The sequence below is a fragment of the Micromonospora sp. NPDC005215 genome (genome assembly GCF_040607915.1).
In the GTDB taxonomy this organism is placed as follows: domain Bacteria; phylum Actinomycetota; class Actinomycetes; order Mycobacteriales; family Micromonosporaceae; genus Micromonospora.
The window spans coordinates 1-49,370 of sequence record NZ_JBEXHQ010000056.1; the positions used below are offsets into that span (position 1 = coordinate 1).

The following is a 49,370-nucleotide window of genomic DNA, read 5'->3' on the forward strand; positions in this document are numbered from 1 at the left end:
GGTTCCGACCTTCGACAAGCCAGAACCTAGGCAGGACAACGGCGTGCGCCAAAAACGACGCGCCCAACCACCCACAGACACGTCACAAGACCCATTTTTATGACTCAGAGGTATACCGCTCACCAGGAGTTGGCCACGCGGTGGAGCTCGGGATGCTCGCGTGGTCGTCAGGAGCGCAGGGACGGGTCCGCGGGCTCGCCGCGTTGTTCCGGTGGCCGCCCCGCTCCCGGCGGTCCGTCCTGGCCGTTCGCTGGCGGTCCGCCCGGGTCGTTCGCCGGCGGTCCGCCCGGGCCGGTCCCCGGCGGCCCGTCCTGGCCGATCCCCGGCGGTCCGCCCGGGTCGGTTGCCCGCCAGTCCTCCTCGGCTGGGCGAGCCGCTGGCGGCGGCGCGGCGTCGACGGCGTCGGGCGTCCAGGGAACAGCGTGCAGTACGCCGGAGCGGCCGGCGCGAGCGTCGGTGACGGCGGCCAGGGTGAGCGGGGTGACGGCCTCCGGCAGCGCGTCCGGGGAGTGCCAGGACAACCGGCAGCCCGGTAGCGGGTCGGCCGTCGGTGGGCCGGTGGCGCGGGCCCGGAAGACGTGCACGAGGACGTCCGGCAGCGGCCCGGCGCGTCCGGGCGACGTCTGCCCGCTGGGGCCGGTCAGGTGGTAGACGCCGACCAGGTCGACGAGCTCGATCTCGCACCCGGTCTCCGCGCGGATGTCCCGCAGGGCCGCCTGCACCGGGCTCTCGGTCGGGCGCAGCCGCCCGCCGGGTAGCGCGTGGCGGCGCTCACCCCGGCCCTGCCGGCAGAGCAGCACCCGGCCGGTGTCGTCGTTGACGACTGCGGCGACCGCCCAGGTGAGCGCGCTCATGGACAAAGAGCGTACGGCGGCGCAAACCAGAAGTCACCGAGATGCGCGCTCCCGCGCCCGGGGTGCCGCTACGGGGGTGTGCAGCGGTAGCGTGTGCACCCGTGACCCTCGCCTCGCTGTCCCCCCAGGCGGCCCTGCCCAGTCCCAGCACCGCAGTCTGGCAACTCGGGCCGGTGCCGATCCGGGCGTACGCGCTCTGCATCATCGCCGGCATCGTGCTGGCCTGCTGGGTGACCGAGCGTCGGCTGCGACAGCGCGGCGTCGCGCCCGGCGCGGTGCTCGACATCGCCGTCTGGGCGGTGCCGACCGGCATCATCGGTGCCCGGATCTACCACGTCGTCACCTCACCCGAGAAATATTTCGGCGCCGGCGGTGAGCCGATGAAGGCATTCGCCATCTGGGAGGGCGGTCTCGGCATCTGGGGTGCCGTCGCCGGTGGCGCGGTCGGCGTGTGGATCGCCGCCCGGCAGCTCGGCATCCCGTTCGGCGTGGTGGCCGACGCGCTGGCCCCCGGGCTGCCCCTGGCCCAGGCGGTCGGCCGGCTCGGCAACTGGTTCAACAACGAGCTGTTCGGTGGCCGGACCGACCTGCCGTGGGGCCTGCAGATCCACCGGATGGACCCGGACAGTCCGGGGCACGCGCTGCGTGACGACGCCGGGCAGCCGATCCTCGAACCGGGCCTCTACCAGCCGACGTTCCTCTACGAGGCGTTGTGGAATCTCGGCGTCGTCGCCCTGGTCCTCATCCTGGACCGCCGGTTGAAGCTGGGGCGCGGCCGGGCGTTCGCCCTCTACGTGATGGGCTACACCGTCGGCCGGTTCTGGATCGAGCTGATGCGCACCGACGAGGCCAACCAGATTCTGGGCGTCCGGCTCAACGTCTGGACCGCCGCCCTGGTCTTCCTCGGCGCGCTTATCTACTTCGTCCGGGTGCGTGGCCCGCGGGACTACCTGATCCCGCTCGGCGCGGTGGCGACGCCGACCCCGCCCCCCGCGTCCGACCTGTCCCAGGTCGACCTCTCGGAGCGGGAGACGCCCGCCCGGGCCGCCGCGCCGGAGGGGTACCGGGTGGTCAGCGCGGAGCAGTACGCCGCCTGGCGGGACACCGGCGTCATCCCGCCGGAGCCGCCCACCGACCAGGACTCCCGGCCGGGCGACGAGCCGCTCGGTGACGCTGCACCCGTCGACGGCCCGTCGAACGACAACCAGCCGACCGACGACCCGTCGAGCGAGCACGAGCCGACCGACGACCCGTCGGGCGACGACGAGCCGGCGGACGACCGCTCGGCTCCCCGCGCCGAGCGGGCCGACGCCGCGGGCGTGCGGCCCGCCGACCGGGACAGCTGAGCGGAGGCGGCACCGATGCGAAGCGCGGTGGTGGTCGGCGCAGGGGTCGGTGGCCTCGCGGTGGCCGGCGCGCTGGCCCGCTCCGGCTGGCAGGTCACCGTGTTGGAACGCGCCGAACGGGTTCGCCCCGAGCCGACCGCCGTGGTGCTCTGGCCCAACGGCGTCCGCGCGTTGCAGGCCCTCGGCCTCGGCGCGGGCCTGGCCGCCATCGCCACCCCGCTGGCCGACGGTGGGGTCCGTCGCCCGGACGGGCACTGGCTCGTGCAGCCTCGGCCCATCCCAGCCGACCGGCTGCCGGTGGTGGTGCACCGCGAGGACCTGCACGACACGCTGATCGCGGGCCTCGGTGAGCGGGTCGAGCTGCGTACCGGCGTGACAGTGCGGCACGTCCGGGTCGAGCCGGGGGAACGGCCGGCGGTCAGCGACGGACGGCACACCATCGAGGCCGACCTGGTGGTCGCCGCCGATGGCACGGACAGCGGCATCCGCCGTCAACTCGCCCCCGAGTCCCGGGTGGTCAGCTCCGGATGCGCCGCCTGGCGGGCTGTCATCCCCTGGTACCAGGCGCCTCGGCTAGCCGACGACCAACCGCTGGCCGGCGAGATCCTCGGTGCCGGTTACCGGTTCGTGGCCGCGTCGTTGGGTGATCGCGGCTCCTCGGGAGGGTCCACCCGGGGCGGGATCTACTGGGTGGCCACTGCCGCCGGCGCCCCTCGCCCGGAACCGCCGGAGACCCAACTCGCCCTGCTGCGCCGCTGGTACGCGGGCTGGCCCGCCCCGATCGGCGCGCTGCTCGACGCCACCGAACCGGCCGACCTGGTCCAGCAGGAGGTCCGCGAGCTGCGTCCGTTGCCCCGCTCGTACGGCTTCCCCGTCGGGCCGGGCGGGGTGGTGCTGCTCGGCGACGCGGCGCACGCCATGCCGCCGCACCTCGGGCAGGGCGCCTGCCTCGCGTTCGAGGACGCCGCCACGCTCGCCTCGCTGCTGCGCGAGGCTCGGCTGCCCGACGCGGTGCAGGCGTACGACCGGGTGCGCCGCCCCCGGGCCGCGACGGTGGTCCGGCAGACCCGGCGGATGTCGGCGGTGCTCCAGGCCCGGGGCCGGTTGGCGTTGCGCGCCCGGGACGCCGCACTCGGCACGATCAACACCCGGCTGCTCTCCAGTGCCGCCGCCTCCGCAGCCCAGTGGCGTCCCCCGGTCTGAGACCTGGGCGGCGGGAGCGGTCAGGCGATGAGCGCGGCGGGTTCGGCGATGCAGGCGGTGCCGATGCGGCGGAAGCCGACCCGTAGGTAGACCCGGGCGATGTCGTCGCTGCCCGCGGAGAGAAAGATCAGGTCGGTGCCGGCCGCGTGCAACTCCCAGGCGAGGGTGGCGGTGAGCGCGGCGCCCAGCCCGCGTCGCCGGGCGGCCGGCAGCGTGGCCACGCCGGCGATCTCCGCCACGTCGCCCACGCGCATGGCCATGCCGCTGGCCAGGGCGCCGTCGGTCGACGTCCCGGCGAGCGCGGAGATTCGTCGGCCGTCGGCGATCCGGGTGCGTTCCTCGTCGAGCGCGGCCAACTCGAGTTCGGTGACGGCGGCGTCCCGCTCGGCCGGGCCGGCGTCACCGGGCGCGGTGCCGGCGGCGGCGAACGACACCGCTGCCACCGCGCGCCGGGCCGCGACGTCGGCGGCGAAGCCGGGGGAGTCCGCCGCCAGCACCCGCACCGCCACGTCGGATAGCGTCGTCGGGTCGGGCAGCGCGGCCGGGTCGAGCACCATCAGCGGTGCCTCCAGCACGTGCAGCCCCGCCGAGCGGGCCACCGCCAGCAGTTCGGGGGTGGTCTCGTGCACCCACTCGAAGGCTTCCGGCAGGCCCAGCTTGCGCTGCCGCTCGCGTACCGAGGTCACGTCGGCCAGGGACGGCGGCTTGGTGGCGCCGATCCGGGGGCGGGCGTAGAACGGCCAGCCGGCACCCTCGCGCACGAACAACACCAGCCCGCCATGCTCCTCCGCACCGGCGACGTCGCGGGGCACCGCGTCGTAGAAGTGTTCCAACCGGTCGAAGATGTCCTTGTGTAGCGGATCCACCGCGCGAGACTACACGTCCCAGACTATGGACGGTGTGATCAATCTCAGGTGGCAGTGCGAGCCTGGCCCTAACGTAGACTCAATAGACCCACGGGCCGACGTCGTCCCCCATCATGATCAACCTGAGTGACGACAGGAGGCCCGGTGGCACAGCCGTACGCGGAAATGACACAGCCGCACCCGCACAGCCCGCAGGCGTCCCCGATGCCCGGCGGCCGCCCGTCCGCCCAGGGCCTCTACGACCCCATGCAGGAGCACGACTCCTGCGGGGTGGCCTTCGTGGCGGACCTGCACGGTCGCCGTTCACACGCGGTCGTCGCCAACGGGCTCGGCGCGCTCTGCCGCCTGGATCACCGGGGCGCCCGGGGCGCGGAGCCCAACACCGGCGACGGCGCGGGCATCATGATCCAGATTCCGGACGTGTTCCTGCGCGCGGCGGCCGACGTCGCGCTACCCCCGGCCGGCGAGTACGCCACCGGGCTGGTCTTCCTCCCTGACGACGACGCCGGCGAGGCGCGTGCCCGGCAGGTGGTCGAGAAGTACGCGTTGGTCGAGGGTGCCGAGGTGCTCGGCTGGCGGGAGGTGCCGATCGCCCCGGAAGGGCTCGGCGAGACCGCCCTGGCGGCGATGCCCCGGGTCCGGCAGGTCTTCGTGGCCGCGCGCCGGCTCACCGACTCGCCCGCCGGCCCGGCCGGCTCCGCGCTGAGCGGCATCGAGCTGGACCGGGTGGCGTTCTGCCTGCGCAAGCAGGCCGAGCGGGAGACCGCCGAGCGGGGCGTGCCGGCGTACTTCCCGTCGCTGTCCAGCCGGACGATTGTCTACAAGGGCATGCTCACCCCCGACCAGTTGCCGGCGTTCTACCCGGACCTGCGTGACGAGCGGGTGGACAGCGCTATCGCGCTTGTGCACTCCCGCTTCTCCACAAACACCTTCCCGTCCTGGCCGCTGGCGCACCCGTACCGGTTCATCGCCCACAACGGCGAGATCAACACGATCCGGGGCAACCGCAACTGGATGCAGGCCCGCGAGGCGCTCCTGCGCTCGCCGAACGTGCCGGGCAACATCCGGCGGGTCTTCCCGGTCTGCACCCCCGCCGCCTCCGACTCGGCGAACTTCGACGAGGTCCTGGAGCTGCTGCACCTGGCCGGGCGGAGCCTGCCGCACGCGGTGCTCATGATGATCCCCGAGGCCTGGGAGAACGACCCCGGGATGGACCCGGCCAAGCGCGCCTTCTACCGCTTCCACGCCAGCCTGATGGAGCCGTGGGACGGGCCGGCGTCGGTGGCCTTCACCGACGGCGAAATCGTCGGCGCGGTGCTGGACCGCAACGGGTTGCGCCCGGGTCGCTGGTGGCAGACCGACGACGGGCTCGTGGTGCTCGGCTCCGAGGCGGGCGTGCTCGACCTCGACCCGGCCCACGTGGTCGCCAAGGGGCGGCTCCAGCCGGGCAAGATGTTCCTGGTCGACACCGTGGCCGGCCGGATCGTGCACGACGAGGAGATCAAGTCCGAGTTGGCCGCCGCCCAGCCGTACGGTGAGTGGCTGCACGCCGGGCTGATCGAGCTGGGTGACCTGCCGGCCCGCGAGCACACCGTCTACACGCACGACTCGGTGCGCCGCCGGCAGCAGACCTTCGGTTACACCGAGGAGGAGCTGAAGATCCTGCTCGCGCCGATGGCCCGCACCGGCGCCGAGCCGCTGGGCTCGATGGGCACGGACACCCCGATCTCGCCGTTGTCGACCCGGCCGCGGCTGCTCTACGACTACTTCCACCAGCTCTTCGCCCAGGTCACCAACCCGCCACTGGACGCCATCCGCGAGGAGTTGGTGACCAGCCTGGCGTCGACGATCGGGCCGGAGGGCAACCTGCTCGACCCGGGCGCGGCCAGCTGTCGGCAGATCGTGCTGCCGCATCCGGTGATCGACAACGACGAGCTGGCCAAGATCCTCTCCATCGACGAGGACGGCGACCTGCCCGGCTTCAAGGCGGTCCGGGTCTCCGGGCTGTACCGCATCCGGGAGGGCGCCGCCGGGATCAAGACACGGCTGACCGAGATCTGCCGGCACGTCTCCGAGGCCATCGAGGACGGCGTCCGCATCCTGGTGCTCTCCGACCGGGACTCCAACGCCGACCTGGCGCCGATCCCGTCGTTGCTGCTCACCGCCGCCGTGCACCAGCACCTGGTGCGGGAGCAGACCCGCACCCAGGCGGCGCTGATCGTGGAGTCCGGCGACTGCCGGGAGGTGCACCACGCGGCCGTCCTGATCGGTTACGGCGCGGCGGCGGTCAACCCGTACCTGGCGTTCGAGTCGGTGGAGGACATGATCGCGACCAGCGCGCTGCCCGGCATCGAGCCGGCCGCCGCGGTGCGCAACTACGCCAAGGCGCTCGGCAAGGGCGTTCTGAAGATCATGTCGAAGATGGGCATCTCGACGGTCTCGTCGTACTGCGGCGCGCAGGTCTTCGAGGCGGTCGGCCTGGACACCCGGCTGGTCGAGCGTTACTTCCGGGGCACGCCCAGCCGGATCGGCGGGATCGGCCTGGCGGGCGTGCACGCCGAGGTGGCCGCCCGGCACGCGCTGGCCTGGCCCCCGGCCGGCACCGCGACCTCCGCCCGACTGGAGGTCGGCGGCGAGTACCAGTGGCGCCGCGAGGGTGAGCTGCACCTGTTCAACCCGGAGACGGTCTTCCTCTTGCAGCACGCCACCCGCAGCCGGCAGTACGACGTCTTCCGGCAGTACACAGCGAAGGTCGACGCGCTCGCCGCGCAGGCCGGCTCGCTGCGGGGGTTGTTCACAGTGCGTACCGGGGTCCGCCCGGCGGTGCCGATCGAGGAGGTCGAGCCGGCCACCGAGATCGTCAAGCGCTTCGCCACCGGCGCCATGTCGTACGGGTCGATCTCGGCGGAGGCGCACGAGACGCTCGCCATCGCGATGAACCGCCTCGGCGGCAAGTCCAACACCGGTGAGGGCGGCGAGGACGTCGACCGGCTGTACGACCCCAGGCGCCGCTCGGCGGTGAAGCAGATCGCCAGCGGTCGGTTCGGCGTGACAAGCGAATACCTGGTCAACGCGGACGACCTCCAGATCAAGATGGCCCAGGGCGCCAAGCCCGGCGAGGGCGGTCAGCTGCCCGGCAACAAGGTCTGGCCGTGGATCGCCCGGACCCGGCACGCCACGCCCGGCGTCGGCCTGATCTCTCCGCCGCCCCACCACGACATCTACTCCATCGAGGATCTCGCTCAGCTGGTGCACGATTTGAAGTGCGTCAACCCGGCCGCCCGGGTGCACGTCAAGCTGGTCAGCGAGGTCGGTGTCGGCACCGTCGCCGCAGGGGTGGCAAAGCTCAAGGCGGACGTCATCCTGATCTCCGGCCACGACGGCGGCACGGGCGCGTCTCCGATGAACTCGCTCAAGCACGCCGGTACGCCGTGGGAGCTGGGCCTGGCCGAGGCGCAGCAGACGCTGCTGCTCAACAAGCTGCGCGACCGGGTGACCGTGCAGGTCGACGGTCAGCTCAAGACCGGCCGGGACGTGCTGATCGCGGCGCTGCTCGGCGCGGAGGAGTTCGGCTTCGCCACCGCTCCGCTGATCGTCGCCGGCTGCGTGATGATGCGGGTCTGTCACCTGGACACCTGCCCGGTCGGCATCGCCACCCAGAACCCGGTGCTGCGGGAGCGTTTCACCGGCACCCCGGAGTTCGTGGAGAACTTCTTCCTGTTCCTCGCCGAGGAGGTCCGGGGCTACCTGGCCGAGCTGGGTTTCCGGTCGATCGAGGAGGCGATCGGGCAGTCCGAGCTGCTCGACGTGGCCCCGGCGGTGACGCACTGGAAGGCGCACGGGTTGGACCTGGCGCCGGTCCTGCACCTGCCGGAGTTGCCCGCCGGCGCGGCCCGACGGGGTGTCCGCGCGCAGGATCACGGCCTGGAGCAGGCCCTGGACAACGAGTTGATCGCGCTGGCCGGTCCGGCGCTGTCCGATGCGGGGTCTCGGGCGGAGGCGGCCAACGCCGAGGCGCGGGACTTCGCACAGGTGACGCCGGTGCGCGTCGAGGTGGCGGTGCGCAACGAGCACCGCAGCGTCGGCGCGATGCTCGGCGGCGAGGTGACCCGTCGCTTCGGCGGTGCCGGCCTTCCCGAGGACACCATCGAGTTCGTGCTGCATGGCACGGCCGGGCAGTCGTTCGGCGCGTTCCTGCCCCGCGGGGTGACCCTGCGGCTGCACGGCGACGCCAACGACTACGTGGGCAAGGGCCTCTCCGGTGGGCGGCTCATCGTCCGTCCGGACGCCGCCGCGCCGTTCCTCGACCCGGACGCCGAGCCGGGGCAGCGGGCCGAGGACCAGATCATCGCCGGCAACACCATCCTGTACGGGGCCACGGCGGGTGAGGTCTTCCTGCGCGGTCGGGTGGGGGAGCGGTTCGCGGTCCGCAACTCGGGCGCGATCGCCGTTGTCGAGGGCGTCGGTGACCACGGCTGCGAGTACATGACTGGCGGCACGGTCGTGGTGCTCGGCGCGACCGGCCGTAACTTCGCGGCCGGCATGTCCGGCGGCACCGCGTTCGTGCACCACCTGGACCGGGCTCGGGTCAACGCGGAGCTGGTCGACCTGATGCCGCTGGGCGAGCAGGAGCAGTCGCTGTTGCACGAGCTGGTCCAACGGCACGTGGCCGAGACCGGGTCGGCGGTCGCCGAGGAGCTGCTCAAGCGTTGGCCGGAGGCGGTGGCCGAGTTCACCGCGGTGGTGCCCCGCGACTACCGCCGGGTCATGGAGATCATGAAGGCCGCCGAAGCCGCCGGCCGCAACGTCGACGACGCGGTGATGGGCGCGCTCAGCGCGCCCGCCGCGCCGGTGCCGCCCGCCCCGCGGGTGGCTGCCCAGGAGGTGGCACGTGCCTGACCCGAACGGTTTCCTGCGCTACGACCGGCGACTGCCGGCCCGCCGCCCGGTGCCGGTGCGGATCAGCGACTGGCGCGAGGTGTACCCGCCGGCCGGCGAGGAGCTGGTCCGTGAGCAGGCCACCCGCTGCATGGACTGCGGCATCCCGTTCTGCCACGACGGCTGTCCGCTGGGCAACCGCATCCCGGACTGGAACGACCTGGTCCGCACCGGCAGCTGGGACGCCGCTGTGGAGTCGCTGCACGCCACAAACAACTTCCCGGAGTTCACCGGCCGGCTCTGCCCGGCGCCCTGCGAGGCGGCCTGCGTCCTCGGCATCTCCGGCGGCCAGCCGGTGACCATCAAGCAGGTCGAGGTGGAGATCGCCGACGCCGCCGCGGCTCGCGGACTCACCCCTCGGCCGGTGCCGGCGCCGTCCGGTCGGTCGGTCGCCGTGGTCGGCTCCGGGCCTGCCGGCCTGGCCGCCGCGCAGCAGCTGGCCCGCGCGGGTCACGCGGTGACGGTGTACGAGCGGGACGACGCGATCGGTGGCCTGCTCCGGTACGGCATCCCCGACTTCAAGTTGGAGAAGCGGCACATCGACGCCCGGCTGGCCCAGCTCACCGCCGAGGGGGTGCGCTTCCGCACCGGGGTCAACGTCGGGGTGGACGTCACCGCCGAGCAGTTGCGCGCCGAGCATGACGCGGTGCTGTTGGCCTGCGGCGCGTTGCAGGGCCGGGACACCCCGGAGACTCCGGGGCGGGTGCTGCGGGGCGTACACCAGGCGATGGCGCATCTGGTCGCGGCGAATCGCGCGGTCGCCACCGCGGCCACCGGCGAGCCGGGCGTCCCAGCCACCGGCGAGGGCCGGCCGGCGCGTGCGCTGCTGCCGGACGGCACCCCGATCGACGCGGCCGGCAAGCACGTGGTGATCATCGGTGGCGGTGACACCGCGGCCGACTGTCTCGGCGTGGCGCACCGGCAGGGCGCCGCTGGCGTGCACCAGCTCGACCTGTACCCGCAGCCGCCGCAGGAGCGCGACGAGGCACGGGACCCGTGGCCGACCTGGCCGTGGATCCTGCGCAGCTACCCGGCGCACGAGGAGGGTGGCGAGCGGGTCTTCGCCGTGGCGGTGCAGGAGTTCGTGGACGACGGCACCGGGCAGGTGCGGGCGGTGCGGATCGCCGAGGTGACAGTGGAGAAGCACGACGGTCGGCGGGTCGTCACCGTGGTGCCGGGCTCCGAGCGGGAGCTACCGGCGGATCTGGTGCTGCTGGCGATCGGCTTCGAGGGCACCGAGCAGCAGCCGTTGCTGGCCCAGTTCGGTGTGACCCGCAATCCCCGCGGGGCGGTCGACGCTCGCGACGACTGGCAGACCGACGCCGACGGGGTGTTCGTGGCCGGTGACATGCACCGGGGCGCCTCGCTGATCGTCTGGGCCATCGCCGAGGGGCGGGCGGCGGCCGCCGCCATCCACGGCTATCTGGGCGGTGTTGGTGCGTTGCCGGCTCCGGTGGGCCCGGCCGCGCAGGCTCTCGCCGCTCGCTGAGTTGCGGGCGTCCGGCCGGTGCGGCAGGTCTGCTGCCGCGCCGGCCGGGCATTCCCGCTGGTGAAGCTCACAGAGGTGGGCAAAAAGGTTTAGACCCCGCAAGACTTGTCGGCGAGCTTCGTCGCCGTGGTGGTGGCGCTGTTCGCCGTACGTCCGGGAACCCCGCCGGTGGTGACGGCACCGCACGGCGGCCGGACCCACGACGGCGTCCGCGCCGGCTTCGCCTACCTGCGCGGGCAGCCGGTGCTGCTCCTCGCGCTCGCCCTGTCGTTCGTGCTCGGCGGCCTGGGCCGCAACTACCAGGTGACGATGGCCGCGATGAGCGACGGACCGCTGCGCGCCGGCGCGTCCGGCTACGGCGTCCTGTCGACCGTGTTCGCGCTCGGTACCGTGCTGGGCGCGCTCGTCGCGGCCCGCCGGCGTTCCCTGGACTACCGGACCCTGGTCGCCGCGGGTCTGCTCGCCAGCGGGCTGCAGATCGTCGCCGGCCTGGCCCCGGGAACCTGGAGCTTCGCCGCGATGATCCTGCCGATCGCCGCCGCCGCGGTGGTCATCGACACCACCGTCGGCACCCGCGCCCAACTCGACACCGACGGCGCGATGCGCGGCCGGGTGCTCGCCGCGCTGGAGGTCACCGGCTCGGTCTCGGCCGCGGTCGGTGCTCCACTGCTCGGCTGGCTCGCCGAACACGCCGGGCCGCGCCAGACGCTCGTGCTCGCCGGATCCACCGCCGCGATAGCAACGGCGGCGGCGGCCGTCGCCCTGGACCGCCAGCGCGCCCGCGCGGCCCTCGCCCTGGTCGCGCCACGGCCTCGTCATCCGGTACGGCGAGTGGCGTTCCGGGCCGCCCGCATCGTCCGGCCCGCCGGGGCGGTCTGTGTCATCGCGCCCGCCGGAGTGGGGTTGGGCACGTCCCGGCTCGGGGAGTTGGCCACGGCCGGGCCAGCGGCGCGTCGCTGAGACAGCGGTCACCCCCGGTGGCCGGCGTACGGGACAGGACGACGCGAAGATCATCGTTACGCTGCGATCATGGACATCGAGGAGCGCCTACGGCGGACCCGCCGGTGGCTGTGGATCGTGTTGATCGGGCTTTTCCTGAGCGGTGCCACCGCTTTTCCGCTGGAGATCGAGGTGCGCTGGCTGCTGCGTGCACTGGACCCGCTCGCCGGCCAACTGCCCGCCCTGGTCGACTGGATCGAGCGGGTGCACACCGGCCTGGTGACGGCCGGCGAGGACTACCCGTTCCTGCTCTACGGCACCGACTGGTTGGCCTTCGCCCACCTGGTGCTGGCGGTGGCGTTCTGGGGGCCGCTGCGCGACCCGGTGCGCAACGTCTGGGTCGTCCAGGTCGGCATGATCGCCTGCGCCGGCATCGTCCCACTGGCGTTGATCTGCGGCCCGATCCGGGACATCCCCTGGTTCTGGACGCTCATCGACCTGTCCTTCGCGGTCGGGGCGTTTCCGCCGCTCTGGTTCGCCTACCGGCACATCCGCGCCATCGAGGCGAGCACGTCCGACGCGACAGCTGCCCCCGCCATTCCGTGATCGGGAGTCGCCGGGTAGCTGGTCGGGTGGGTCAGTAACACCTCATCGATCCCCTGTAGAGCTGCCCCAGATGTGGGGCAGCGGGCCTCGGACCATGCCCGGCTGCCTGCTCGCCCGGCTGTCTGCTCGCCCAATGTCTGCGTGCCCCACTGTCGGCGTGCCCGGCTGTCTGCTCGCCCGTTGTCTGCGTGCCCCACTGTCGGCGTGCCCGGCTGTCTGCTCGCCCGTTGTCTGCGTGCCTGGCTGTCTGCGTGCCGGCTGTCTGCGTGCCGGCTGTCTGCGTGCCGGCTGTCTGCGTGCCCCATTGCTGGGGCAGCTCTACAGGCAAGCACCGGAGTGGTCGGGCCTGCTCGGCTTCGGGGTAGCGGGCTCTCGGGGAGAGTGGGGCGCTGGAGCGGTAGGGCGCCGGGGGAGTGGGGCGCTGGCACGGTCGGGCGCCGGGGGAGTGGGGCGCTGGCACGGTCAGGCACCGAGGGAGTGGGGCGCTGGCACGGTCAGGCACCGAGGGAGGTGGGGCGCCGGGCGGCCGGAAGCAGGGGGCCGGGCGAGGTGGGGCGCCGGGCGGCCGGAAGCGCCCCCCCGCGTGGGCGGTGGGCGCTTCCGGTCGACACCGACTCCTAGTGCGACAGCAGGTGGTGCGACTCGCGGATCTTGGCCCAGGACTTCGGCTCGGCCGGCGGGGCGGCCTTGCGTGCGGCACTGGCCACGTCGGGTCGGCCGGCGGTGAACAGCCAGGTGGTGAACAGGTCGTCCAGGTCCAGTCCGGAGATCTTTTCGGCGAGGGCCTGGAACTGCTCGATGGTGCCGTTGCCGTACCGGTGCTCGGCGGTCCACGCCGGCAGGATCTCGAAGAACGCGTCGTCGCCGACGGCCAGCCGCAGCTGGTGCAGGGTCATCGCGCCCCGGTCGTAGACGGCATCGTCGAAGATCCGGTCCGCGCCCGGCTCACCGGGCAACACCTGCCAGAACTCGCTGTCGGCCGGGTAGCTGGCGTAGGTGAAGTCGAACACCTCCTGCGCGGTGCCCTCGCCCTGTTCCTCGGACCAGAGCCACTCGGCATACGACGCGAAGCCCTCGTTGAGCCAGATGTTGCGCCACTCGGCCACCGAGACCGAGTCGCCGAACCACTGGTGGGCGTTCTCGTGCGCCACCACGTACGTGTTGGCGCCGCGCCGCCAGAAGCCCGGCCCGTACACCGGTCGGGTCTGCGTCTCCAGCGCGAAGCCGATGCCGTCGACCGGGCCGGCCACGCCGCCCTGCGCCTCGAACGGGTACGGGCCGAAGATCCCGCTCTCCCAGTCGACGATCTCGGCGGTCCGCTCGATGCTGGCCCGCGCGGCCGGCCCGAGCGCACCCAGTGAGGTGCTGTACGCGTTGACCACCGGTTGGCCGCCGGGGGTGGTGTCGGTGACGATGTCGTACTGCCCGATGGCCATGAAGGCCAGGTAGGGGGCGGTGGGGGAGGTGGTTCGCCAGATCCACCGGGTGCGGTTGCCGGCCTCGGCCACCGGTGGCCTCGGCTGCACGCCGTTGCTGATGACCTCGACGCCGGTGGGCACCGAGACGGAGATGTCGAAGGTGGCCTTGTCCAGTGGGTGGTCGTTGCTCGGGAACCACCACCACGCCGACTCGGGCTCGTTGACCGCCATCGCCCCGTCGTCGGTCCGGGTCCAGCCGGTGTAGCCGCCGACCAGGGTCTCCGACGGGATGCCGGCGTAGCGCACCACGATGGTGAGCTGCTGGCCCCGGGTCACCGTGCGGGCCGGGGTGACCACCAGCTCGTGCACACCGGCGGTGCTGGTGCTCGCCACCCACCCGTTGACCCGCACCGACTCGACGTCGAGCAGGAAGTCCAGGTTGAACGCCGAGAGGTCCTGCGTCGCGGTGGCGAGGATCGTGGTGGTGCCGCTGAGCTGGTCGGACGCCGGGTCGTAGCGCAGCCGGACGTCGTAGTGCTCGACGTCGTAGCCACCGTTGCCGTAGTCGGGGAAGTAGCTGTCGCCCAGGCCGGGTGCGCCGGGTTGCGGCGCGGCGGTGACGACGGGTCGGCCCCAGCCTGTCGGGGCGGCCTGGCCGGGCGTGCCGGCGAGCATGGTGCCGGCGGTGGTGAGGGTCAGGGCGGCGGTGGCCGCCGTGAACATTCGTCGCACGGGGTGGACTCCCTCCATCGGGTGTTCGCCACGCCAACCTAATCGACAATGGTGAGCGTCGCCGGCCTGCCGCGCCCGGCCGGTCGTCAGCGTCCCCGGTGGACGGTCGGCCGCCGGTCCCCTGGCGTGCCTTGCGCCGCAAGGTCACACTATGTGGATCGGAGGTGACGCGTGCCGCGATCCGAGGTGCCCAAGCGGGAGTTGATCGGCCAGCGACAGTCGGCCGGAGGCCGGGACCGGCTGCCGGCCGGCGGGCTCGAGTTCTTCGCGCTGCTCGCCCGGCTGCTGCGGCGACCCCGCCGCGGTGACCGGAGACTGCCGCTGCTCTGGCTGGTCCGCTCCGACACCTCGGATCTGATGGTGCCGCTGCGCCGATTCCTCGGCCAGGGGCCCCGGCGGCGGGTGCCGCACGCCGTGCTGGACGCCGACGCGCCGCCGGGCGCCGGGGACGTTTCGGCGCTGCTGCGCGAGCTGCACCGGCAGCTCTCCCTGGAGGCGTTCGGCGCCGCGCGGCTGCGCTTCCGGCACTACCCGCTCGCCGACTGGCTGATGCACCAGAGCCTCAGCCTCGGCATCGACGCCGACGACAGCCGGGCGGCCCTGGTACGCCGGCTGCGGGATCGCCGGGGGACGCGTACCCCGGAGGCGCTGCCTTCCGGTGGTGACGCGGTCAGCATCGTCTCGCAGGTGTTGCTCTGGCTGGTCCGCCGTGCCGTGCCGAGCGTGGTCTTCCGGGCCGCCGTCTCCGGCCGGGTGCCGGTGCTCGGGCGGCACTACACCTGGTTCATGCGCCAGCAGTATCTCGCGCCCCGGCAGTCGGTCACGTTCCTCGGGTTCGCCGAGCGCCTCACCGCCGGGTGGCGCGACGGCGAGCAACCCGACCAGGTCAACAAACTGCTGCTGCACGCGTTCCTGGAGGACCTGCGGCAGGCGTACCGCGTCGGCCGTGGCGCCCGTCGGACTGGCGGCGCACCGCGTATCCGGCGCTGCTGCTCGATCACGTCGCCCCCGGCAACGTCTGCGGCGAACTGGTCCGCCTGATCGGCGACGTCCGCACCGAGACGGGCCGCAACGACCCGCTGCTCATCGTCGTCTCCGGCGGGCAACCCCCACCGGAACTGCCCGAACCGCACCCACTGACCGAGGCCGACGAGGCGTACGACGAGTGGGCCGAGGCGCTGCCGGAGATGCGGCGGCTGCGCCGCCCGGCCGCCTGGCTGGTGGCGTTGCGGCCCGACGAGACCGACGCCGGCCCACCGTCGCGGGGCGGAATGCGACCGTTCTCCGCGCCCGACCCGCCCTGGTGGTCGCGCCGCTTCCTGCCGGCTGCGCTCTGCCTGGTGCTGCTGGCCGCCGGTGGCGTGTGGGTGGGCAGCCGGTGGGGGCGGGGCTGCCACCCCTCGCTGACCGGTGGCCGGGTCTCGGTCGAGGTGGTCGGCAGCGGTGAGTGCGTCGGCTACAGCGACACTGCGGCGCAGGTGTTCAACAACGACCCCGGCCAGGATGGGCTGCGGACCATCCAGCGGCGCATCTTCGCGCAGAACCGGGCCGCCGAGGAGGTCTGGCAGCGCAGCGACCGACGCCGACCCTTCCTCACCCTGGTCTACCTGGGCACGCTGACCGGCAACCGGACCCGCGCCGACGAGGAGTCCTACGTCTCCGAGCGGGAGGAACTGGAGGGGATGGCGACCGCCCAGTACGCGTTGCTGAAGGAGTCGGCCGGTGCCGACGGCGCCGCGCTGCTGCGGATCGTGGTGGCCAACGGTGGCCGGCAGATGAGCTACGCCGACCGGGCGGTGGCGATGCTGGCCGAGCTGGCCCGGGACGACCCCACGGTGCTCGGGGTGGTCGGGCTGGTGGAGAGTCGGACGAGCACGGCCCGAGCGTTGCGCGAGCTGAACCGGGTCGGGCTGCCGGTGCTGGCGCCCACGCTGTCGGCGGACAAGATGGACGCCAACTCCCGCCTCTACCTACAGATCTCCGCGCCCAACGCCGATCAGGTGAAGATGGTCGACGCGTACGCCCAACAGGTGCTGAAGGTCGACGAGGCGCACGTCTTCTACACGACTCTGGAGGGCAGCTCGCTGTCCGAGGACCTGTACGTGAACACCCTCGTCGACGGGCTTCGGCAACGGTTCGGTGCCCGGATCACGCGCCTCGACGAGTGGCGCACCGGTCAGCGGCTGACCGGCGAGTGCGGCTACCCGGGTCTGCTGTTCTACGCGGGTCGGTGGACGGAGTTCGACGGTTTCCTGCGGGCGCTGCGCGAGTGCGGCGCCAACCCGCCCCAACACCTGGTCGCCGACGATTCGGCGAACCGCTACATGGCCAACCCCGGGCTGCGTGCCGCCGCGCCCGGCAACCTGCCGGTCACGTACGTCTCCAAGGCCGCGCTGGCCACCTGCGCCGCGCTGCGGGCGGCGGCGCAGGACCGGCGCGACGACGCCCGAGCCAGCTTCCTGTCCTGGATCCAGGCCGACGACCTGCTCGACCCGCCGCGCTGCCGGCCGGGCTCCGAGCGGCAGGTCGGCGAGCGGGTCAGCCTCGCATACGACGCGGCGATGATGCTGATCCGGGCGGTGGAGAGCCTCGCCGCCCGGCTACACCACGCCGACCCGCGGCAACGCTGGGAGCCGACCTCGGTCAACCCGGTCGGTGTGCACGCCGAGGTGCTCCGGCAGAACGCCGGCCAGGGCTACCCGGGGGTCGCCGGGCTGATCCGGTTCACCCCCGACTCGGGTGAGCCGGTCGACAAGCGGCTGGCCCTGATGCGGGTGGAGCAGGTGCCCGACGTGGCGACGGCGCCGGTGGAGGTGTTCCGCTGTGGGGTGGCCGACGCGTCCACCCCCGCCGCGTGTGGTCCGGCGTGACACGTCCGCGTAGGACTGTCCGGTTGTCACAGGTGTCCGTTAGGGTTCCTGAGACCAGACGGCCGTTGGCGTTGGGGGCAGAGGTTGGGCAGGCTCGCGTCGGCGTACGGGCAGGCGGTCAACTCCCACCGGGCGGCTCGGGCGCACCTGGACGCCGCCCGCGGTGCTCTCGGCGCGGCGCCGGCGCCCGGCGCGCCGACCGGCGCCGCCGAGTTGGTGGCCCGCCTCGCCCACCTTGGCGGCGCCCTGGCCACTCCCGCGCCGGGCGTCACGCCGCTGACCGACCATCCGACCGCGGTACGGATCGGTGCGGCGTCCACCCCGGACGGCGGCTTCCCGGTGCTGGTCCCGCTCGGCGGCGGCTACCACCTGGCGCTGGACGCCGATGTCCGGGACCCGCAGGTCGCCGGGTTGTTGCGGGCGCTGGTGCTGCGGCTGGTCGCCACCGCGCCGCCCGGTCAGGTCCGGGTCGCCGGCATCGACACCGCCGCGGTGGGGGCCACCTTCGGTCCGCTGCGCCCGTTGCTCGACGCCGGTGTGCTGAACCCGCCGGCGACCGGCGAGGCCGAGGTGGCCGCGCTGCTGGATGCCGCCGAGCGGCACGCCCGCGCGGCGCAGCACGCCCAGCCCGCCGCCCGGCACCTGCTGGTGGTGGTCGCCACCGCCGCGCCACCGCCGCGCGAGCTGGCCCGGCTCGCCGCGCTCACCCATGCCGGCCCGGCCGCCGCCGTCTGCGTGCTGCTCGCCGGCCACCCGTCCCGGCTGCCCGGCGAGACCCCGACGCCGCTGGGCGGCACCACCGCGATCCGGCTCGACCAGGGGTACGCCCACGTCAGCGACCCGCCCGGCATCCCGTTCAGCGCCGACGGCACCGGTCTCGCCGCTCCCGTGCTGCTCGATGGTGATCCGCCGTCCGCGTCGGTACGCGCGCTCGCCGACCACCTGGCCGCCGCCGCCCGCCGCTCCGACGCGCTGCCCTTCACCGACCTGCTGCCCGAGCGGCGCTGGGTCGAGTCCGCGGGCAACGGCCTGCGCACGGTGATCGGTCGGGCCGGCGGCGCGGCGCCGACCGTCGACGCCCCGCTGACGCTCGCGTTCGACGACGCCACCCCGCACTGGCTGGTCGGTGGGCGCACCGGCGCCGGCAAGACCGTCTTCCTGCTCGACGTCCTCTACGGGTTGGCCGCCCGGTATTCGCCTGCCGAGTTGCAGCTCTACCTGCTCGACTTCAAGGAGGGCGTGAGCTTCACCGAGTTCGTGCCCACGAGTCGGGACCCATCCTGGCTGCCCCACGCCCGTGCCGTCGGCATCGAATCCGACCGCGAGTACGGTCTCGCCGTCCTGCGCGAGCTGCGCCGGGAGGCGCAACGCCGGGCCACCGCGCTGAAGCGGCACGGCGTCACCAAACTCGCCGACCTGCCGCGAGACAATCCGCTGCCGCGCATCGTGGCGGTCATCGACGAGTTCCACGTGTTGCTCGCCGGCAACGACGCGTTGGCCCGAGAATCAGTGGACCTGCTGGAGGAGTTGGCCCGCAAGGGCCGCTCGTACGGCATCCACCTGGTGCTGGCCAGCCAGAGCATGACCGGCATCGAGGCCCTCTACGGACGGGCCGAGGCGATCTTCGGGCAGTTCGCGCTGCGGGTGGCGCTGCCCGGCGGCGGCGGGGTGCTCGACCAGCTCAACACCGCCGCCGCGGCCCTGCCGATCGGCTCCGCCGTGGTCAACACCGCCGCCGGGGCGGTCGGCGCCGACACGGTGCTGCGCTTCCCCGACGCGCACGCCGCGGCGGCGGACCTCGCCGCGTTGCGCCACGAACTGTGGCAGGCCCGGCCGGCGGGCTCACGGGCACCGGCGGTCTTCAAGGGGTACGAGGCCGCGCGGGTCGAGGACGACCCCACCTTCGCCGGACTGCGCCCCGGTGGCCGGCGTCCGATGGCCCTGGTCGGCCGGACTGTCGACGTGCACGGCACCACCGCGCTGTTCCTGATGGACGCCACCCCCGGGCGGCACCTCGCCGTGGTCGGCACCGCACCGGCCGGCGCGGACGTGCTGCGCGCCGCGACGCTGAGCCTGGCCCGCCAGCACCACCCCGGCGACGTCCGGTTCGAGGTGGCCTCCCTGGTCAGCGCCGCCGCCGATGTCGCCGACGACACCGAAACCGCCCTGCGGGCCGCCGGCCACGCGGTGCGGCGCCTCGACGCCGCCGGGCTGCGCGAGCGCATCGCCGTGCTGGCCGCCGAGCCCACCGGCCGGGAGTACCTGGTGGTGTTCGGGATGGACGCCGCCGCGCCGGTCCTCGGGGCCACCGACCCGGGCACCTTCCGCTCCGGCCTGGACGACCTGCGTACCCTTCTGCGCCAGGGCCCCGGGCAGGGGGTGCACCTGCTCGGTTGGTGGCGTGGGCTGCGCCGGCTCGCCGACGACCTCGGCGGCACCCAGAACCGCGACGACGTCGCCTGCCTGGTGGCGCTCAACGTGCCGGGGAGCGAGCTGGCCCTGCACCTCGGGACGCACGACCTGGCCTACACACCCCGCGCCGACCGAGCGCTGCTGATCGACCGGCACGACCAGCGCACCCGACTGATCGTCCCGTTCGCCGGCGAGGGGCACGAGCCGGACGGGGAGCGGTGACAGTGTCCTTCGAGGAGTACGCGGCGCTGGCCCAACAGTTCGCCGAGCAGCACCGAGCGGGGAAGCAGCACGCCGCCGCCGAGTCCGAACGCCGTCGCGACCTGCACGCCGCCGTCGACTACCTGCACCAGCGGCTGACCGCCCAGGGGCAGCGCCTCGACCAGCTCGGCCGAGCGATCGGCGTCGACCAGCCGCCCGCCGGTCCCTCCCCGACCGCGGGGCGTCCGGGCGAGGCTGCCGCCTGGCCCGGCCCACCGGCCGGCTCCAGCCCTGCCACCGCTGCCGGCTCTGGCCCGGGGTCCGCTGCCGGCTCTGGCCCCTCCACCGCTGCCGGCTCCAGCCCTGCCACCGCTGCCAGTTCTGGCCCGGGGTCCGCTGCCGGCTTCGGCCCGGCGTCCGCTGGCTGGTCGGGCCAGTCCGCCGCACCCGGAAGTGGGGACGGGCCAGCCGACGGCGCAGCCGGCGTGCCGGGGCGGGCGGGGGTCGGGGCGTACCCCGAGGTGTCGGCGGGGGAGGCGCGGCTGGCGCTGCCGACGGCGGTGAGCCCGGCGGGCGCCGGGGTGCCGGCGCAGCGGGCGGCGGTGGTCGACCCGGTGGTGGAGTTGGAGCTGGCCCGGCGGATGGCCGACGAGGCCGACCGGCACGGGCAGCAGGCGGAGTTGCTGGCCCAACGGCCGGCGCTCCTGCCGACGTGGTCACCGCTGGCGCGGGCGGTCGCCGTCTACGCCGGCTGCGGGGCTGCTGCCGGAGTGGTCATGTTGGTCCTGGTGCTCGCCTCCGGGGTGGGCCTGGTGGACGGGTTCACCCTCGGCGCGTGGATCTGCGCGGGGCTGCCGGCGGTGGCATTCTTCGGCGGGTATCTGGTGCTGGGCCGGTGGGGGCGGCCGGCCATGGTCGCGGGCACCCCGCCGCGATATCTGCCGCTGGGATTCCTGATCTGTTTTCTGCTGGTGCCGATGGCCTACTGCGCCTATCTGTTACTGGTTCGCGGCCTGCGCTGAGCCCGGCCGTGGTCGGCCCGACGCGAGTCAGCTAAACGACTCAACCGCAACAGTTCCTCGGGTGTGGTCGATGGTGGGATAGTGTCCCCCTCTGCCGGCAGATCGCCAAGCCGATGAATGAATGCGTGAATAATTCGCGTCAGGCTGACGACAATTACGTCCCGGGCAGCTTGCATTTCGTGGAGGTGGTTAGGTGTTCCGCCTGACTGGAACGAATACGATACGGTTCGTGCTCGCCGGGGTGATCGCCCTCACGCTGCTCGCTCTGGTCGTCTGGCTCTTCTATCCATCGGACGAGCCGCCGAAGCCGCGAACCGATGGTCCGACACCGACCGCGCCCGCCGCGGACGGTTGCGAGGGAGTCGTCGACACCGACACGAGAGAGTGCCTCGGCCCGGTCACCGACATCTCCAGGCTCGATGGCAGCATCCGGGAGGTCACCGGGAAGATCCTCGCCATGAATCGAGAGGTCGAAGGCCAACCCCGCTACGTCCGGGTGGTGCTGCTGACGCCGCTGAGCGTCGCCCCGGCACCCGCCGCGTCGGCGATGTCCCTCGACCAGGTCGGGTTCAGCCTGCAGGGCGCGTACGCGGCCCTGCGTCGGGCCAACACCTCGGCGGCCTTCGGCGACAAGAACGCCCCTGCCGTGCAACTGCTCCTGGTCAACCAGGGCAGCGGTCAGCCGTTCCACGAATCACTTGTGGAGGGGATCGTGGCGCTGGGCGACGCCGAGCATCCGGTGGTGGCCGTCGTGGGTCTGGGCTCCAGCTTCACGGGCACCGAGAAAATGGCCGCGGCGTTGTCGAAGCTGGGCATTCCCATGGTCGGCGCCGTCACCTCCGCGACCAGCCTTACCGCCGCGGATTTCCCGACGTTTCACAGCGTGTCCCCGAGCAACATCGACTACGCGACGGCGTTGAAGGATCTGCTGGACAAGAATCCCGAGACGCTTCCCCGCAACGGAATCGTGGTGCACGACCGGAACGACGACCCTTATCCGCGGACGCTGACGGCGGCCTTCACCAGCGTGCTGAAGGATTACGTCAAATACCCCGCGCAGTCCTTCACCGGTGGCACGGTCGGCAACCCGGCCATGCCGCGGGTCTTCGACCCCATCGTGCGGAACCTGTGCAGCGCGGTGAACAACGGGAACAAGACCAGGAAACTCCAGATGGTGTTCTTCGCCGGCCGGGTCGCCGACTTTCCGAGCTTCGCCGAGGCGTTGAAGGAGCGAATCTGCCGCAGTGATCCACTGACCATCATGGTCGGTGCCACCGGCTTTCAGCTCTCCCCGCAACAGGTGGCCCTGCTCGACGCCGCCAACGTCTCGGTCATCTGGGCCTCCTCGGCGGATGCGCCAGCCTGGATCAAGAACCGGCCCGGCACGCCGGCTGGCTTCGCGGACTTCCTCAAGGTCTACCGCGACGAGGAGAAATATCCGGCCGATACGCTCAACGACGGGTACGCGGTGATGTACCACGACGCTGTCGCGAGCGCCGTGCGGGCGATTCGGATGGCCGTCGGGCGCGACAACATACCGACAGCCGACGGCGTGCAGACCCAGTTCAGCAACCTCGCACTGGCGCACGAGATCGTCGGCGCGACCGGCACCCTGACGTTCGGCGAACGGGCGGACATCGACGGTCGGGCCACCGGCAAGGCCGTGATGTACCGGCAGATGGGCAAGACGCCGCCCCGACTGCCGGCCGACGCGGCGCCCTACCTCACCCGGTGAGGCCGGGGCCCTCGCCGGCGTCGGGCACCAGCCAGTGTCGGCTGCGGGGGTCGTCGTAGGCGTCGATCCACTCGTTGGGCCGCCACACCCGTACGCCCCGAATCGCGATCCGCGGCTGTAGCCCGAGCATGGTCAGCGCCAACGCCAACTCCACCGCCGCCAGCAGGACCGTGGTGATGCCGCCGGCCAGACCCAGCACACCGTCCGGTCGGGCCAGATCCCAGCCGACCGCGGCGAGCGCCGCCACCGAGAGCACTGTCAGCAACGCGCCCGTCGCCCGCTCGGCGGCGTGGCGGTCGACCCGGTGCGCGCCGAACACCGGAACGACGACCGAGGCGCTCCGGCGACGCCAGTCCGCTTCGAGGCTGGCCCAGTGGACCGGGTCGGTGGCCTTGGCCGTCAGGAAGCGGTTGACGTCCGACGCGTCCAGATCGACCTCCTGCGCCCAGCACAGCAGCGTCACCAGGTTCGACTGCCGGTCCAGTCCCCGCCGGAACGGATACACCTGCTGGCGGAGGAGCGCGGTGGCGAACCGTGGGTGCGCGGCCGGTTGACGGTGCAACGCCGCGAAGCAGGCCGGATCGGTGGCGAGTCGCACCAGGCGGTCGATGAGCGGCACCAACGAGTGGTCGTCGGGGGTCGCGCCCTCCGCGGTGCGCAAGCATCGCCACAACGGTTCGACGAACCGCGGATCGTCGGGTACGACGCCCACCAGCCGGACGACCATGGAGCGGCTGACGGAACTCTCTCCCAGCCGTTCCACAAGCATCGTCATCACGTCGAGCAACGTTTCGTGGGTGCCGCCGAGCGCGTCCGCCGCGTCGGCCTCGCCGGCGACCTTCGTCAACCAGGTGAAGGCCTGGTCGCGGGCGGCGTCGCGGATCGCCGCCCGGGGCGACGCCGTGGCGCTCAGCACGGCTGCCAGGGCGGAGAGCATCACCGGGGGCCTCGGGTCGCGCAGGGGTTCGGCCATCCGCTCCAGTACGGCGAACCCGACCGGGTTGAGGCAGTCCGCGCCCGCCAGGCAGGCGCAGGCGAGGATCGGGTCGATCTCGGCCAGCTCCCCGATGAAGCCGGTGACGACCGACTGGTCCGCGGTGGCCGTGTAGAAGAGCACCACCCGACGCCACTCGCGTTCCATCGCCCGCTCCCGCAGCAGCCGCAGGCCCTCGTCGCTCTGGCGCAGCAACTCGGAGGCGACCAGATGTTCCTGCAACGAACGGTGGACGAACTCGTACTGCCCGTCGCTGACCGGGCTGAGCAGCCCGGACCGGTCGATGATCTCGTCGACGAAGTCGTCGGCCCGGCCGTTCAGGTTCTGCCGCAGCCGGTCGCCCGTCGTCGACACGAAGTCGGCGAGCGCGGCCCGGTCGAACGGTCCGAACCCCTGCGGGCCGAGCGCCGCCCGCAGCGCGAACTCCCGCAGCACGCGCAGTTTGTCGGCCTGGTCGAACTCGTTCACACCGGTGGTGAGCCCGTCGGCCCGGAAGCTGTGCCGGCCGAGCATCTCGTCGATCATCTCGTCGTACAGCCGGGCCGTCGAGTGCGCGATGGCGGGGAACTTCCGGCCCGCGTACAGGCCGATCGACATCGAGAGGACAAGCGGATTGCGGTGCAGCCCCAGCGTGCCCGACACGCGTAGCTGCTCCATGAACCGCTGCGGCCCGTCGACGTCAGGGAACCGATCCGGAAAGGCCCGCAGGTAGGCGAGTATCTCGGTGTCCCGCAGTGGCGCCAGCGCGTAACTGCGGTGCGCCCCGAACCGCTCCGGCTGCCAGTCGTCGGCGATCCGCAGAAAGGTGAGCCGCCGACAGGTGATCACGATCCGGGCGTTGGCGGTTGGCAGTTCCGGCGTGTGGTCGCTGAGAAACCGGTACACCTCGTCACGGACGGCCGAGTACGCGGTTGGCGTCACCTCGTCCAGCCCGTCGAGCAGCACGACGCAACGCTCCTGCTGCAACGTCTGGGCGAGGAACTGGTGGGCTTCCTCCTTGGTCAGCGCCAGCCCCTTCTGTGACCGCAGCACCCCGAGGATGTGATCGGTAAGCGCGCCGGCCTGTCCGATGCCGCGAAGCAGCCGCACCGGCACCAGGAACGGCACCTCCCGGCCCCGCCCGGTGCCACGTCGACCGTCGACGCCGCCCAGCGCCGCGATCCCGAACGCCTTGAGCGTCGTCGTCTTGCCGGACCCCGCGTCTCCGAGCAGCACGACGTGGTTGTTCCGGTCGGCAATCCGCTCGCCGGCGTCGGCGGCCCGGTCCGGCTGCCCGTCCTCGGTGACGAACAGCGGCACCAGGGTCCGTTCGAGTCGCAGTGTCTCCGGCGCCGCCAGGTACGGGTTGTACACCCGGTACTCCTCGACGAACCACCGGCGGTACCGCTCCTCGGGCGCACCGCGTCGGAGCTGGCTCATCCGTCGAACCAACCAACCGGAAATTAGCACCGCGGTCGCCGCGACGCTCATGAGCACGTCCGCCCGCTGGATCCAGACGAACGCCAACCGCAGCCACTCCAGCATGTCCACGTACCAATGGTGCGCTATTGCTGTCACCATGCGTGACGGCGCGGTCACGAATCGCCGGGAGGTGTGTGGTTATACGTGAGTCCAGTCGGGAACTGCCGGGCACCGCACACCCCGGCGTCCACTTAGGTGCCGTAACCTCCCGCCCCGAGCGCCATCAGTGCGCAGTTCGTTCGGAAACGCGGGATTCACGCCGTGGCGTCTCGCGGACGGCAGGTCGAAAGGTTGGGCAGGACATTGCAGGGACAGGCGTCCACCACCGTCGAGGTGGAATCGGCACGGGGCGGGGCCACCGCCGGGTCGGTACGAACCGATGCCGCAGCGGCGGCGACGCCCCGATCCGATCAGCAGTCGGGGCTGACCGTCGTCGCGGCGTCGCAGCAGGCTGGCCCCGGGGCGGTGCTCGCGGGGTTCGGGCTGATCGCCGCCGGGGCTGTCGCCGGCTGGGCGATCTGGCGGAGCGGCATCTCCGCCGCGAAGATCCAGCCGGAGGACTCCACGGGGGTCTTCCTCACCCTCCTGGTGTTCGCCGCGGCTGTCGAACGGATCCTGGAACCGTTCTCACGCTGGCTGCCCGGACGCGCCGCCGAGGCCGCGTTGACGCGTACGTTGACCGAGGTGGACGCCCGGCCCGACGGCCCGACGGAGGCCGACCGGGAGGCGGTCGCCGCGGCCACGGCGGTGGTGGCGCGGGCGAAGGCGAACCGCACGATCGTCGCGTGGGGTCTCGCGAGCGGGCTCGCCACCGTGGCGTCCAGCGCCGGTGGTTTCTACATCCTGCACGCGGTCGCGGGCGGGGACTGGAACGGAGTGGCGGTCTGGATCGACGCCATCGTGACCGGTGTGATGGTGGGCAGTGGCACCAAGCCCCTGCATGACCTGATCAACCGCGTGCAGAACGGACCGCCGTCGCCGGCATGATCCACCTGAATTCGTTGAGCTCGGGGTGTCCGCACCCTGGGGATACCCCGACTTCAGCGATGTCGTGTCGGCAGCGCTCTACCCCGTCTGCGTCGAGGCGTCGTCGGTCTGCACCGAAGCCCTTCGATCCAATGTGTCGGCAGCGAGCGCGGCGGCACCGAGGATCTCGTCGCGTTCTCTGTTTGTGAGACCTTCGTCCTCAAGGAGCCCGAGCAGCAGTACCGTCCGGGCGACGATCGCCGCCGCGCTGTCGGGCACCGCGGGGCGCTCACCGAGCGCCGCCCAGACCAGCGCCTCCGCCAGCACCGGGTCGACGTCGCGCCCGGTCGCGTCGTAGCGTTCCCGGGCAGACGCCACGAACCGGATCACCGGTGCCCGGTCCTGCCCGGCGACGAACCGCCGCCGCACCGCCACGAGCAGCGCCCCGGCGAGCAGATCGGCGTACCGCCGCCAGTCCGGCTCGGTGAACCGACGCAGTCGCCGTTCGTGGCCCCGCAACCGGCCAGTCAGCAGGCCGCGCAGCGCCGCGTGCGGATCGGTCATCATCGGCGTCCCCTGATCATCGTGCGCGCTCTCCTTCGTCGGCGTCGGCTGGTCACCAGGACGCTCGCCGCGTGGCAGCCACGCGCGATCTCCTCGGTGCTGGTCCTGGTGTGGCTGGCCTTGGTGCCCTGGTGGGCTGCGGGCGGTGCCACCGGCTCGCCGGTCAGCGCAGCCACCGAGCGGTCGATGCGGCAGCCGCCGACCGCGAGCCGAGCGGCGACCAGGTCCAACCTGGTGATGGCCGCCGCGAAGTGCCGGGCCGCGACCGCGTCCGGCACTTTCCGGGTACGCCGAAGCCGGTCCTCGGTCGCACCCAAACGCCAGCGAACGCGGGCGGCCAGTGCGGTGGCCCGGTCCGCGTCGACCCGAGCGGCACACAGTCCGGCGAGCAGGTCCCCGGCCGAGCCTGCCGACGACTCCCGATCGGCGGCCAGGCCGGCGTAGACCAGGGTCAGCGCCTGCCAGCACTCAGTGACCGCGTCCTGCCAGGGCAGTCGCCGGCCGGGCGCTCCCGCCCCGTGCAACTGGGCGCCGGCCCGGTCGGTGGCGGAGATCGTCGCGAGCCAGGCAGCACGCAGGTCGTCCACGGTGTCGGTGCTCATTCGCCCGCCTCGGCGGTGGCTTTGACGAAGCGGGCGAACAGGACGTCCACGCAGGGGTAGTCCGCACCGCAACCGCAGACCCAGCGGCGCACAACGCGGGGCGGATGAGCGAAGAGCAGGTCGTCGGCATCCTCGACATCCTGATCGGACACCAGGTGGGGGCGTTGTTCGGGTCGGTCTGGTGGGTCGGTGGGGCGTTCGTCGGGTCGATCGGGCATCGAGGGCTCCCGGTGGGTTGGTCTCCTTGCTGGTCACGGCCTGTGGGCCGGGGCGGCGTGCGGGCACGCCCCGGCACGCCCGGCCGGACGGGGGGACCGGCCAACCGGGCGCTCTCTGCGCGGTGGGAACGAGCCAACTCCTCGGGTGCTGACCAGGGAGCATGCTCAGTTCGGAGCCTAGGATAACAAGCTATCGCAGTCAAGGTATCACTTGCGATAACAAGGTGAGAAGTGGTCGAATGGCGGTGCTGACCAGGGAGTACCGCTGATGCCACCAAACCCCAAGTGGGTTGAGCTTGCCGAGCACATCCGCAAGCAGATCGCCTCGGGCGAGTTGTCGCCCGGCGACAAGCTGCCCTCCACCACGCAGCTCTGTCAGATTCACGGCGTCTCCGCGATCGTCGTGCGCAACGCGATGCTCACCCTGAAGGCGGAGGGACTCGTGGTTGGCGTGCCCGGCGTGGGCGTCTACGTCGCCGAACGCTGAGCAGGGCCGATCTCCTCGCGCGACGTAACCTCCCCACGAGATTCCCCGCTCCCGTAATAGCGGAAAAGCAATCGCGTGGTCGCGTTGGGTGGGCAGATCTCGTACGCTCCCATGTGGTCTCCGCCGGTGCGTGGCGGAGGCGATGGTCGACCACGGGGAGGCGCGCGTGAGCGCAGCACAGATCATCGCGAGGTTGGCGGCGGCGTCGCAGAAGCTGGATGAAGCGAAGGCCAAGACCGCAGCGGCAGCACAGGACGCGGCCGAGGCCCGAGCGCTTGTCGCCGGTGCCCTGGAGGGCGTGGCTGCTGGCCCGTTGGTCGGCATGATCGACGCGTACCGCCAGGCTTTGGCGCAGGCATCTCAGGGTGGTGACCCGGCGAAGCAGCATGTCCAGGAGACGATCGCCAAGGTCAGAGCGCTGGGAAACTGACCACGGGTGGTGGTAGCACAGCCCACCAACAGCCCGCGGCGATGTCGGGATCCGTGATTCCTAACTTGTTCTTGAGGCAGGCGGTCCCTGGCCAGCAGTACGGATCAGGCAGCCTTGGAGGCGAGCAATCTCTTGAGAGACCAGCTCGTCCGCGCTGATCAAACCCGATGCCACGTCGCGGAGCTTGTCCTGCCAGTCCTGGTCGAACTCTTTTCCTTCTATGGCGGCGTTCGCAGTGGCTAGCCCGACAGCAGTCTCCGTATGCGCGATCTGCCGCGCGTAGTACGTCCGCATGAGGTCGGTGCTTATCCTTGCCGACGAACTGGCTGACTCGGGGAGGGCACCTCGGGCAATTCTCCAGGGCAGCTCGTTGTGCGTCATCAGGGACAGCTCGCTTGCCGAGAACTTGCCGTACTCATCGGTGACCCACTGGACGGTCCTGTGTTGATCTGACGTTAGGCGTGCGGCCTCCCCGTGTGGCCACTGAGACACGGTGAGCTGCCTACGGTGGTGTCGGTAGAGGGGTGGGACGACGGGGCCCTCCCGCCAAGCTTCGATCGGCTCGGGGAACAGCAAGGCTCCCTCGCGTGCCAGGTGCCACCCTTGGCAGTAGTACACGAGCTTTTCGAGCTTCATCGCTGTGACACTGCCGAGTTTGCTGAGCACTGCCGCCGCGACATCGTGAGCGGTAGCCATCTGGTAACACCCCCTACCCCGGCCTGGCTTCGAGACTAGCGATCGGTTGGGATCTCGCTGACTCTGGGCTGGTGTCGAGTCGACTTCGACCCTATAAGCCGAGGCGAACCAGGCGGTAGAACATATGTTCGATCAGTCCGCCAACTTCGGGTTCCTTAAGGAGCACCCGCTGCTGGTCTGGCACGGCGCGGGTGCTGAGCTGTTCGTCTATCTCGACGCCCAGGTCGCGATGTTCAAGATCCGCGCTTTCGGCGACGAGATGGCCAAGAACCTGGAGGCGGCGCTGCGCGAATTCGCCGCCATCGCGGACGCCTTGTCATCGCGTGCCGCCCAGCCCACAGACACTTGAGTACCTGCGGAGCGTCAGACAGCGTGTCGCTGTGGATAGGTGGTGCGATTCGATAGGCTCCCTGGTATGACCGGATCGGTGAGCAAGAAGTCGTTCTCGCTTCCGCAGGACGTGGCGGAGCGCTTGGAGCGTGAGCCCAACGCCAGCGCGTACGTGGTCGACACGATCCGGGCACGGATGCGTGCCGAGGATCTCGACGCCGAGTTGGCCCGCCGGGGCATGACCGTGACGGCGGAGGGACAGGCTCGCGCCAGGGCCCAACGCGCGCAGGTCGAGCAGGAGTGGTCGCCTGGTCGACGCGCCGCGCTGCGGGACCGCTCTCGCCGCGCGGCAGCGGAGATGCTCGACGGCTCCGGTAGTCAGGCCCCGGCGGCATGACGAGTCCCGACGCGCCGTCGGTCCGGCTGATACTTGACCGGTCCGCGCTGCTCGCCTACGTGGCTGGATCCATGGACGTCGCCGAACCCATCCATGAGGTCGCCCAGGACGGGGTCCGGTTCGGCGTGCCGGCGATAGTCGCGGCCGAGGTGCTGGCGGTGGTGGACGATCCGGGCGATCGAGCCGTGCTGCATCGGCTGCTCGAACGTCCCGCCTGTGCGGTGCTGCCGACCTGGGGTGAGGACTGGCAGGAGTTGGCGTACTGGCGTGTGGTTACCGGTCGGGTTGACCTCGCCGCTGCCGTGATGGCTGTTCTGGAGCACGATGCCTCGGTGCTGAGCAGCGAGGTCAAGGCGTACGGGGACGGCGGTGACCTTCCGGTCATTCGCTTTCCCGGCTAGCGCGACCGACCGGATCAAGCGGTGCTGCGGACGTGTCGCTGAACCAGGGCGGCGCTTCCGCTGAGGGAGATCAAACGACCGGAGACTCTTCCCGGGGTGCGCGCTCGATGACGATGAGGGGAATCTCGCGGTCGGTGCCCTGCTGGTAGCGGGCGTACGTCGGGAAGACCTTCGTCATCACCGGCCACAGTCGGACCCGTTCCTCGGCCGTCGCCGTCCGGGCCCGACCGGAAAACCGCTCCGCGCCGACCTGGATCTCCACGGTGGGGTCGGCGCTCAGGTTCAGATACCAGGCGGGGTGCTTGCTGGCACCCCCGTTGGACGCCACCAGGAGGTGGTTGTCGCCGTCGCGGCCGTACATCAGCGCGGTGCGGCGCAGTTTGCCCGTTCGGCGTCCGCGCGTGGTGAGCAGCAGCGACGGTACGCCGTGGAAGGTCTCACCGTCGGTGCCGTCGGTCTCCACGTAGCGCCGGACGTGCTCGGCGACCCAGCCGACCGGGCTGTCCTCGATCGTTTCGTGCTGCTCCTGCGCCGTCACGGCATTGTCTCCTCTGTTGGGCCTGCCCGGAGGCGGGGTGCCCGGTGGCGGGCTGGGCCGGCGGTCGGCCCGGCCGGCGGCCGGCCGGGCTGGGCTGGCGACAGGGGCCGGCCCGTTCCCGACTCTGAGACCTGCCGGGCGCTGTTCGATGCATTGTGCCGGACCACCCGGTTGCCTCGCCGACCGTGCCGACGCCGCGAAGACGCGCCGGTCAGGACGTGGCGGCGGACTGTCCACTGCGGTCGGCCGACCGGGTGCCGTGCCCGGGGCGGGTGGTCAGCACCTGGGGGCCGGCCTCGGTGATCGCGACGGTGTGCTCGGAGTGCGCGGTGCGTGAGCCGTCCGCGGACCGGATCGTCCACCCGTCCTCGTCAAACTTGATCTTGTCGGTGCTGCGGCAGAACCACGGCTCGATCGCGATCGTGAGGCCGGGCTTGAGCGTCATGCCCCGGCCGGGGCGGCCCTTGTTGGCGACGTGTGGGGCCTCGTGCATGGTGCGGCCGATGCCGTGCCCGCCGAACTCGTTGTTGACCTGGTAGCCGTAGCGGTGGGCGACCTCGCCGATAGCGGCGGAGACGTCACCGAGCTGGTTGCCCGGCTGCGCGGCGTCGATAGCGGCGACCAGCGCGACCTCGGTGGCCTCGATCAGCTTGAGGTCTTCCGGGGTGGGGGTGCCGACGATGACGGACAACGCGGAGTCGGCGACCCAGCCGTCGATACCGACCGCCATGTCGATGCTCAGCAGGTCACCGTCGCGCAGGGAGTAGTCGTGCGGCAGGCCGTGCAGCACGGCGTCGTTGACCGAAAGGCACAGGACGTTGCGGAACGGGCCGCGGCCGAACGACGGCGCGTAGTCCCAGTAGCAGGATTCGGCGCCCCGCTCCTTGATCCGACGGCGGGCGTGGTGCTCAAGGTCCATCAGGTTGACCCCGACGGCGGCGACCTCGCGCAGCTCCGCCAGCAACTCGCCGACGAACTGACCGGTCACGGCCATCCGTTGGATTTCCTCGGGGGACTTAAGCTCGATCACGACTAACCCTTCCTGTCCGTAGCGGTATATTTATACCACGCCTCGGCGGGTCCGCCTCGATGGCGTTGCTGGTCCGCCAAGGCAGACCTATCCTGCTCACATGGTTCGCCCACCGCTCACACCCGCGCAGATCGCCGCGGGCCAACGTCTCGGGGCGGCGCTTCGGGTCGCGCGAGGTGGCCGCCCTCTCGTCGACGTGGCACTGGCGGCCGGCATCTCGCCGGAGACGCTCCGCAAGATCGAGGTGGGTCGGCTCCCGGCGCCCGCGTTCGGCACTGTGGTCTGCCTCAGTGAGGTCCTCGGCGTCCAGCTCAGCGACCTTGCCGAGGTGTGGCTGGCCGACCTGCGCGTCCGCGAAGCGTCCTGACCGAGCGTCCGCGACCGCGTCCTGACCGAGCGTCCGCGACCGCGTCCGAGGGAGCGGCCGCCAACGCGGCGCCGGTCACCCGCGCGAGCGCGGCAGGCAGCACTTCTTGTATTTCGTACCCGATCCGCACCAGCAGGCGTCGTTGCGGCCGGGCGGCCAGGCCCGGAGGTCGGGCCCGGTGAGTGAGTCGGCGTACTCGTCCTGTGTTTCCTCGTCGGTGGGGTCGCTGCCCTCACGTTCGGCGAAGGCCGCCAGCCCGGCGGCGGAGCCGACGACCACGCCCAGATCGACGCCGCCCAGCCCGGAGGCGTCGACGAGGGCCCGCTCGGTCTGGGCGCGGTGCTCGTCCCAGGTCGCGGGGTAGCTCTCGACGAGTGCGGGCCAGCGCAGCAGTAGCGCGTTGAACTCCGCCTGCGGCCAGAACAGCAGCGTCGCGGGCCCGTCGTCGAGCGCGTCGAGCGCGTGGTTGCTCGCGGCGCGCAGCCGGTCGGCGAGGTTGTCGTACTCGTCGTGCGGCAGGCCCATCTCCTCGCGCAGGTTGTGCCGCCGCTGGGTCAGCCCGTAGATCATGGCCGCGGCCTCGTCCTGGGCGTCCTCGGATTCGTGCTGCTGGTCCCGGGTCCGTGCCAGGATCGCGTCCAGCGCGGCGGTCAGCCACTCCAGCGCCAGGTCGGGGTGGCCCGCTTCGGCCAGCTCCTCGATCAGGTACGTGGCGTTGGGATTGGTTTCCAACAGGGGGCGCAGGGCGGTCAGCTCGGCCATACCCTCGTCCTCGCGGCCGAGGCTCAGCAGCAGACCGGCGCGCACCGACCGGGCAAACGTGTCCTCGTCGGGCTGTTCGGCGATGGCGCGGGTGGCCAACGCGAGCGCGTCGGCCAGGTCGCCCGCCTGCCTGAGGATGTCCGTGGCGACCAGTAGGACGTACCCGGTGTCGTCGGGGTCGGCGACCCGCCCCTCGTCGACAGCGCTCACCAGTTCGGCGACGAGCGCGGCCGGGTCCGGGCTCTCAGTCGCCAGGGAACCGATCTCCTCGATGCGGTCGGCGGTCAGCAGTTCGGGCATGGCGGCATCCTGAAGCAGGGGAAGGTGGATGGGGGAGCGGCCAGCGTACTCCCGCAGGCCCTGGATGCCCGTGAGCCCGGGGCGCGTTGCGCCCCGGGCTCACGATCCACGCACTTTCGGGGAAAGTGCTGCCTCCCGGCGCGTCGAGGCAGCAACTTCGGTGAAGTTGCTGCCTCGAACGTGACCGCCCCGCCGGGGTGGGATCAGCGGGTTGCTGGCATGGTGGCGAACTCGCCGGCTAGCTCCGACTCGACGATCGTCGCGGTGGACGGCCGGCGGCCGGCCGACGCCCGCCGGGCGGACGGGACGGCGAGAGCCGCGAGCGCGGCCGCCAGGGCGATGGCCGTGAGAACGAGAAACCCGGTAGTGAAGCCGGCCTCCCGGGGCAGGCCGTTGGCCTGCGGGTGCGCGGTGATCACGCCGCTGACCACGGCGGCGCCGATCGCGCCTCCGATGGTGCGGATGTTGGCGTTCATGCCGGTAGCCACGCCGGTCTGGCTGGCCGGCACGCTGGCGACGATCAGGTTGGCCATCGACGCGAAGGCCAGACCGATGCCGAGGCCGACCAGGCCGCCGGCGATGCCGACCTCCCAGCGGGTGTCGTGCGCGGCGGCGAGCATCGCCGAGGCGGCCACGTTGAACGCGGCACCGGTGGCGAGCTGCGCCTTGGCGCTGAAGAAGGCCTGGAGTCGACCGGCGACGAGACCGGCGACGAACATCGCGACGAGCATCGGCAGCATGAGCAGACCGGCCTGGCTGATGCTCGCCCCGAAGCCGTAGCCGGCGGCGGTCGGGGTCTGCACGAACTGCGGGAGGAACGCGTACACGGAGAACATCGACGCGCCGTAGAGCAGGGCGACCAGGTTGGTGGTCCAGACTCCGGGCAGGCGCATCATCCGCATGTCGATAAGCGGATTCTTCGACCGCAGTTCGGCGACCAGCCAGCCGGCCAGCAGCACCACGGCGAGCACCAGCAGACCGAGCACCCGGGTGGAGGTCCAGCCCCAGGTCGCGCCCTGGCTGATCGGCAGCAGCAGCGCCACCAGCCAGCCGGAGAGCAGCAGGGTCGCGCGCCAGTCGATGCGCCCTGGGGTACGGATCGGGGACTCGGGGACGAACAGGCGGGCGGCCACGGCGGTCAGCCCGACCACGACCATCGGGATCCAGAACAGCCAGCGGTAGTCCAGCGTGCTGACGATCGGGCCGGCCAGCACGATGCCCAGGCCACCGCCGACGGCGACGATCGCCGAGATGGCGGCCACGGCCGTGGAGACCCGTGCGGCGGGGAACTCGTCGCGGATGATGCCGAACGACAGCGGGAAGACCGCTCCGCCGATGCCCTGCACGACCCGGGCGAGGATGAGGACGCCGATGTTCGGCGCGATGGCGGCCAGCAGGCAGCCGAACGCGAGCGCGGCGAGCGAGACGACAAGCATCCGTTCCTTGCCGACCATGTCGCCGACCCGTCCGAGGATCGGCGTGAAGATCGACGCGGAGAGCAGGTAGGCGGTCAGGACCCAGGTCACGGTGTTCTGCGAGGTGTGCAGATCCTGCTGGATGGTGGGTAGCACCGGGGTGATCAGCGACTGGAGCATCGCGAAGAACCCGGCACCGGCCGCGAGCACGGTGAAGGTGAGCCGACGCGAGCTGCGTCGGGAGGTTACTGCCACGAGAGGGAACTCCCTGATTACGTACTGAGCCCGTCGTCTGCGGCGGGCAGGGCTGTCGGGTCCGGGCGATCGGGTGGCCAGGCGGCGATCGGGCGGATCCCGAGGTAAGCTAACCGGAGGCAGGCCTCCGGGGATTCCGGAGGGGTGCCTCCACTAAGTTAGCGGAGGGGTGCCTCCGGTTGCAACCAGGGTGAGGTGACGTACGTCATGACCAGCGCGGGGCAGGCGCCCGAGGTCTTCGCCCAGCGGCCCAAGCGGGCCGATGCGCGGCGTAACTACGACGCCCTGATCGCGGCGGCCCGCGAGGCGTTCGCCGAGAACGGCGCCGCCGCCTCCCTGGAGGACGTGGCCCGACGGGCCGGGGTCGGCATCGGCACGCTCTACCGCAACTTCCCCAGCCGACGGCACCTCTTCGAAGCCGTCTACGTCGAGGAGGTCCGGGCGCTGAGCCGCTCGGCCGAGGACCTCGCCGAGCTGCCCCCGTGGGACGCGCTCGTCGCCTGGCTGCACCGGTTCGTCGCGTACGTCGCCACCAAGCGGGCTCTCGCCGAGCAGCTGCTGCACGACTCGGAGATTTTCGCCAGCTGCCGGACGGAGATCTACGCCGCCGGCGAGCCGCTGATGCGCCGTGCCCAGGGTGCCGGCGTGGTCCGTTCCGACGTCGGCTTCGACGACGTGGTGCGCCTGATCAGCGGCCTCACCATGGCGCAGTTCCCGTCGCCCGAGCAACGCGACCGGGTGCTTGGCGTGGCCCTGGACGGCCTGCGCGCTCCCGCCCGCTGACCCGGCGTCAGCGGTCGACAAGCAGCAGCCACTCGTCGTCGAGCCGTTCCAGCCCCACGCCCGCCGGCCAGCGGTGGCCCAGATCGGCCACCGCACGGGCCTGCTCGACCTGCGGTGGCCGGCCGAACTGTGCGTCGCGGAAGCTCGTCATGCTGTGGAACCGGGCCCGGCCGAAGTTCGCGGCGTCGGTGAAGCGAGCCCTGTCGAACAACGCCTCCGCGCCGAACACCGTCCAGCGGAACAACGCCATGTTCTGGAAGCGGGCCGAGTGGAAGTTGGCCGACCGGCCGAACTCGGTGTGCTCCATCGACAGCGCGCCGTCGAAGACGGCCTCCTGGAAGGTGGCGGCGTCCTCGAAGCGGGTCGCGTCGAAGCTGGTCGGCTGACCGAAGGTCGTCCGGCGGAATGAGGCCAGGCCGGCGAAGGTGGACCGCCGGCAGGACAGGCCGCCGGTGAACGCGGCCCCGTCGAAGCTGGCCAGACCGCCGACGCGAACGCCGTCCAGCATGACCTCACCGTCGGCCGCGAGCCCCTCGAAGGCCACGTCGCCGAAGGTCGCCGCCCCGAGCAGGAGACGCCCCCGCACCGTCGCGCCCGCGAAGGTGGTCGTGCCGGTGAACGCCGCCGCCGTGAAGTTCGCGTCGACAAGCGTGCAGCCTGTGGCGTCGAAGTCGACAAGCGTGGCACCGGTCAGGTCGAGCGTCAGCTCCGGCCAGTGGGTCGGGTCGTCCGCGCGCAGGTGTCGGGTGAGCACGCGCTGCGCGGTGCGCCGGACCTCCGTCTCGCGCGGCTCGCCGTCCGGTGCCGGCATCCGCAGGTACGCGCAGAGCACCGCCGTGATCGTCGGGCGCTGCCCCGGATTGTCCTGACCGAGGCGCTCCAGCGCGTGCAGGCCGCCCAGGCGTACCGCCGCGCTGTCGTTGCCGAGCAGCTCGACGGCCCGGGTGTACAGCTCGGTCAGCCGGCGCTCCGCCCCGTCGTGCTCGGCCGCTCCGGACTGCCGGTCCTGCTGGCGTTGCGCGGCCTCGGCCACCGACTCGGCGTGCGCCTGCACCCGGTCCCGGTGTGCCTGGTCGCGGGCGGCGACGCTCTCCTGGTGCCGTTGCGCGCGTTCGGCGATCCACTGACGACGGGCGGCCAGCAGCAGAGCGAGCCCTCCGCCGGTGCCGGCGACCACGGTCAGGCCGGTGCGGATCGCGTCGATGCGTAGCGTGGCGCGGGTGTCCGGCTGGCTGGCCCGGTCGGCCTCGGCGAGCAGCAGCCCCAGCACCAGCCAGCCCAGGGCGGCGGCGACCAGCAGCCCGACCAGCACCAGCCACCACGGCATCACCCGTAACTGGCGCTCGGGAGGTTCGTCGGCGACCACTGCCACAGCATGCCATTCGCGGTCACCAGCCAGGGGTGCGCTCCGGGCCGCCGGTCCGATGTGGAGCCGTGCCGAATTGCCGGTTTGCCCCCTCGATGGAACAACGGGTTACCAGCGCGTAACAAGCCATTGACGATTCTGAATTGTTGCGGGCATGATCGTCGCACGGTCGACCGGACACCCCCACCCACCTGCCCGGTACGCCGGGTGCCTCCCCCCGGAGGTGCAGCCATGCTGCTCCGAAAGACCGTCCTCGTCGGGTCCCTCGTCGCCGCCGCCCTGTTCGCGTCCGCCGGTACGGCGACCGCCGCCACCCCCGCCGATCCCACCCCGGCCAGCGCCGCCGCGCCCGCCGCTGCCGCTGCCGCCGCTGCCGCGGCCAACCCGGTGATCGTGGTCGGTGGGCTCAGCGGCGTCGCCGTCGCGTACCAGCCGCTGGCCGCCCGGCTGCGCGCCGACGGCTACCGCGCCTACGTCTACCAGCTACCGGGGCTGGGCCTCGGCGACATCCCCACCTCGGCCCGCGCCCTCGCCAGCTACGTCGACCAGGTGCGCGCCAGCACCGGCGCGGCGACAGTGGACATCGTCGCCCACTCCGAAGGCGGCCTGGTCAGCCGCTACTACCTCAAGCGGCTCGGCGGCACCACCGCCGTCGGTCGCTACGTCAGCCTGGGCACGCCGCAGTACGGCACCTACGTCGCCAATGTCGCGGCGTTCCTCGGCCTGGGCAGCTGCGCCGGCGTTGTGGCCTGCCAACAGATGACCATCGGCTCGGCGTTCCTCGCCGACCTCAACGCCGGCGACGACACCCCGGGCGCGGTGCGCTACACCACCGTCCGCACGGTGCAGGACGAGCTGGTCCGGCCAACCGGGAACGCCGCCGTCAACGACGGCGCGACAAACGTGCTGATCCAGGCGTACTGCCCGCTGCGGGTGGTGGGGCACCTCGGCCTGGTGCTCGACGGCACGGCGTACACCATCGTGCGCGGCGCCCTGGTGGACGGCCCGGTGCGACCCAACTGCCTCGCGCTCTGAGCCGGTCCGTGCGGGTGGTCCCGACGGGATCACCCGCACGTGCGCGCGACGGTGAGTGTCGGGTGGGCGACGTTCCTGGGAAAGGGGTTTCAGACCTCAGGCGCGCTCGATAACCTGCTGCGGCTGTCCATTGCCGACAGACGTGACATCCCAGAGGAGCAGCGCGCATGAGCGAGCCGCACACCGTGCCGCCGGAGGGCACCCCGCCGACAGTGCCGCAGCTCGACGTCCGGGCGGCCGAGCCGCCGACCGACGCCGCCGCAGCGCCCACCGGTGGCTTCGCCGACCGGCCGCCCGGCTACCCCAGCGCGCTGGTCTGGCTGCGCGCCGGGATCCTGCGGGACTGGCGGGGTGTGCTCGGCGCGTTCGTCGCCACCTGGTTCTACCTGCCGGTCGCGCTGCTCCTGGCGTTCTGGGGCGGTCTCGTCTTCGCCGTCACCGGGCTCTTCGTCGGCGGGCTGAGCGCCGATGACCAGGTGCCGCAGATGCTGCGCGACGCCCCGCTGATCGGCTCCCTGCTGGAGGCGTTCCTGACCCGCTCCGGCGGGGTGCTCGGCGGCGTGGTCGGCTTCGTCGCCGGGTTCCTGATCGGCTTCCTCGCCGTGCTGGTGGTGCCCTGGCTGGGCGCCGAGGACGGGGTGTTCACGGTGGTCACCGGTCTGGTCGGCACGGTGGTCGCGGCGGCGCTGATCGGGGTGCTCTACACCCTCTACCGGGTGCTGCTGGAACCGCGCCTGCTTGTGGTCTCCGGCGCCCGCCAGCCCAGCCGCCGGGAGGACGCGCGGCTACGCCCCGTGCTCGACGAGTGCGCCCGGCGCCTCGGCCTGCCCAGCGTGCCCCGGTTGCTGATGGAGGACGATCCGGTCCTGAGCAACGCCCGCACGTACGCGCGGCACGTGGTGGTCACCACCGCCGTGCTGACCGAGCCGGACGACGAGGTCGCCGCGCTGCTCAGCCACGAGCTGGTGCACTGGCGCACCGGCGACGAGATCACCAGCGCCTTCGTCCGGGGCGTCGGCCTGCCGCTGACCCTCGCGCACGCCCTGCCGACCTGGCTGATGCGAACGTTCCCGCACCCGGGCACCAACTTCGTGGTCTTCCTGTTCTTCTGGCCGGTGCTGCTCACCATGCGCTACGTGGTGCTGCCGCTGCACGCCCGCGACGTGCGGGCGGCCGAGTACCGGGCCGACCTCGGCGCCGTGCTCACCGGGCACGTCGACGGGATGCGGCGCGTCCTGGAGCGGCGGCTGTCCTTCGAGACCGGCCGCAGCGGCTGGGACGAGGCGGTCTGCGCCACCCACCCGCCGCACGAACTCCGGCTCGACGCGCTGGAGCGGGCATCGGTGGCCGGGGTGCCCGCCGCAGCGGCCGGGTCGGTCACCGCCGCAGCGGCCGAGCCGGTCACCGCCGAGCGGCTGTTCGGCCACTCCGGCCCGGTCGGCACCCGCCGCACCTGGCTGCTGGTCGGCGCCCTCATGCTGGCCGCCTGCGTCGGCACCGGCGGGCTCGGTGTGGTGCAGTGGGCGTTCTTTCGGCCGCAGGCGACGGTCGACGGATACTTCTCCGCGCTCGCCGACCGGGACAGCGACGCCGCGCTCGGCTTCCTGAGCGACCAGAGCGGTGTCACCGACCGCAAGCTGCTCGCCCAACTGCTGCGCGGCAAGGGCTACCAACCACCGACCGACGTCGACATCACCGAGGTGGAACGGGACGGTGACAGCGCCACCGCCACCGTGGCGTACCGGCTGGGCGGCGAGCGGCAGACAGCGACGGTCAGCCTGCGCCGCGACGACGAGGCCACCGCCGGGCTGCTGCACGGCTGGCAGGTGAGCGATGGGCTGACGCCGCTCAGCATTGCGATCGGCGGCCCCGGGGTGCGGCTCAACGGGGTCGAGCTGCCCGGCGGCACCGAGGGTCCTCCGCTGGTGCTGCTGCCCGGTGAGTACGCCGCGACCGGCCCGGCCAGCGCGCTCAGTGAGACGCCGAGCGAGACCGTGGCGGTCGGCCCGGGGCAGAGCACGGCGGCCCTCCAACTGGCCCCGGTGCTCAAGCCGGCGGCCGGCGAGGCCGTCGAGGCCCGAGTACGGGCCTGGTTGGACGAGTGCGCCAAGCAGACGGTCGCCGCACCACCGGGCTGTCCGTTCCGCTACTACGGTGGGTCCACCCAGAAGGTCACCTGGAAGATCCTGGAGTACCCGAAGCTCGCCCTCGAGTTGACCGGCCCGGCCAGCGCCCAGGTCTCCACCCCGTATGAGAGCCAGGGCAAGGTGCAGGTCAGCGGCACCAACACGTACTTCGGTGGCACCTCCCCGTTCACCGACGACGACACGTTCACCGTCACGGGCGTCGTCACCGCCGAGGGGGAGGGCGTCGCCTTCCGCCCCGCCGCCAACTGACCGGGAGAGACTCCGTGACCGACAGCGACCCCGCCGCCCGGCTGCCCGTGCGGTTGACCATCAACCCCCGGCAGCGACAGCAGCCGTCGGTCGCCCTGCTCGACTGGATCCAGCGCAACCCGCAGTACCGGCCGGTGGTGCGCCAGGCCGGCGGCGGTGGCGGGGGACGGCCGGGCTTCAGCGACGCGGTGATCATCGCGGTGCTGGCCCAGGGGCTGCTCCCGGGTCTGTTCAACCTGTTGCAGTCCTGGGTCGACCAGCAGCGCACCGAGGCCAGCATCCGGATCCAGGCCGGGGACACCGCTGTGGAACTACAGGTGAGTGGACGCACCGACTCGGCTCGCCTGCTGGCCCAGGCGACCGAGGCGCTGCGGGCCGCCCGGGAGCCCGGTCCGGACGCCGCCGACTGAAACCGGCGGCGTCCGCACCGGCAGGTCAGCTCGCCTTGGCCAACGACTCGAACTCGTCGTCGGTGAGCCGCACGTCGGCCGCACTCACGTTCTCCTCCAGGTGCGCCACCGAGGACGTACCGGGGATCGGCAGCATCACCGGCGAGCGGCGCAGCAGCCAGGCCAGCGCGAGCTGCGCGGGCGACGCGCCGTGCGCGGTGGAGATGGCGTCCAGCGGGCCGCCCGGGCGGGCCAGCTCACCGGTGGCGATCGGGAACCACGGGATGAACGCGAGGTCGTTGCGCTCGCAGTACTCCAGCACGTCCTCCGCGCTGCGGTTGGCGAGGTTGTACAGGTTCTGCACGGAGGCGATAGTGGTGATCGCGCGCGACTCCTCGATCTGCGCCACGCTCACCTCGGACAGCCCGATGTGCCGGATCTTGCCCTCCTGCTGCAACAGCGCCAGCTCGCCCAGCTGATCGGCGAGCGGCACCTTCGGGTCGATCCGGTGCAACTGGTAGAGCGGAATCGAGTCCAGGCCGAGGTGGCGCAGGCTCAGCTCACACTGCTGGCGCAGATACTCCGGGCGGCCCAGCGCACGCCAGTCGCCAGGGCCGGAGCGGCTCAGCCCGGCCTTCGTCGCGATGACCAGGTCGTCGGCGTACGGGTGCAGGGCCTCGCGGATCAGCAACTCCGAGACGAACGGCCCGTACGAGTCGGCGGTGTCGATGAACGTCACGCCCAGCTCGACGGCCCGGCGCAGCACCCGGACCGCCTCCGCCGGGTCCTTCGGATCACCCCAGACACCGGGGCCGGTGATCTGCATCGCCCCGTAACCGAGCCGGTTGACTGTGACGTCTCCGCCGATCCGGTACGTGCCGGACGCCTTCGCGGGCTGCTCACTGATGTTTGTCGCCATTGGTAGATCATCCCCCGGAACTCGGCCGACACACCGGGTGTCAGCCGACTGTGTGCGCTGACACGTCACCCCGCCCGCCGGGGCCGGTTGCCGGCAAGCGCCCGGTACGACCCGGGCGTACGTGCGACGCTGGCGGGGCCGGTGCCGTTCGGCGCGACGGCGGAGGGAGCACCCATGGCGGGAGTGCCGCAGGTCAACTTCGCGCTCGACACGTACGAGTGCATCGTGATCTATCCCGGCGCGGCCGGACGGGCCCTGCCCGCCGAGACCGTGCAACGGTTGCAGTCGGAGCACGCCGAGCACATGCAGGCGTTGCAGCGCGGCGGCATCATCCTGGTCGCCGGCTCGATCGACGGGCCGGCCAGCAACCCGGAGCCGCCGATCGGTTTCGGGCTGGCCCGCACCGGCAGCGTCGACGACGTCCGCAGCGTGCTGGAGGCCGACCCGGCGGTGCAGGCCGGGCTCTACCGGGTGGACGTGCTGACCTTCCTCTGCCCGGCCGGGTCGCTGGAGTTCCCCCTGCTCAAGACCGAGAGCTGAGCTGTCGGTCAATCGGCGGTTGTCGTGATGACGACGGCGCTCGGCGGCGTGCCGGTGTTACGGTCGCGCCCTGCGAGGGCCGCCGCCGGGGCGCACCCGGAAGCGTTGGGTCGGCCCCGGTCGAGGAGTCGCCATGATCTCCGCCGCCACCCCCGATGTCGCGACTGCCACCGCCCGGCTGCGTGCCCTGCTCGGCGACCGGCTGCACGAGCCGGGCGATCCCGCGTACGCCGCCACCACCCGGCTCTGGAACGGCGCGGTCCAGCGCACGCCCGCCCTGGTGGCCCACTGCCAGAACGCGGACGAGGTGGCCCACGCGGTCCGCATCGCCGCCCGCTGCCACCTGCCCCTGTCGGTCCGCTCCGGCGGGCACGACTGGGCCGGCCGGGCGCTTCGCGACGGCGGCCTGGTGCTCGACCTGACCGGTCTGCGTGCCGTCCAGGTCGACCCGGACGCGGCCACGGTGACCGCCGGCGGTGGTGCCACGACGGCCGAACTGCTCGCCGCCGCCCGCCCGTACGACCTGGTGGTGCCCACCGGTGTGGTCCGCGACGTGGGCCTGGCCGGGCTCACCCTCGCCGGCGGGTACGGCCCGCTCTGCGGCCGATTCGGTCTGACCCTGGACAATCTGCTCGGCGCGGAGGTGGTCCTCGCCGACGGCCGCCGGGTCACCGCCGACCCCCGGCACGACGCCGAGCTGTACTGGGCGCTGCGCGGCGGTGGTGGGAACGTCGGCGTGGTCACCGAACTGCGTTTCCGTGCCCACCGGCTGCCCGGCGTGCTGGCCGGCATGATCATGTTCGCGCTGGCCGAGGCGCCGGCCGTGCTGCGCGGCTACGGCGCGCTCATCGCCGAGGCCCCGGACGAACTGACAGTGATGACCGGCTTCCTGCCCGGCCCGACCGGCGAGCCGACGATCTTCGTCTGTCCGTTCTACAGCGGGCCGGACCTGGACGCCGGGTTGCCGTGGATGGACCGGTTGCGCGCGCTGGGCACCCCACTTGTCGACCAGATTGCCCCGATGCCGTACGCGGACGCGCTGCGGATGTTCGACGGCGGCATGGTCGACGGCAACCACTACCTGCTGCGTACCCGCTGGCTGCCCGCGCTCACCGACGGGGTGGCCGACGTGCTCGTCGACGCGGCCCGCCAGGTCAGCTCGCCGTCCTCGGCGCTGGCCGTGCACCACTTCCACGGTGCGGCCACCCGGGTCCGACTCGCCGACACGGCGTTCGGCCTGCGCGACGAGCACCTGCTGACCGAGATCATCGCGGTCTGGCCGCCCGGCGAACAGGCCGGACCGCACCGGGAGTGGGCCGAGCGCACCTCGACGGCGCTCGCCCCGCACGCCCTGCCCGGTGGTTACCCCAACCTGCTCGCCCCGGAGGAGACCGACCGGGTCCGGCTCGCCTACGGCGCGAACTGGGCGCGACTACGCCGGGCCAAGCGCCGCTACGACCCCCGTGACCTGCTCACCGCGGTGCCGACCCTGCCGCCGTCGGTGCACCCACGGTGAGCCTTCCTCGGGAGCACCCCGACAGCGCACACCGACGGAGGCGTACGATTCCCGGCGCGCGGTCGCCGTTGCCCGTCGCCACAACGTTCCCGGTGCGGTTCCGCCCGCCGGCCCGACGCGCACCGCGCGTCGTTGGACACATGTTCCGCTGCCTGCAATGGGTCGGCCCCGAGTCCGACCTGAAGGAGAGACTAGCCTGATGGGCGTGACACGCCGTGTGAAGATCGTCTGCACCCTTGGTCCCGCCACCTCGTCCCCGGAGCGCATCCGGGGTCTCGTCGAGGCCGGCATGAACGTGGCGAGGCTCAACTTCAGCCACGGCAGCCACGCCGACCACGAGGCGGTCTATCGACTGGTCCGGGAGGCGTCCGAGGCGGCAGGTCAGCCGGTGGCGGTCCTCGCCGACCTGCAGGGCCCCAAGATCCGCCTCGGCAAGTTCGCCGACGGCCCCCACGAGTGGCGCACCGGCGACTCGGTCGTGATCACCGGCGACGACATCCTCGGCACCAAGGAGCGGGTCTCCTGCACCTACCAGAAGCTGCCGCACGAGGTGAAGCCCGGTGACCGGCTGCTGATCGACGACGGTCGCGTCGCCGTCGAGGTCACCGACGTCACCGGCAACGACATCCGCGTCCTGGTCACCGAGGGCGGCCCGGTCTCCAACAACAAGGGTGTCTCGCTGCCCAACGTGGCGGTCAGCGTGCCCGCCATGTCGGAGAAGGACGCCGAGGACCTGCGCTTCTCCCTGAGCCTCGGCGTCGACCTGGTCGCGCTGTCCTTCGTCCGCTCGGCCGAGGACATCAAGCTCGTCCACAACATCATGGCCGAGGAGGGCGTGTACCGGCCGGTCCTGGCCAAGGTCGAGAAGCCGGAGGCGGTGGAGCACCTCGAGGCCATCGTGCTGGCCTTCGACGGCGTGATGGTCGCCCGCGGTGACCTCGGTGTCGAGATGCCGCTGGACCAGGTCCCCCTGGTGCAGAAGCGCGCCGTGCAGCTGTGCCGGGAGAACGCCAAGCCGGTCATCGTTGCCACCCAGATGCTCGACTCCATGATCGAGAATTCCCGCCCCACCCGCGCGGAGGCCTCCGACGTCGCCAACGCGGTGCTCGACGGCGCGGACGCGGTCATGCTCTCCGGCGAGACCAGCGTCGGCAAGTACCCGGTGCTGACCGTCAGCACCATGGCCAAGATCGTGACGACCACCGAGTCCGGCTCGATCGGGGTGCCCCGGCTGCAGCACGACCCGCGTACCCACGGTGGCGCGCTCACCGTCGCCGCCTCGTCGATCGCCCGCGCCATCAACGCCAAGGCCCTGGTCGCCTTCTCGCAGACCGGTGACACCGTCCGACGGCTGTCCCGCCTGCACTGCGACCTGCCGCTGCTGGCGTTCACGCCGGTCCCCGAGGTGCGCGACCAGCTCGCCCTCACCTGGGGCGTGGAGACCTTCCTGATGCCGTTCGTGCAGCACACCGACGACATGTTCCGCCAGGTCGACCAGGCGCTGCTCGGCCTCGACCGGGCCAACCCCGGCGACTACGTGGTGATCGTGGCGGGCAGCCCGCCCGGCACCCCCGGCTCGACAAACACGCTGCGCGTACACCAGCTCGGCTCGCTTGTCGACGCGGCGTCGGCGCGGGCGCTGCAGTGAGCGACGGTCGGGTCGCGGTCGGCCAGGCGGCGGTCGACCAGCTGCTGGAAGTGCTGGACCTCGACCCGACCGGGGACATGGCCTTCCGGGGGATGAGCCCCCCGGTCGGCCCACAGCGGGTGTACGGCGGCCAGGTCGCCGGCCAGGCCCTGGTCGCCGCCGGCCGCACTGTCGACCCGGAGCGGTTCGTGCACTCGCTGCACGGCTACTTCGTCCGCCCCGGCGACCCGGTCGAGCCGATCGCGTTCCAGGTGGAGAACATCCGCGACGGCCGGTCCTTCTCGGTCCGCCGCGCGGTCGCCCTCCAGCACGACAAGCCGATCTTCTTCATGTCGGCGTCGTTCCAGCGGGCCGAGGAGGGCCTGGACCACCAGGTCACGGCTCCCCTGGACGTGCCGCCGCCGCAGGACGTCCCGACGATGACCGACCGGCTCTCCCGTTACCCGGAGCGGCTCGGCATCTGGGGTCAGATCCCGCGACCGATCGACGTGCGTTACGTCGGCGAGCCCGGTTGGGTACGTCCCGGCGACCGGCCGGCCGACCCGCACCAGCGCGTCTGGATGCGCATCGACGGCAAACTGCCCGACGATCCGCTGCTGCACGCCTGCGCGCTCACCTACGCCTCGGACCTCACCCTGCTGGACTCGGTGCTCTCCGCGCACGGTGAGGTGTGGGGGCCGGGCGGGCTGGTCGGCGCCAGCCTGGACCACGCGCTCTGGTTCCACCGGCCGTTCCGCGCCGACGAGTGGTTCCTCTACGACTGTCTGAGCCCGTCGGCGTCCGGTGCGCGGGGGCTGGCCACCGGCCGGATGTTCACCACCGACGGCCGGCAGATCGCCAGCGCCGTCCAGGAGGGTCTGCTGCGCCGCGTGGGCGCCTGACGCCGTCGTCGCATCCCCGCCCTCGGGCGGTGCTCACGCCGGTCAGGCCTGGTGGATGGCCTCGCCGGCGATCTCGATCTGCACCGTCTTGCCGACCAGGACCCCGCCGCTCTCCAACACGACATTCCAGAGCAGGCCATAGTCCTCACGGTCGATCTCGGCCGTCGCGCTGAACCCGAAGATATTCTGCCCGTACGGATCACGACGGGCGCCGCCGAAATTCACCTCCAGGTCAACAGCCCGGGTGATTCCTTTCACTGTCAACTCACCGGTCAGCACGAATCGCCCGGGGGCGCCCTCGGACTGCGGCGGGACAATCGGACTCCGGCCTCGTCCACCGAACCGATGGTTGCGCAGGCGGGCCCATTGAAAGATGGGATCCTCGTGGCCCTGCCATTTGATGCCGGTGCTTCGATATTCGAGGGTGGGATAGCGCTCCACGTCGAGGAAGTCGGCACTCTTCAGATGTGTGTCCCGGTCGATGCTGCCGGTGGTGATACTTGGCGTGGAGATGGTCGCCGTCACCGACGAGAGCAGCGGGTCCTCCGCCACGAAGATCTGTGCGGTGGCCTCGGCGAACTCGCCGCGCACCGGGCTCACCATCATGTGCCGGGACAGGAAACCGATCCGCTTGTGCGCCTGATCGAGAAGATAGGTGCCAGCGACCGGGATGGTCATGCCATCCCAGGTGCGTGTGGCGATATCGGTCATCGTGTTGCCTTCCCCCGATGTTTATCAATATGCTGCCCGGCGTCGGTGCAACGGTCTGGCGGTCGCGCCCCCGCCCAGCATAAGGACGCTTCGTATCGGCATTCCGGCCCCCACCTTACGGTGGATCATGGCGCACTTTTACTGGTCCTCGCCGACGGCCGGAACCGGCGCGAATTGCACGGGCCCCATCGATGCGTGTCCGATCGGCCGAGGGTCGCCCGCCCGGCCGGTTGACCGGGGGCTAACCTTGCCGACATGCGCCTCTCCGCCCGGGTCGACTACGCCCTCCGCGCGGCCGCCGAGCTTGCCGCGACGGCCAATGGCCCTGGGCGCGGCCGGCCCGTCACGGCCGACCAGATCGCCCGTGCCCAGGAGATCCCGCCGAAGTTCCTGGAGAGCATCCTGCTGCAACTGCGTCGGGGCGGCATCGTGCACGCCCAGCGCGGCCCCGAGGGTGGCTACTGGTTGGCCCGCCCGGCCGAGGAGATCTCACTCGCCGAGGTGATCCGGGTGATCGACGGACCGCTCGCCAACGTGCGCGGGCAGCGCCCTGAGCAGCTCGGCTACCACGGCCCGGCCCGCGCGCTGCAAGAGGTCTGGATCGCGCTGCGGGCCAGCGAACGGGAGATCCTGGAACTGGTCAGCGTCGCCGACGTGGCCGCGGGCACCCTGCCCGCGCGGATCACCGAGCTGGTCGCCGACCCGCGCGCCTGGATCTGACCGCCGGCCCGCTCCTCGTCCGCGTCCCCCGCGTTGCCCGGGTTGCCTGGGTCGCCCGGGTCGTCCGCGCCGCCCGGGTCGTCCGCGCCGCCCGGGTCGTCCGCGCCGCACGGCGGGGTCTTCGGCCGTGGCCGCGTCACACCGGCACGTGGCGTGGGGTGGTGTCTGCTGCGGCGCGCGGTTCGGCATCGACCGCGGCGCCTCGTACGGCGGCGTCCCATCCACCGATCAGAGGCTTGACCCCGAACGCCCCGTGGCGCATTGTCGACCAAGTCGATAGGAGATATCGAAAAGTCAGGGGGCGCTCATGCGCAAGCTGCTGGTTCTCGCTCTGGTCGGGCTCGTCGCGCAGCTGATCGACGGCTCGCTCGGCATGGCGTACGGGCTGACCTCGTCCACTCTGCTGCTGGTCGCCGGCGTCTCCCCGGCCGCAGCCTCGGCCTCGGTGCACCTGGCCGAGATCGGCACCACGCTCGCCGCCGGTGTCGCGCACTGGCGCTTCGGCAACGTCGACTGGCGGGTGGTGACCCGCATCGCCCTGCCCGGCGCCATCGGTGCCTTCGCCGGTGCCACCCTGCTCAGCTCGATCTCCACCGACGCGGCCGCGCCGTGGATGGCTGGCATCCTCTTCACGCTCGGCGCGTACCTGCTGGTCCGCTTCGCTCGACCGCTGCGTACCGACCGGGTCGGCGGCCGGCTACGCGGACGTTTCCTCGGACCCCTGGGCCTGGTTGCCGGCTTCGTCGACGCGACCGGCGGCGGCGGATGGGGCCCGGTGGCCACCCCGGCGTTGCTGGTCTCCGGCCGGATGGAGCCCCGCAAGGTGATCGGCTCGGTGGACACCGCCGAGTTCGTCGTGGCGGGTGCGGCCAGCGTTGGCTTCCTGATCGGGCTGGGCTCCGAAGGGTTCCTGCTCCCGACCGTCGCCGCGCTGCTGATCGGCGGGCTCATCGCCGCCCCGCTGGCCGCCTGGCTGGTGCGCATCGTGCCCGCCCAACTGCTCGGCGCGGCGGTCGGCGGCGTGATCGTGCTGACCAACGCCCGCACGCTGATCCGCTCCGCCGGACTCGACGGTCCGGTTCGCCCTGTCATGTACGCCCTGTTGGCCGCCGGTTGGTTGGCCGCCCTGGTGCTGGCCGTGCGCGCCCTTCGCCGCACCCGCCGGGCCCGTGCCGAGGCCGCGAGCGCTTCGCCTGCCGCGACCATGCCCGCCGAGTTCCCCGACGTTGCTTCCGCCGGCGCGGTCGCGGCCGATCTCGCCGCCACGGGTACGCCCACCCGCCGCTGAACCAGGTGGAGGCGCGCGGGCCGGAGCGCCACGATGCCCGGTCAAACGTCGTGATCGCCACGGTTGATCGCCAAGATCGTGCTCGATCGTGGACGTAGTGGCTTCCTTCCCGGCGCTTCGTGGCCACCACATCCTGGATCGTGCATACCTTGACGGCCACGGGCGTTCCGACACCCGCTCCCGGTCTTTCGGACAGGTGCTCATCGTCAAGATCCGCGCAATATCGGGGATGTTGCTGTCTCTGACGCGTCGGAGGCAGCAACATCAGTGAAGTTGCGTAGATCTTGGCGCGGGGCGCGGGGCGCGGGGCGCGGGGCGCGGGGCGCGGGGCGCG

The 49,370-nt window shown here is 72.1% G+C and carries 42 protein-coding genes; 27 read left to right on the plus strand and 15 right to left on the minus strand.

Features of this window, described 5'->3' with window-relative positions; genetic code table 11:
• Positions 1–167: 167 nt before the first annotated feature.
• A complete protein-coding gene (locus tag ABZU25_RS29615) occupies positions 168–854 on the minus strand; it encodes an NUDIX hydrolase (RefSeq protein WP_355032651.1) in 687 nt (228 codons plus the stop codon).
• Positions 855–955: 101 nt separating this feature from the next.
• Between ABZU25_RS29615 and lgt the strand changes: the two genes are divergently transcribed.
• Positions 956–2,200, plus strand: coding sequence for a prolipoprotein diacylglyceryl transferase (lgt, locus tag ABZU25_RS29620; protein WP_355032652.1), 1,245 nt, complete (start codon positions 956–958; stop codon positions 2,198–2,200).
• Between the two features lie 15 nt (positions 2,201–2,215).
• Positions 2,216–3,403, plus strand: a complete 1,188-nt coding sequence (locus tag ABZU25_RS29625; protein ID WP_355032653.1) for an NAD(P)/FAD-dependent oxidoreductase — start codon at positions 2,216–2,218, stop codon at positions 3,401–3,403.
• A 20-nt stretch (positions 3,404–3,423) separates the two neighbouring features.
• Here ABZU25_RS29625 and ABZU25_RS29630 read toward each other — a convergent pair whose 3' ends face one another.
• The gene (locus tag ABZU25_RS29630; RefSeq protein ID WP_355032654.1) at positions 3,424–4,269 is read right to left on the minus strand and encodes a GNAT family N-acetyltransferase; all 846 of its coding nucleotides are present in this window, start codon (positions 4,267–4,269) and stop codon (positions 3,424–3,426) included.
• 165 nt (positions 4,270–4,434) lie between these two features.
• Here ABZU25_RS29630 and gltB point away from each other — a divergent pair, with 165 nt between their 5' ends.
• The 4 genes from gltB to ABZU25_RS29650 all read left to right on the plus strand — a co-directional run bounded on the left by gltB (position 4,435) and on the right by ABZU25_RS29650 (position 12,241).
• Positions 4,435–9,168, plus strand: coding sequence for a glutamate synthase large subunit (gene gltB / locus ABZU25_RS29635; protein WP_355032689.1), 4,734 nt, complete (start codon positions 4,435–4,437; stop codon positions 9,166–9,168).
• Positions 9,161–10,696, plus strand: a complete 1,536-nt coding sequence (locus tag ABZU25_RS29640; RefSeq protein WP_355032655.1) for a glutamate synthase subunit beta — start codon at positions 9,161–9,163, stop codon at positions 10,694–10,696. Before gltB ends, ABZU25_RS29640 begins: the two co-directional genes overlap by 8 nt.
• Before the next feature lie 105 nt (positions 10,697–10,801).
• Complete coding sequence (locus tag ABZU25_RS29645) at positions 10,802–11,656, plus strand: MFS transporter (protein ID WP_355032656.1); 855 nt, start codon at positions 10,802–10,804, stop codon at positions 11,654–11,656.
• Between the two features lie 69 nt (positions 11,657–11,725).
• Positions 11,726–12,241, plus strand: coding sequence for a hypothetical protein (locus tag ABZU25_RS29650; RefSeq protein ID WP_355032657.1), 516 nt, complete (start codon positions 11,726–11,728; stop codon positions 12,239–12,241).
• A gap of 617 nt (positions 12,242–12,858) precedes the next feature.
• Here the strand turns inward: ABZU25_RS29650 and ABZU25_RS29655 are convergent.
• The gene (locus tag ABZU25_RS29655; RefSeq protein WP_355032658.1) at positions 12,859–14,391 is read right to left on the minus strand and encodes a M1 family metallopeptidase; all 1,533 of its coding nucleotides are present in this window, start codon (positions 14,389–14,391) and stop codon (positions 12,859–12,861) included.
• Positions 14,392–15,248: 857 nt separating this feature from the next.
• Between ABZU25_RS29655 and ABZU25_RS29660 the strand changes: the two genes are divergently transcribed.
• From ABZU25_RS29660 to ABZU25_RS29675, 4 genes are all read left to right on the plus strand, one after another.
• Positions 15,249–17,261, plus strand: a complete 2,013-nt coding sequence (locus tag ABZU25_RS29660; protein ID WP_355032659.1) for a hypothetical protein — start codon at positions 15,249–15,251, stop codon at positions 17,259–17,261.
• A gap of 84 nt (positions 17,262–17,345) precedes the next feature.
• Positions 17,346–19,895 carry an FtsK/SpoIIIE domain-containing protein gene (locus tag ABZU25_RS29665; RefSeq protein WP_355032660.1) on the plus strand — a complete coding sequence of 850 codons (2,550 nt, stop codon included), beginning with the start codon at positions 17,346–17,348 and terminating at the stop codon, positions 19,893–19,895.
• Between the two features lie 2 nt (positions 19,896–19,897).
• Positions 19,898–20,896 carry a hypothetical protein gene (locus ABZU25_RS29670; protein ID WP_355032661.1) on the plus strand — a complete coding sequence of 333 codons (999 nt, stop codon included), beginning with the start codon at positions 19,898–19,900 and terminating at the stop codon, positions 20,894–20,896.
• A 229-nt stretch (positions 20,897–21,125) separates the two neighbouring features.
• Positions 21,126–22,631, plus strand: a complete 1,506-nt coding sequence (locus ABZU25_RS29675) for a hypothetical protein (RefSeq protein WP_355032662.1) — start codon at positions 21,126–21,128, stop codon at positions 22,629–22,631.
• On the opposite strand, the gene ABZU25_RS29680 is transcribed toward ABZU25_RS29675, so the two are convergent.
• Positions 22,621–25,149 (minus strand): NACHT domain-containing protein, encoded by a 2,529-nt coding sequence (locus ABZU25_RS29680; RefSeq protein WP_355032690.1) that lies wholly within the window; start codon positions 25,147–25,149, stop codon positions 22,621–22,623. The genes ABZU25_RS29675 and ABZU25_RS29680 overlap by 11 nt on opposite strands.
• A 240-nt stretch (positions 25,150–25,389) precedes the next feature.
• Here ABZU25_RS29680 and ABZU25_RS29685 point away from each other — a divergent pair, with 240 nt between their 5' ends.
• Entirely contained in the window at positions 25,390–26,073 is a 684-nt protein-coding gene (locus ABZU25_RS29685) for a hypothetical protein (protein ID WP_355032663.1), read from the plus strand.
• A 78-nt stretch (positions 26,074–26,151) separates the two neighbouring features.
• Here ABZU25_RS29685 and ABZU25_RS29690 read toward each other — a convergent pair whose 3' ends face one another.
• Genes ABZU25_RS29690 through ABZU25_RS29700 form a run of 3 tightly spaced genes read right to left on the minus strand, consistent with a single transcriptional unit; the run spans position 26,152 to position 27,436 of the window.
• Complete coding sequence (locus tag ABZU25_RS29690) at positions 26,152–26,616, minus strand: hypothetical protein (RefSeq protein ID WP_355032664.1); 465 nt, start codon at positions 26,614–26,616, stop codon at positions 26,152–26,154.
• On the minus strand, positions 26,616–27,218 hold the full coding sequence (locus ABZU25_RS29695) for a hypothetical protein (RefSeq protein WP_355032665.1): 603 nt from the start codon (positions 27,216–27,218) through the stop codon (positions 26,616–26,618). The genes ABZU25_RS29690 and ABZU25_RS29695 overlap by 1 nt, the downstream gene beginning before the upstream one ends.
• Positions 27,215–27,436 carry a hypothetical protein gene (locus ABZU25_RS29700; RefSeq protein WP_355032666.1) on the minus strand — a complete coding sequence of 74 codons (222 nt, stop codon included), beginning with the start codon at positions 27,434–27,436 and terminating at the stop codon, positions 27,215–27,217. Before ABZU25_RS29700 ends, ABZU25_RS29695 begins: the two co-directional genes overlap by 4 nt.
• Before the next feature lie 268 nt (positions 27,437–27,704).
• On the opposite strand from ABZU25_RS29700, the gene ABZU25_RS29705 reads away from it, so the two are divergent.
• On the plus strand, positions 27,705–27,923 hold the full coding sequence (locus tag ABZU25_RS29705; protein ID WP_355032667.1) for a winged helix-turn-helix domain-containing protein: 219 nt from the start codon (positions 27,705–27,707) through the stop codon (positions 27,921–27,923).
• Positions 27,924–28,089: 166 nt separating this feature from the next.
• Positions 28,090–28,353, plus strand: coding sequence for a DUF6244 family protein (locus tag ABZU25_RS29710; RefSeq protein ID WP_088949318.1), 264 nt, complete (start codon positions 28,090–28,092; stop codon positions 28,351–28,353).
• Between the two features lie 60 nt (positions 28,354–28,413).
• Here ABZU25_RS29710 and ABZU25_RS29715 read toward each other — a convergent pair whose 3' ends face one another.
• Positions 28,414–29,049 (minus strand): type II toxin-antitoxin system antitoxin SocA domain-containing protein, encoded by a 636-nt coding sequence (locus ABZU25_RS29715; protein WP_355032668.1) that lies wholly within the window; start codon positions 29,047–29,049, stop codon positions 28,414–28,416.
• 124 nt (positions 29,050–29,173) lie between these two features.
• Between ABZU25_RS29715 and ABZU25_RS29720 the strand changes: the two genes are divergently transcribed.
• The 3 genes from ABZU25_RS29720 to ABZU25_RS29730 all read left to right on the plus strand — a co-directional run bounded on the left by ABZU25_RS29720 (position 29,174) and on the right by ABZU25_RS29730 (position 30,177).
• A complete protein-coding gene (locus tag ABZU25_RS29720; protein ID WP_355032669.1) occupies positions 29,174–29,398 on the plus strand; it encodes a hypothetical protein in 225 nt (74 codons plus the stop codon).
• A gap of 66 nt (positions 29,399–29,464) precedes the next feature.
• Positions 29,465–29,776 (plus strand): hypothetical protein, encoded by a 312-nt coding sequence (locus ABZU25_RS29725; RefSeq protein WP_210786230.1) that lies wholly within the window; start codon positions 29,465–29,467, stop codon positions 29,774–29,776.
• Entirely contained in the window at positions 29,773–30,177 is a 405-nt protein-coding gene (locus ABZU25_RS29730) for a hypothetical protein (protein ID WP_355032670.1), read from the plus strand. Before ABZU25_RS29725 ends, ABZU25_RS29730 begins: the two co-directional genes overlap by 4 nt.
• A gap of 70 nt (positions 30,178–30,247) precedes the next feature.
• On the opposite strand, the gene ABZU25_RS29735 is transcribed toward ABZU25_RS29730, so the two are convergent.
• Positions 30,248–30,715 carry a nitroreductase family deazaflavin-dependent oxidoreductase gene (locus ABZU25_RS29735; RefSeq protein ID WP_355032671.1) on the minus strand — a complete coding sequence of 156 codons (468 nt, stop codon included), beginning with the start codon at positions 30,713–30,715 and terminating at the stop codon, positions 30,248–30,250.
• 211 nt (positions 30,716–30,926) lie between these two features.
• The gene (gene map, locus ABZU25_RS29740) at positions 30,927–31,745 is read right to left on the minus strand and encodes a type I methionyl aminopeptidase (protein WP_355032672.1); all 819 of its coding nucleotides are present in this window, start codon (positions 31,743–31,745) and stop codon (positions 30,927–30,929) included.
• 100 nt (positions 31,746–31,845) lie between these two features.
• On the opposite strand from map, the gene ABZU25_RS29745 reads away from it, so the two are divergent.
• Positions 31,846–32,112 carry a helix-turn-helix transcriptional regulator gene (locus tag ABZU25_RS29745; protein WP_355032673.1) on the plus strand — a complete coding sequence of 89 codons (267 nt, stop codon included), beginning with the start codon at positions 31,846–31,848 and terminating at the stop codon, positions 32,110–32,112.
• Between the two features lie 75 nt (positions 32,113–32,187).
• On the opposite strand, the gene ABZU25_RS29750 is transcribed toward ABZU25_RS29745, so the two are convergent.
• Both ABZU25_RS29750 and ABZU25_RS29755 read right to left on the minus strand, forming a co-directional pair.
• Positions 32,188–33,174, minus strand: a complete 987-nt coding sequence (locus tag ABZU25_RS29750) for an SEC-C domain-containing protein (protein WP_355032674.1) — start codon at positions 33,172–33,174, stop codon at positions 32,188–32,190.
• 203 nt (positions 33,175–33,377) lie between these two features.
• Positions 33,378–34,844, minus strand: coding sequence for an MFS transporter (locus ABZU25_RS29755; RefSeq protein WP_355032675.1), 1,467 nt, complete (start codon positions 34,842–34,844; stop codon positions 33,378–33,380).
• A 207-nt stretch (positions 34,845–35,051) separates the two neighbouring features.
• Between ABZU25_RS29755 and ABZU25_RS29760 the strand changes: the two genes are divergently transcribed.
• Positions 35,052–35,627, plus strand: coding sequence for a helix-turn-helix domain-containing protein (locus ABZU25_RS29760; RefSeq protein WP_355032676.1), 576 nt, complete (start codon positions 35,052–35,054; stop codon positions 35,625–35,627).
• Between the two features lie 7 nt (positions 35,628–35,634).
• Here the strand turns inward: ABZU25_RS29760 and ABZU25_RS29765 are convergent, their stop codons facing one another.
• Positions 35,635–36,993 (minus strand): pentapeptide repeat-containing protein, encoded by a 1,359-nt coding sequence (locus tag ABZU25_RS29765; RefSeq protein WP_355032677.1) that lies wholly within the window; start codon positions 36,991–36,993, stop codon positions 35,635–35,637.
• Positions 36,994–37,224: 231 nt separating this feature from the next.
• Between ABZU25_RS29765 and ABZU25_RS29770 the strand changes: the two genes are divergently transcribed.
• The 3 genes from ABZU25_RS29770 (at position 37,225) to ABZU25_RS29780 (ending at position 40,834) form a co-directional block, all read left to right on the plus strand.
• Positions 37,225–38,028: an alpha/beta fold hydrolase gene (locus tag ABZU25_RS29770; protein WP_355032678.1), complete on the plus strand. Its 804-nt coding sequence runs from the start codon at positions 37,225–37,227 to the stop codon at positions 38,026–38,028.
• A 167-nt stretch (positions 38,029–38,195) separates the two neighbouring features.
• On the plus strand, positions 38,196–40,424 hold the full coding sequence (locus ABZU25_RS29775; protein ID WP_355032679.1) for a M48 family metalloprotease: 2,229 nt from the start codon (positions 38,196–38,198) through the stop codon (positions 40,422–40,424).
• Between the two features lie 14 nt (positions 40,425–40,438).
• Positions 40,439–40,834, plus strand: coding sequence for a hypothetical protein (locus ABZU25_RS29780; RefSeq protein ID WP_355032680.1), 396 nt, complete (start codon positions 40,439–40,441; stop codon positions 40,832–40,834).
• Between the two features lie 25 nt (positions 40,835–40,859).
• Here the strand turns inward: ABZU25_RS29780 and ABZU25_RS29785 are convergent, their stop codons facing one another.
• Positions 40,860–41,732 carry an aldo/keto reductase gene (locus ABZU25_RS29785; RefSeq protein WP_355032681.1) on the minus strand — a complete coding sequence of 291 codons (873 nt, stop codon included), beginning with the start codon at positions 41,730–41,732 and terminating at the stop codon, positions 40,860–40,862.
• Between the two features lie 174 nt (positions 41,733–41,906).
• Between ABZU25_RS29785 and ABZU25_RS29790 the strand changes: the two genes are divergently transcribed.
• From ABZU25_RS29790 to ABZU25_RS29805, 4 genes are all read left to right on the plus strand, one after another.
• A complete protein-coding gene (locus ABZU25_RS29790; RefSeq protein ID WP_355032682.1) occupies positions 41,907–42,272 on the plus strand; it encodes a YciI family protein in 366 nt (121 codons plus the stop codon).
• A gap of 133 nt (positions 42,273–42,405) precedes the next feature.
• Entirely contained in the window at positions 42,406–43,788 is a 1,383-nt protein-coding gene (locus tag ABZU25_RS29795; protein ID WP_355032683.1) for an FAD-binding oxidoreductase, read from the plus strand.
• A gap of 199 nt (positions 43,789–43,987) precedes the next feature.
• Positions 43,988–45,436, plus strand: a complete 1,449-nt coding sequence (pyk, locus tag ABZU25_RS29800) for a pyruvate kinase (protein ID WP_355032684.1) — start codon at positions 43,988–43,990, stop codon at positions 45,434–45,436.
• Positions 45,433–46,317 carry an acyl-CoA thioesterase II gene (locus ABZU25_RS29805; protein ID WP_355032685.1) on the plus strand — a complete coding sequence of 295 codons (885 nt, stop codon included), beginning with the start codon at positions 45,433–45,435 and terminating at the stop codon, positions 46,315–46,317. The genes pyk and ABZU25_RS29805 overlap by 4 nt, the downstream gene beginning before the upstream one ends.
• 42 nt (positions 46,318–46,359) lie before the next feature.
• Here ABZU25_RS29805 and ABZU25_RS29810 read toward each other — a convergent pair whose 3' ends face one another.
• Positions 46,360–47,028 carry a YceI family protein gene (locus ABZU25_RS29810; protein WP_355032686.1) on the minus strand — a complete coding sequence of 223 codons (669 nt, stop codon included), beginning with the start codon at positions 47,026–47,028 and terminating at the stop codon, positions 46,360–46,362.
• Positions 47,029–47,283: 255 nt separating this feature from the next.
• Here ABZU25_RS29810 and ABZU25_RS29815 point away from each other — a divergent pair, with 255 nt between their 5' ends.
• Positions 47,284–47,748, plus strand: coding sequence for an Rrf2 family transcriptional regulator (locus ABZU25_RS29815; RefSeq protein WP_355032687.1), 465 nt, complete (start codon positions 47,284–47,286; stop codon positions 47,746–47,748).
• Positions 47,749–48,055: 307 nt separating this feature from the next.
• Positions 48,056–49,036: a sulfite exporter TauE/SafE family protein gene (locus tag ABZU25_RS29820; protein ID WP_355032688.1), complete on the plus strand. Its 981-nt coding sequence runs from the start codon at positions 48,056–48,058 to the stop codon at positions 49,034–49,036.
• Positions 49,037–49,370: the final 334 nt, after the last annotated feature.

Excerpts from the sequence above, each read along its gene's own strand:
- ABZU25_RS29615 (WP_355032651.1), bottom strand. The coding sequence starts at position 854 with ATGAGCGCGCTCACCTGGGCGGTCGCCGCAGTCGTCAACGACGACACC.
- ABZU25_RS29790 (WP_355032682.1), top strand. The coding sequence starts at position 41,907 with ATGGCGGGAGTGCCGCAGGTCAACTTCGCGCTCGACACGTACGAGTGC.
- ABZU25_RS29730 (WP_355032670.1), top strand. The coding sequence starts at position 29,773 with ATGACGAGTCCCGACGCGCCGTCGGTCCGGCTGATACTTGACCGGTCC.
- ABZU25_RS29820 (WP_355032688.1), top strand. The coding sequence starts at position 48,056 with ATGCGCAAGCTGCTGGTTCTCGCTCTGGTCGGGCTCGTCGCGCAGCTG.
- ABZU25_RS29625 (WP_355032653.1), top strand. The coding sequence starts at position 2,216 with ATGCGAAGCGCGGTGGTGGTCGGCGCAGGGGTCGGTGGCCTCGCGGTG.
- ABZU25_RS29775 (WP_355032679.1), top strand. The coding sequence starts at position 38,196 with ATGAGCGAGCCGCACACCGTGCCGCCGGAGGGCACCCCGCCGACAGTG.
- ABZU25_RS29690 (WP_355032664.1), bottom strand. The coding sequence starts at position 26,616 with ATGACCGATCCGCACGCGGCGCTGCGCGGCCTGCTGACTGGCCGGTTG.
- gltB (WP_355032689.1), top strand. The coding sequence starts at position 4,435 with ATGACACAGCCGCACCCGCACAGCCCGCAGGCGTCCCCGATGCCCGGC.
- ABZU25_RS29700 (WP_355032666.1), bottom strand. The coding sequence starts at position 27,436 with ATGCCCGATCGACCCGACGAACGCCCCACCGACCCACCAGACCGACCC.
- ABZU25_RS29725 (WP_210786230.1), top strand. The coding sequence starts at position 29,465 with ATGACCGGATCGGTGAGCAAGAAGTCGTTCTCGCTTCCGCAGGACGTG.
- pyk (WP_355032684.1), top strand. The coding sequence starts at position 43,988 with ATGGGCGTGACACGCCGTGTGAAGATCGTCTGCACCCTTGGTCCCGCC.
- ABZU25_RS29715 (WP_355032668.1), bottom strand. The coding sequence starts at position 29,049 with ATGGCTACCGCTCACGATGTCGCGGCGGCAGTGCTCAGCAAACTCGGC.
- ABZU25_RS29785 (WP_355032681.1), bottom strand. The coding sequence starts at position 41,732 with ATGGCGACAAACATCAGTGAGCAGCCCGCGAAGGCGTCCGGCACGTAC.
- ABZU25_RS29750 (WP_355032674.1), bottom strand. The coding sequence starts at position 33,174 with ATGCCCGAACTGCTGACCGCCGACCGCATCGAGGAGATCGGTTCCCTG.
- ABZU25_RS29695 (WP_355032665.1), bottom strand. The coding sequence starts at position 27,218 with ATGAGCACCGACACCGTGGACGACCTGCGTGCTGCCTGGCTCGCGACG.
- ABZU25_RS29795 (WP_355032683.1), top strand. The coding sequence starts at position 42,406 with ATGATCTCCGCCGCCACCCCCGATGTCGCGACTGCCACCGCCCGGCTG.
- ABZU25_RS29705 (WP_355032667.1), top strand. The coding sequence starts at position 27,705 with ATGCCACCAAACCCCAAGTGGGTTGAGCTTGCCGAGCACATCCGCAAG.
- ABZU25_RS29760 (WP_355032676.1), top strand. The coding sequence starts at position 35,052 with ATGACCAGCGCGGGGCAGGCGCCCGAGGTCTTCGCCCAGCGGCCCAAG.
- ABZU25_RS29650 (WP_355032657.1), top strand. The coding sequence starts at position 11,726 with ATGGACATCGAGGAGCGCCTACGGCGGACCCGCCGGTGGCTGTGGATC.
- ABZU25_RS29680 (WP_355032690.1), bottom strand. The coding sequence starts at position 25,149 with ATGCTGGAGTGGCTGCGGTTGGCGTTCGTCTGGATCCAGCGGGCGGAC.
- ABZU25_RS29720 (WP_355032669.1), top strand. The coding sequence starts at position 29,174 with ATGTTCGATCAGTCCGCCAACTTCGGGTTCCTTAAGGAGCACCCGCTG.
- ABZU25_RS29745 (WP_355032673.1), top strand. The coding sequence starts at position 31,846 with ATGGTTCGCCCACCGCTCACACCCGCGCAGATCGCCGCGGGCCAACGT.
- ABZU25_RS29810 (WP_355032686.1), bottom strand. The coding sequence starts at position 47,028 with ATGACCGATATCGCCACACGCACCTGGGATGGCATGACCATCCCGGTC.
- ABZU25_RS29770 (WP_355032678.1), top strand. The coding sequence starts at position 37,225 with ATGCTGCTCCGAAAGACCGTCCTCGTCGGGTCCCTCGTCGCCGCCGCC.
- ABZU25_RS29815 (WP_355032687.1), top strand. The coding sequence starts at position 47,284 with ATGCGCCTCTCCGCCCGGGTCGACTACGCCCTCCGCGCGGCCGCCGAG.